This window comes from Sulfuriferula thiophila, from assembly GCF_003864975.1.
GTDB lineage: Bacteria > Pseudomonadota > Gammaproteobacteria > Burkholderiales > Sulfuriferulaceae > Sulfuriferula > Sulfuriferula thiophila.
This window is the reverse complement of sequence record NZ_BHGL01000046.1, coordinates 115343-171069: the sequence shown is the minus strand read 5'-3', so window position 1 is coordinate 171069 and position 55727 is coordinate 115343. Positions and strand designations below refer to the sequence as shown.

The following is a 55727-nucleotide window of genomic DNA, read 5'->3' as shown; positions in this document are numbered from 1 at the left end:
TGCCAAAGCTATTCTACTTCGAGTAATTACCGAGATTTGCTACGTTGGAATTATTGTCGGGAATTGTTGTGCGGATGATCCGACACCCGTGTGTGAGCAGACTGAATGCTGTGAAGAGCTGTTTGATATAGGCAAACGGATAGCTGAGACTACAGGCCCATTGTTAAATAGATCTATAGTTCGTTCTCTGTTTGCTTTGTTGATGGTTGAGAGAGATTGGCCTGGCTTCAGATTAGGCTTATGTTATCGTTGTATTTTCAGAGTTTGTTTCGATTATGGTGCGGTGGGTATCTTGCCTTTAGATGAGTTAAGAAATGGTCGTTCGTTAAATGGATTTTTCGCTACTGATTTTATTAGTCATTATGGCCGCGGCGATTTTATGGCGCTATGGTCTCAGGAGAGGTCATCAGTTAAGCTTTATTGAGAGTTTTGCTTTTCATCCCTCTATCAAGAAAAAGGTGGCTAATCAATATCCTCATCTAAATGATGAGCAGATTGAGCTTATTTTTGATGGATTGCGTTCATATTTCCATATTTGTAACAAGGCGAACTGGAGAATGGTTGCTATGCCATCGCAGGCAGTTGATGTGGCATGGCATGAGTTCATTATCTGCACCAGAGCTTACGAACATTTCAGTAAAAAAGCGTTGGGCAGATTCCTGCATCACACGCCTACAGAGGCGATGACTACACCCACCCATGCAGAAGAAGGTATAAAACGCGCGTGGAGGTTGTCGTGCATGAAAGAGCGTATTAATCCGAAAGCGCCTGAACGGCTGCCATTGCTGTTCGCAATTGACGGTTTGCTGGAGATTGAAAATGGGTTCAAATATTCATTAAATTGTAAAAGCCAGTTAAATGCAGGTAACTCCAGCACGGGTGGTTATTGTGCGGGGGATATCGGATGCAGTTCCGGGGATGCATCAAGCTGCGGTGGCAGTGGTTGCGGAAGTGGCGGTGGCGGTGGCGGTGATTGAAATCAATGCAGGCAATCAAATCAAATACCTTTCTGCAAAGAGCTTTTAATGTCTTATATCCGGATAATTTCACTGACATCACTGGCAATGGTTGCTTTTGCGGCTAATTCGTTGCTTTGCCGGGTTGCCCTTAAACATACCAGCATAGATGCAGTGAGTTTTACTTTGATTCGAGTCGTTTCCGGGGCTTTAATGCTTTGGCTGGTGGTGCATCTGCGTCACGGTAAGCGTAGCAGTGGCGGTAACTGGTTATCTGCATTTGCATTGTTTCTTTATGCGGCCGGCTTTTCATTTGCTTATGTGAACCTGCCTGCAGCAACAGGAGCATTGCTGCTATTTGGTGCTGTTCAGGCAACGATGATAGGTTATGGCATTTGGCGGGGAGAGCGGCTTCTGGGCTTGCAGGTCGTCGGCCTGGTACTTGCTTTCAGTGGGCTTGTCGTTTTGCTGCTGCCGGGCCTTTCAGCACCATCGCTGTACTCTTCCATTGTGATGTTGGGTGCCGGGATAGCTTGGGGGGTATATTCTTTACGCGGGAAAGGAACGGGCGATCCAACCAATGTGACTGCGGGGAATTTTCTGCGCGCTATTCCTTTTGCGGCAACATTGAGTGTGTTGATGTTGCATGGTTTGGCTATGGATGCAGCTGGGTTCTGGTATGCAGTTTTCTCAGGTGCTTTGGCTTCCGGAATAGGTTACGCTATCTGGTATGCCGCATTACCTGAATTGAAAGCCACACATGCGGCGACGGTGCAGTTAAGTGTTCCGGTCATTGCTGCCCTGGGTGGTATTGTTTTCCTTGGTGAGCCGATAACTTTACGTTTAGGATTGGCTTCGATAGCCATTCTTGGAGGCATTGCGTTGGTGATGCTGGAAAAGCGTTCTGGCTAATACGTCTCATGTGTGTTGATTTGTTGCTTAATGTCCACTCAATAGTTATCCGAACTGTATGGAGCTGGATCCCCGTTGTATTTATCTTCTATTCAATTATATAACATAGCTATTTATTAAATTACATTAATATGACAATTGAGCTTAGCAAGGAAAATCGAAACGAGGTGATCGTTTCTATCCAACGGTATTTCGCAGAAAATATGGATGACACTATCGGTAATCTTGCAGCTGATACTTTCCTTGATTTCTTGCTCCAAGAGCTTGGTCCGCTTGTTTATAACAAAGCTGTTTCCGATGTTCAGGGACGACTTCAGACCAGAGTCATGGAGGTGGACATGGAGGTATATGAGGATGAATTCCAGTACTGGAGTAAGCGCGATCGGAAAAGTAAGAACAAATAAGTTTGCAGCATGTGACTAAGATTAAAGTTTATGCTCATAACCTGATAATGGATGCAGATGTGTTCGATTACATTGATGGAAGGCGGATAAATGGCTATTGGTTTGTTGGCGGTTTTACAGTTGGTTCCCTGGGGTGAGGTCATCAGCAATGCGCCCAAGGTGCTGGAGCGGGCGAAGAAACTCTGGAATACGGTAGCAAATCAGTCTCAACCCGAGGAGGTGCCGCCTGTCGATATACCGTCTGCGCTGTCGCCGGAAGCGCAATCCATCATCAAGCTTCAGGCGCAACTTGCCGCTACAGAGGCCGCAGTCGCTGATTTGCGTGGCCAGATGCTGACGTCTTCAGAGTTAATACAGGTTTTGGCTGATCAGAACGCCCAATTGATTAAGCATGTTGAGACTAACCGCGTAAGAATTCTGTGGTTGGCGGGTGGTTTGGCAGTTATGAGTGGCGTTGCCGTGGTCAGTCTGGCAATTCTGCTGCTACGTTGATGTCTTCTGGTTTTACTGATTTGTCGGCTATAGGTAGTGTAGCGTTTTATGTTGTCGCGGTGTATTGCCTTGTCAGTAGCATCACGTTTATCGCCTATGCGTTTGATAAATCCGCTGCTCGAGCCAATCAATGGCGAACACCAGAGATCAGCTTGCATCTTTTATCCTTATTCGGCGGGTGGCCGGGGGCGTTTGTTGCGCAAAGACTGTTGCGTCACAAATCAAGGAAAATATCTTTTCAGGTTGCGTTTTGGGCTACCGTTATCCTGAATTGCATTATGTTGGCCTGGTTGTTAGTGTAATCAGGTGCAGTTTAATTCTTACCCTGCAGGGATTGGTAATGTTAAGCTTTTTACCGTAACCAGCTCGTTGGTTACGGATTTTTGTCAGCCGCGTGTGCCGTAAATGTATTGCGGCGTGGTCGCGGCGAGCAAGGATTGCTCGGCTTCAGGCGTTCTTTTAGGTAATTCGAAAAATGGTTTTTTTGCAGGGGCAGACTTGGTGCCCAGCCATCCTAAGTTATTTGAAATTTGCAGCGCGTACATAATCAGATCTTCATCCTCTGACTCATCGGCAATCTGCAGCATCTGCTGCGCATAATTGCGATCAGCCAGAAACTGATGGATGTCCATTTTAATGTCAAGACGGCGCTTTAGCTGAAGCTTAAGGCGTGTCATTAGTTGTAGTTGTATAAAGTCAGTATCCACAGCTGCACCTCGCTAGGTTGTGTTATCACAGTCTGTTACAGCAAAAATCATACCATTTGCATAGTCGGCTGATGATGGGTGTTTGTTTTGTTAATTAACCTGTTTAATCAATTTGTTAAGAATGACTTTGCAGTTTGTTTATGTGGTGGATAATGGTGGGAAGTTGCTGTGAAACTGGGCGTGATTGTATGTATAGGCCCTAATTTGGGCTGCTGGCCGTAACCACCTGTTGCACTATGGAATGCAGTGCAGCAGGTAGTCGGACACAATGTTAGTGCTGTGTACTTATTCTAAACGTTCACCATGCAAGCTGATATCAAGACCTTCTTCTTCCTGATTTTCGGTTACACGCAATCCTATGAATGCATCCACCAGTTTGAGGATGATGTAGGTGATGACGGCATCATATACGATGGTAACACCCACACCGGTTGCCTGGATGAGCAGTTGGTCGGTATTGCCTTCCAGCACGCCAGCAGTGCCGCCGATAGCCTTGACTGCGAACACGCCGGTCAGTAGCGCACCCAGAATACCGCCGATGGCATGTACGCCAAATGCATCAAGGGAGTCATCGTAGCCGATCATGCGTTTCAGGTATACCGCACCCCAATAGCATCCTGCACCGGCAGCCAGGCCAATAACCAGTGCGCCAGAAGGTGCAACAAAACCGGAAGCAGGGGTGATAGCTACCAGTCCCGCTACTGCGCCGGAGCAGATACCGAGCAGACTTGGTTTGCCTCTGCCCATCCATTCCACAAACATCCAGCTTAGCGCTGCCGTGGCTGTGGCAATCTGAGTTACGGCCATTGCCATACCGGCGCGATCGCTGGCTGCACCTGCCGAACCTGCATTAAAACCGAACCAGCCTACCCATAATAATGAAGCGCCGATCATGGCCAGGACTAGATTGTGCGGGGGCATGGGTTCCGTGCCGTAACCTACGCGTTTACCAATTACCAATGCCGCGACCAGACCGGCGACACCGGCATTGGTGTGGACTACCGTACCACCGGCATAATCCAGCACGCCGTCGGCGGCTAGCCAGCCGCCGGGACCCCATACCATGTGCGCAATGGGTGCGTAGACGGCAAGTAGCCAGGCAGAGATAAACAGGATGAGCGCTGAAAATTTCATCCGGTCAGCAAAGGCACCGATGATCAGGGCAGGCGTGATGATGGCAAAGGTCATCTGGAAAGTCATGTATGTGCTTTCCGGTATGGTCGGAGCTAACGGATTCGCACTATCCAGACCCATGCCCGTCAGGAATAATCGACTCATCCCACCTATAAAACTGTTTCCGGCTGTAAAGGCAAGGCTGTAGCCAGCAATCATCCATAACACCGTGACCAGGCAGGTGATGGTAAATACCTGCATCAGCGTTGCCAGCACATTTTTCTTGCGCACCATGCCGCCATAGAACAGGCCCAGACCAGGGATAGTCATTAGTAAGACCAGGGCGGTTGAAGTTAGCATCCAGGCATTGTCGCCGGTATTGATGAATGCAGAAGGACTTGGTGGCGCTACAGCTGCAATTGGAGCGGTTGCTGCAGGGGGTATGACAGTTACCGGCACGGAGTCGACGGGCGATGGGGGGGTAATTGTTGCTGTTGTTGCTTCAGGCAGAGAGGGGGCTGGAGGAGTGTCGTCGGCATGGATGATGCCGGAGACGTTTAACATGCATAACATACCTAATGCGATGAACCATCGTTTCATATAAATTTTCCTTTATGGATAGGGCGGAAGCAAAAGTGCATACAATTTTTTGCATGATGACTAAAGCAAGAGCCATTCCATGCTGGAAATGGAGATTGTGTGGGTTAGAAAGAGTTTTAGTGTGGTTCTGGCGGTTGTGGCAGTACCGTTATGACCGATATGGGACAAGCTGTGCGTCAATGTTGTGCAGCATGAGGGTGTTACGTAGACGTGAGGGAGATGTTTATTACGCGGGTAGCGCGTATGTGAGCTGAGCCAGTTGCTGGAGAGACTGTCCGCCTTTATGAGGCACGTGGGTGCTGATAAAGCCGGACAGGTTTACAGATGCTTGCTTAAATGCCGCGCAGCAACTCGTTGATGCCGACTTTGCTACGGGTTTTCTCGTCTACTTTCTTGACGATGACGGCACAATACAGGCTGTAGCTGCCATCTTTGGAAGGCAGGTTGCCGCTGACGACTACTGAGCCAGCGGGTACGCGGCCATAGGTGACTTCACCGGTTTCGCGATCGTAGATCTTGGTGCTCTGGCCGATGTATACACCCATGGAGATCACAACGTTATCTTCCACGATGACGCCTTCGACAACTTCTGAGCGCGCGCCGATGAAGCAGTTGTCACCGATGATGGTAGGGTTGGCCTGAACTGGCTCCAGTACGCCGCCGATGCCAACGCCGCCGGACAAGTGGACGTTTTTACCGATCTGGGCACAGGAACCAACGGTAGCCCAGGTATCGACCATGGTGCCTTCATCGACATAAGCGCCGATGTTGATGTAGGAAGGCATTAACACTACGTTCTTACCGATAAACGAGCCGCGGCGTGCAGCAGCAGGTGGCACAACGCGGAAACCGCCTTCACGGAAATCGCGGCTGTTGTAGTCGGCAAATTTCGACGGCACTTTATCGTAGTAGTTGGTGAAACCACCTTTGATGAAGAAGTTGTCTTCGAGACGGAATGACAGCAATACGGCCTTTTTCAGCCACTGGTGGGTGACCCACTCGCCGTTTTCCTTGCTGGCAACACGCAGATGGCCTTTATCCAATTGTTCCAGCACATGCGCAATGGCATCTTTGAGTTTAGGCTCGGCATTCTTGGGGTTAATGTCGGCGCGGCGCTCGAAAGCTTCTTCGATAAGTTGTTGAATTTCGGTCATTTTAATTCCTTTGTAATAAATTAACTGGTTTGAATGATTAATTGCTGGATTCGTCTTGCAGCCGCTATGCAATCAGCAACGGGTGCAACAAGTGCGATGCGGATAAAGCCTTGGCCTGGATTAATGCCATCGGCATCACGTGCCAGATAGGAGCCAGGCAATACCGTGACGTGATAATCCTGATAGAGCTGGCGGGCAAATGTGGCGTCGTCGCCGCTAGGTACGCGTACCCACATATAGAATGCGGCATCTGGCATGGCTGCGGACATGACGCTGTTCAGCATCGGTTGTACGGCAGCGAACTTCTCGGCATACAGGCGGCGGTTTTCTACCACATGGGCTTCATCATCCCAAGCGGCAGCGCTGGCCATTTGCACGCTGGGTGACATGGCTGAGCCATGATAAGTGCGGTAGAGCAGAAACTTGGCAATGATTGCTGCATCGCCGGCGACAAAACCGGAGCGCATGCCAGGAACATTGGAGCGTTTTGACAGGCTGGAAAATACCACCAGGTTCTTATAGTCAGTGCGGCCCAGTTGGTGCGCGGCCTGCATCGCACCTAGCGGTGGATTGGCTTCGTCGAAATAGATTTCGGAATAGCATTCATCTGCGGCAATGACAAAGCCGTAGCGGTCGGATAAGGCGAACAGTTCGCGCCATTCATCCAGGGTCATCACTCGACCGGTAGGGTTGCCCGGTGAACATACATAAACCAATTGTGTGCGTGCCAGCACTGATTCAGGCACACTGCTGAATTCCATGCGGTAGCCGTTTTCGGGCAGCGTTGGTAGATAATACGGTTGTGCGCCGGCCAGCAAGGCGGCACCTTCGTAAATCTGGTAGAACGGATTCGGCGAAATGACAACAGGTTCTGCGAAGCAGGGGTCGATGATGGTTTGCGCGAAAGCAAACAATGCCTCACGACTGCCATTAACCGGTAAAATCTGCGTGTCAGTATCAGGAGCGGGGATGGCATAGCGGCGCGCGATCCAGTTGGCGATAGCGATCCGCAGTGCGGGGACACCTGCCGTCAGCGGGTAACTGGCAAGCCCATCCAGATTGGCAATGAGCGCTTGTTTAATGAATTCCGGTGTGGCGTGTTTGGGTTCGCCTATTGATAGATTAATTGCAGAGTATTCTGTGGACGGCGTAATTCCGGCAAACAGCTCACGCAGTTTTTGAAATGGATAAGGTTGTAGACGGTCAAGATACGGGTTCATAGCCCAAACGCATTGAGGAAAACCATTATTATAATCCTAAACCCGGTAGTTTGACGGGTTGTAGTGTGCGTTTATCGTGATGCAGGTCAAGGCGTGACGACGAGAAATGGTTGTTCCATTTCGAGTAGGAGCAACGCCGCCCTGCGTTACGAGAGACGTACAATACAGTCCGTAGCGCGGGTGCTTGAGAGAAAAATTGAAGATATGATTAACTTTTTTAGTACAGTGAAGCTGTCTTATCCAGGAAGCGGTCAACTGCCGGTTTTAGGATGATGCGGTCAGATAACAAAAACGCAGTTCTGCCGATATTCGCGCTGTTAATGAGCGCTACTTTATGGGGCGCAATCTGGTTTCCTTATCGTTGGTTGCATGAGATGGGTGTGTCGGGGTTGATGTCGACATTCATCACCTACGGCATCGCGCTTATCATCGGATTGCCATTCTATTACAGACACTTGCGCAGTGTTGTTAATGCGAAATGGTTGTGGCTTGCGATGCTGCTGAGCTCGGGTTGGACCAATACCGGTTACGTTGTGGCGGTAATAGACGGCGAAATTATGCGGGTATTGCTGCTGTTTTATCTGGCACCGCTATGGACTATTTTATTTTCGCGCTGGTTGCTGGGAGAGCAATTGGGACGCCTGGGGTATTTTATTATCGTGGTGGCATTGTCCGGCGCGATGATCATGCTCTGGCAGGCAGATGGCCGTTTACCATTGCCAGCCAATAGTGCAGAGTGGCTGGGACTGTCCGTCGGCATGAGTTTTGCCTTTACCAATGTGCTGGTTAAGAAAGCGGACACGATCAGCGTAGAAGCGAAATCGATAGCCATCTGGATAGGCGGCACGCTGGCGCCGTTACCGTTGTTGCTGATGCAACCGACGGCGTTCAGCGCTTTAAGCGGTTTTTCACCGGTGGTGTGGGGCGCTTTGTTACTGATTGCGTTGGCGATGATAGCCGTAACCTTGAGCATACAATACGGGTTGATGCATGTTGCAGCGAACCGGGCTATCGTGATTTTATTATTTGAGCTGGTGGTGGCTGCCATTACTTCCTACTGGCTGGCGGGAGAGTCGCTTTCTGGTAGGGAATGGCTAGGGGCGGCTATGATCATGGTTGCCAGCCTGTTTTCCGGACATCTTGAGCAAAAGGTCGCAAAATGAGTTTAATTGTTTCGATCCATCATGTGACGCTGCTGGTGGCTGATTTACCGCGTGCCCGCGATTTCTATGAAGGTCGGCTAGGTCTGGAGATTAATCCGGCACGGCCCGTCATGTCATTTGAGGGGGTATGGTATGACATCGGTGCAGCGCAAATTCATCTGATGCGTCTGCCGAATCCGGATGCCGGACTGGAACGCCCGGCGCATGGTGGGCGTGATCGTCATGTGGCGTTTCTGATCAACGATATTGTTGAACTGCAGGCGCGCTTAACCCGGGCTGACATTCCGTTTACGTTGAGTCAGTCGGGACGCAGGGCTTTATTTTGCCGTGATCCCGATGACAACGCGCTCGAGTTTATATCTGTGTAACCGAATATAATTTGGAAGTGAAAGCTGTTTGCAATATTATTGTCATAATTCACCGCTAGACTGGCATGGTCTTTTAATTAACCTAGAGGTTTTTCATGTCATTCCGTTTGAATTTATTGACCGCCCTGATAGTCGCCAGCCTGCCTTTAGCCGGATGTGCAACACATCAGGTTCAACCAGAGCAAAAAGCAATGCCGGTCGCTAAGGCTGTTGTGCAACCAGCTCCTGTGACCAAACAAACTGCTTATATCGTTCCAACTGCTGCCGGCTGGCAAGTTATGTCATTGCTGAGCGCTGGTGATAGCGTCAATCTAAAGGCTGATGGTAAACCATATCAAATGGTAGGTGTGCCTGACGGTCTGGGTGCTTACAGCGATAAGACCAATCTGGTCGTGTTAATGAACCACGAATTGAAATCGAGCGAAGGTGTTGCACGTGCACACGGCGAAAATGGCGCATTCGTTTCGCAGTGGGTGTTTGACAAGAACACGCTGAAAGCCAGCAAAGGCGAAGATCTGATCAAGCAGGTATTTACCTGGGATGCGGCTTCATCCAGCTATGTCTATAACCGTGCCAATCATTTTGATCGTTTATGTTCAGCTGATTTACCAGCACAGAGCGCATTATTCAACGCAGCCAGCGGCAAGGGCTATCATGGCCGGATTTTCCTGAACGGTGAAGAAACCACACCGGAAGGTCGTGTGTTTGCCCATATTGCTACAGGCGATAATGCCGGTACCAGTTTTGAATTGCCAGACCTGGGTAAATTTGCGATTGAAAACGTGTTGGTGCATCCAGCGACTGGCGATATGACACTGGTGGCCATGAACAATGATGTGATGCCAGGCAATGTGTATTTTTACATCGGCCAGAAACAGAAGAACGGTAGCGAAATCGAGCAGGCCGGTCTGGTGGGCGGTAAGTTGTTCGGTGTGAAGACTGCGGATGCGGTTGAAAATGCAGCGCAGGGCGTAATCGGCGCATTTGTGCTGGAGCCTATGTTTGGTAATGGCAAAGCAGCAAACAAGACGGGTATGGATTTGTTTGCAGACAGCCGTGAGCGTGGTATCACTGCATTCTCCCGTCCTGAAGATGGTCTGTGGGATGTGAAAAATCCTAACGTCTACTATTTTGTGACCACCGACCGTTTCGATGGCAACAGCCGTCTGTATAAGATGACGTTCAATCAGATCGCCCATCCAGAGGCAGGTGGTTTTATTGAATCGGTATTAAACAGCAAAGATGTTGGCGCGCAGATGTTTGATAACATCACCATGACAGCCGATGGCAAGATTTATCTGCAGGAAGATCCGGGCAAGCAAGATCATCTGGCTGGTATCTGGGAATTTGATCCTGCAACGAAAAAGGCAGGCCGGATTTTTGTATCCGACCCTGCACGCTTTGTTGAAGGTCAGCCTGGCTTCCTGACCAACGATGAAGAAAATTCAGGCGTGGTGGATATCACTGCCTTGGTGAAAGATGCGGTATGGTTCGATGCCAGCAAGAAATATCTGCTCGGCACCACCCAGGCGCATTACAAACTGGATGGCGAAGTGGTTCAAGGTGGTCAGTTGTATCTGATGAGTGGCCCAGCTAATTAATTAGCCGTTAGCCTGATACAGTAAGGCCCTCAGCATGGTGACATGCTGAGGGCCTTTTTCTTGGGTGTGGATTTAGCTCAGGGTTTACTCCACCAGCCCCCGCCTAATGCGGTAAACAGCGCAGCTGTATCCTGCAAGCGCTGTGTTTGTGCCTGGATCACGGCGAGCTGGCTCTGTTGCGTCTGGCGTTGGGCGTTGAGCAGATCAATATAGCTGGCTTTTCCGGCCTGGTAGCGCAGATCAACCAGTTTGCCTGCCTGCTCAGCCGTTTGTGCGGCTTGCTGCTGGATGGCCAGGCTTTCGGCATCATGCTGCAGCGCGCCGAGTACATCCGCTACCTGTGAGAAAGCATTGAGCAGGGTGAGCTTGTAGTTGGCCAGTGATTCCCGGTATGCAGCCTGGGCCTGACGCTGTTGTGCTTTTAGCGTGCCACCGTCAAAGATAGGTTGTGCCAGATTGGCGGCCAGCGACCACAGGTTATTGACCGGATCAAACAGGCTTGCGAGTTTCAGGCTGTTTTGCCCAAAGCTGGCATTCAGGCTGACATGCGGATACAGCGCAGCTGTGGAAACGCCAACTTGTGCATTAGCGGCAGTCAGTTGTGCTTCACTGGCGAGTATGTCGGGGCGTTGATGCACCAGATCAGTCGGCAGACTTAATGGCAGTTCGACTGGCAGTTGGAAATCACTTAAATGTATTTCACTGATTTGCGCATTAGCAGGTGTCGCGCCCAGATAGGTTGCCAGCAGATGCCGGGTCTGGCCCAGACGCTGTTGCAATGGCGGTAACAAAGCCTGAGTAGTGGCGATTTGCGATTGCAGGCTGAGCACGTCGGAATTAGCGATCAGCCCGGCCTTGTATTGCTGCTGAGCCAGGCCAATCAGATTCTGTTGATTCTGGATGATGGCTTGAGTGGCATCGATCTGCGCGGTCAGTGAGGCAATCTGGAAGGCGCTGTTGATGACATTCGCGGTCAGGGTCAATTGCGCAGCACGTAATTGCATGTGTTGATTGGTCAGGCTGGCCTGATCACGTTCGAGCGCCCGGCGTGAGTAGCCGAAAATATCGATGGCGTAACTGACGCCAATAGAACCGCTATACAAATTATAGGCATTACTCGTACCTATCGTGCCAAAGCGTATTGATGTCGGTTTTTGGCGCTGAGCCCCGAGATTGGCAGTGACTTGCGGATACAGTGCGCCATAATCAGCATCCAGCACGGCTTGCGCCTGATCAAATCGGGCATGTGCGGCATCGATGGTCGGGCTATTGTCGAGCGCGGTTTTTACCAGCTGGTTCAATGCCGGCGACTGGAACAATTGCCACCAGTCGGCGCTAATCGCCGCATTATCATTAAAATGCTGCGCGATACCTGCAGCTACCGGTGTTTGCGTTGCGTGGGCCCCTTCGCTATAGCCTGAGTTCTCAGGCAGAGCAGGGCGCTTGAAATCCGGCCCCACCGCGCAACCGCTCAGAGTCAATACCAGTGCGCTGACTGCAAATGTGGTCTTCATACGGTTTGACTCCCATCGGTGTGTTCCATATCTTTTTCTTCCGTAAAGCTGATTTTCGGTGGGATAGTACGCAGGCCGAGTTTATCGGCGAGTCCGGTGATCAGCAGGTAGAACAAGGGGGTGATGATCAGACTGAACACGGTACTGAACATCAGGCCACCCACTACCGCCCAGCCCAGTGGTTGACGCGTCTGAGCACCAGCACCCGTGGCAAGTGCCAGCGGCAGGCTACCGGCAATCATGGCCAGTGAGGTCATGATGATAGGGCGGAAACGGATGCGCCCGGCTTCGATTGCCGCATGCATCAGTGTTTCTCCGGCAGCACGCAGTTGGTTGGCGTATTCCACCATCAGGATACCGTTTTTGGTCACCAGTCCGATGAGCAGGATAATGCCGATCTCGCTGAACAGGTTGAGGCTCTGATGTGCCAGCATCAAGGTCAGCAATGCACCGGTGAGCGCCAGCGGTACTGATAACAGGATGGTCAACGGATGCACCCAGCTCTCAAATTGTGCGGCCAGCACCAGATAGATGAAGATCAGCGCAATACCAAAGGTGATGTAGAGCGAACCCGCCGTTTCCACATAATCACGACTCTGCCCGGTCAGCGAGGTTTGATAGCCATCCGGCAGGACTTTTTTGGCCTCGGCCTGCAGTTTGTCCAGCGCCGTGGAGAGCGGCAGGAATGGCAATATGCTGGCGCTCAAGGTAAATGAGCGTTGCAGATTGTAGTGATACAAGGTATCCGGGCCATAGGTGTTACGCACATCGACCAGATTGGACAGAGGCAATGAAGCGTTATTGCCGCCGCGTACATACAGATCGTTAATGGACTGTGGCGTAGCGCGGTATTTCGGATCGACTTGCGCAATGACCTGATAATTCTTGTTGTTCATGATGAAATCGCTGGCATGTGTACCACCGATCGCTGTTTGCAAGGTTTGCGCCAGGGTATTCACAGTAATACCACTGTCAGCAGCCTGTTCGCGCTTGAAATCAACTTCAAGTTGTGGCGTGTGGCTGGTGAGGTCGGATTGAACGTTAACCATACCCGGTATGGCTTTGGCGGTATCCTGCAGGTGCTTGCTCAAGGCCGTGAGTTGCTTGAAGTCCGGGCCTTGTATGACAAACTGTACATCCTGCGCGGTAGCCGCACTATTGAGCGAAGGCGGATTGATCGGGAAGGCCAGCGCACCTGAAATCGGCATGAGCTTGGGGAACAGGTTTTTGACCACGTCCATCTGGCTGATGTCGCGTTTGTCATAATCCTGCATGCGTGCAAACACGATGGCATTGCGTGTCGATGCCGGGCCACCTACAGGCAGGCCTGCTGCGGCAAAATATTGCTTGACTGCCGGCTCGGATTTGAATGCAGCTTCGACCTGGCTCAGATAATGCGAGGTATAAGCCAGACCGGAACCCTCTGGGGCTTTTACCACAGCCAGAATCAGACCCTGATCTTCGGTGGGCACAAAAGTCTTGGGCGAGAACATATATAAACCGCCCAGTGCCACCAGATTCAGGATCACGAAGATACCCACCGTCTTGCGGTGATGCATGGTCCACTCGGTAATGCGGGTGTAGCGATGGTTGGCACCGTTGATCAGTTTCTCGCTGTAGAAAAACAGACCGTGTTTGGCATGCGATACCTGCAAGAAGCGCGAACACAGCATCGGTGTCAGGGTCAGCGCCACCAGTCCGGACAAGCCTACCGCAATCGCCACAGTGACCGCGAATTCATGGAACAGTTTGCCGACGTTGCCTTGCATCAATGACAGCGGGACGAAAATTGCAATCAGTGTGGCTGTGGTGGCTAGCACCGGGAAGCCGATTTCACGCGCTCCATTGATGGCAGCGATGCGCCGCGATTCGCCCAGTTCCTGACGGCGATAGATGTTCTCCAGCACGATAATCGCATCATCCACGACCAGACCGATTGCCAGTACCAGAGAAAACAGCGTCAGTACGTTAACTGAGAAGCCCAGTGCCCACATGCCGGCAAACGCACCAATAATGGAAACCGGTATGGCTACCACCGGGATGAGCGTGGCGCGGAAAGTACGCAGGAATATCCATACCACCAGTACCACCAGGCCGAAGGCGATGAACAGCGTCAGGCTCACTTCATGGATGGAGTCGCGGATATACTGGGTTTTATCCACCGCCACTTTGAGCGTTACACCGCCAGGCAGTGCGGCACGGATGCTAGGGAGGGTTTTGTATACCAGTGTCGCGACATCCAGGGTGTTGGCTTTGCTTTGCGGCACGATACCGACACCAACCACACGTTCGCCGTTAAAGCGGGCAAACGAACTGTAACTGCTGGCGCCTAATTGCACCCAGCCGATGTCGCGGATACGTACCGGAACGCCATTGACTTCGCGGATAATAATATCTGCGTAGTGCTCGGGTTTGATCAACTGGCCATTGGCGATAACGTTAAAGAACAGGGTGTCGGATTTGATCTGGCCGGCAGGCAGTTGCACGTTATTCTGCTGCAATGCTGTGACCACATCGCTGGTGGTGACATTGTGCGCTGCGAGTTGTTTGGGGTTAAGCCAGACACGCATAGCCCATTCCTGATAGCCGCCGAGCAACACATTGCCAACGCCGGACAAAATCTCCGTGCGCTGTTTGACGATACGATCAGCAAGCTGGCTCAATTGCTCGGGCGAGTAGTCCTTGCCCTGCAGCACCAGCCAGATGATCGGTTGTGCGTCAGCGCTGACTTTGGAAATAACTGGACGATTTACGTTAGGATTGTTGGGTAACTGGTTGATTACCTTGTTAACGGCGTTGGTGACATCTTGTGTCGCGGCATCGACATCGCGGGTGTTTTCAAATTCGACGGTAATGGCGCTGGTGCCGAACGAACTTTGCGAGGTGATGTCGCGGATGCCATCAATACCATTCAAACCTTCTTCCAAAGGGTTGGTAATGGTACTTTCCACTGTGGCTGGACTGGCGCCGATGTAGCTGGTGCTGACAGAAACCACCGGGTTGCTGACATCGGGGTATTGCCGCACAGGTAAGCCGAAATAGGCAGCGATACCGGTGAGCAGGATAATCAAACTTATTACAGAGGCAAATACCGGCCGGCTTATCGAGGTATCAGAGAGTTTCATGCGCCGGCTCCGTTATCTGCAGGGTTGGCCAAATCCAGACGTGGATTATGTATGGGCTGGTAGGGTTTGATAACAAGTTTGGCCTTGGGATGCATTTTTTGCAGCCCGGTGGCTATGATGCTATCGCCAGCCACCAGACCGGAGGTTACCTGCACCCAGTTGGTTTCAAACTGGCCCAGTTTGATATCACGTAACGTGGCATTTTTCTGATTATCGACTACCCAAACCTTACGGGCATTGCCTTCTGCGACGATGGCCTGCTGCGGGATGAATACGACATTAGCTACTGTGCCGGTCTGTAACTGGATGTTGGCGAACATGCCCGGTTTCAGGCGTTCATCGTTATTGGCGACGGTGGCACGAATGGCAATGCTGCGGCTATCACCTGATAATGCCGGATTGGTGGCCGTTACCTTGCCGGTAAAATCACCTTGCAAACCATCCACTTTGAAATGCACGGCCTGGCCATTTTTAACTTGCGAATACTGGTTTTGTGGCAGGCTGAAGTCAAGATAGAGCGGGTTAAGGCTCTGCAGCGTGACCAGTGTTGTTCCCGGAGCAACATAACTGCCCAGGCTTACCTGGCGTATGCCCAGCGTGCCTGCGAACGGCGCACGAATTTTTGTGTAATCGAGATTGGCACGAATTTGTGCCAGGCTGGCTTCTGCAACTTTGACGGCAGTAGCATCGGAAGTTATTTGCTGGGCAGAGAGGGCGCCACTGCCGGCAATTTGCTGGTCACGTGCGTAAACCTGCTGGGCATTGCTGAGTGAAGCTTCCGCGGATAACAATTGGGCGCGGAATGTAGCGTCATCCAGTTGCGCTAATACCGTACCGGCATGTACGGGCTGACCCTGCTCTATATTCAACGCAACGATCTTGCCGCCGATTTGGGGTGCGATAGCTGTTTGTTGCGGGCTGGACAAACTGCCGACTGCATTGATCCCCTGAGATAGTGGCCCAACACGCACCTGAGTGACTTCTACTACTACTGGCATGTCCATTGGGTTTCCGGCAGGTTTTTGTTCACTCTTGCAGCCTGTGAGCGCAATGACAGGCAGCAGGCTGGCGATGAGTAAGGAACGCGGTGTCAACTGGTTTAGCATGATGGTTCTTCCACATTGAAATTTGAGAGGGTGGTCAGTAATTTGCGTTGCATGACTTCCATCAGATTTTTTTCTTCGTCGGTAAAGTCTTGCCACAGCGTTTGATGCATTGCCCAGCGTTTGGGCATAACGGTTTCAACTAGTTCCACGCCGGCCTTAGTCAGGGTCAAAATAATTTTGCGTCGGTCGGTTTCGCAACCTTCTCTGCTTATCCAGCCTTTCTCCACCATTTCATCCGCCAGACGGGTAATGTTGGTGCGTGATGAAACGATCACATGGCTTAAATCGCTAGGGAAGATATAGTTATCCGGATTGGAATACAGCATCATTAATGCTGTCCATACGGTGTCGTTGATGCCGTATTGCTGCAGGCTCTGATTAGTCAGTTCCTGTAATTTTTTGGTAAGCATAAACTGCAGGCGTGACAGGATTATTTCCTGACGTGGTTGGCCCGGAATTTTCTGAGCAACACTCTCAAGACGTTTTTCAAAGGCATTCAGACATTCATTAACCATGGGTAGCTCACAGACAGTAACGTGAGAAATAGTATCGTGCGTTACTACTTTGCGTCAATGCATGAAATTAAATATATCAACAGTCGATTGCGTCAGTATCAAATACGTAGTCTGATGTAACCAAAATCAACTAAGATTAACCAACCGTGCCTCTAGTATTTCAGTGCGTCAAAAGCCCTTCATTACCAGGAAATGTCACAATGAATACATCTCCCAGTTTCCCATCTTTTGCATTGCCGGGGTTCGTGTTTGCTGATCTGTTTACACGAGAAGGCTTACTGCGGCTCGATAATGAATTCTTAGTCAGAGTCTATGCGCATGACACTGATTTGCATGCGCGCTTATTGAATTATCGGCAGGCCGCTGAGAGTTTATCGGCAATACACACGAGCGAGTTGCTATTGGCGTGCGCGCCACTCTTTGAGACGTTTTTATCGGAGCTGTTTAATATTCAGCAAGCCGTCGCTACGTTACGCGCGCAGGTTCGATCTCATGATGCGGTGCTGAAATTCAAAAAACTATATGTGCAAAGGCGGGCACGTAAACGCCTGTTGGTGAAAGACGTTACTGCAACTTTTGCCGAGCTCGATGCCTGGCTGGATACAGTTGTGCAATCTATACCTGATGGCGACCGTGAATTTGCGGTGGCGCTTTTCGCACTCGCCTTGCTGGATGATGAAACCGGCAACGCTGCATCCATCGAAAAACTCACGCAATGGTGCATATTGGCACTGACTGATGCCCAAGGCCGCGCGGCGGTCATGAATTGGACCAGTTTCAAGCTGCCGCAGGGAGTGGATTATCAGCATCTGGTGAATTTTCAGCCGCGGATTGCTGATCATGCGGTAGGTGTAGAGGCTCTGCCGGAAACATTGCGGCCCAGGGATGGCTTTAAATTAACCGATCAGCGCATGTCGTCGCGTGAAGCACAGGGCGAGGTGAATTACTGCATTTATTGCCATGAGCACGATGGCGATTTCTGTTCGAAGGGCTTTCCGGAGAAGAAGGGCGAGCCTGATCGTGGCTTCAAGATCAATCCGCTGGGTGTGCTGCTGACCGGATGCCCGCTGGAGGAGAAGATCTCCGAGATGCATGCGCTGAAGCGCGATGGCCTCAATATCGCCGCGCTGGCTATGGCGATGGTGGATAACCCGATGATACCGGCGACTGGTCATCGTATCTGCAACGATTGCATGAAAGCCTGTATTTACCAAAAACAGGAGCCGGTAGATATTCCGCAGATCGAGACGCGGGTTTTGACCGATGTATTGCATCTGCCGTGGGGCGTGGAGCTATATGATCTGCTGACTCGCTGGAATCCGTTGCGCGCCCGGCAATATTTGCCTGAGGACTATAACGGTAAAAAGATACTCATCGCTGGTATGGGGCCGGCTGGGTTCACCATGGCGCATCATCTGACTATGGAAGGCTGTGCAGTGGTGGGTATCGACGGGTTGAAAATCGAGCCGCTGCCGGATGCGTTGCTGCATGGCGCAGTGCATGATTATGCCGCACTGGAAGAACAGCTCGACACCCGCATCATGGCCGGGTTTGGCGGTGTGGCTGAATATGGCATTACGGTGCGCTGGGATAAAAATTTCCTCAAGCTGATCTACCTCAGTCTGGCACGGCGCAAGCTGTTTCAGGTATTCGGCGGTGTACGTCTCGGTGGCACGGTCACCCTGGAAGATGCATGGGAGCTGGGCTTTGATCATGTCAGTATCGCGACCGGTGCCGGACTGCCGCGCGTGGTGGCGATTGAAAATAGCCTGGCTCGCGGCATGCGTCAGGCTAACGATTTTCTGATGGCGTTGCAACTGACCGGTGCGGCCAAGGCCAGTAGCCTGGCTAACCTGCAAGTGCGTTTGCCTGCTGTTGTTATCGGTGGCGGCCTGACGGCGCTTGATACCGCCACCGAGGTGCAGGCTTATTACATCGCTCAGGTAGAGAAAACCCTGCTGCGCTATGAGCGGTTGGCAAATACGCTGGGTGAGGCCAGGGTGCGGGAGCAGCTGGATGAAGAGTCTATCGGCATTCTGGAAGAGTTTCTGGCGCATGGGAAAACGGTGCGTGCTGAACGAGCCCGTGCTGCCAGCGTCAATGAGCAGCCAAACTTTATCCCGCTGCTCCACGCCTGGGGTGGCGTGACCGTGATCTATCGGCGCAGTATGAATGAATCCCCAGCCTATCTGCGTAACCATGAAGAGGTGCGCAAGGCGCTCGAGGAGGGGATTTATTATGCCGAGGGCATGCAGCCACTAAAGGCTGATCTGGATCGGTTTGCTTATGTGGTATCGCTGACGTGTCAGCGTTACCAGCTGAGTGGGGATGGTAAATGGGAAGATAGCGGTGAAACAGTCAGTTTGCCTGCCCGTGCCATTTTTACGGCTGCGGGTGCAGCGCCGAATACGATCTACGAGCGTGAGCATCCCGGCACCTTTGTCATGCAGGGCGAGCATTTCATGCCGCACATGAATAGCCCGGAGGGTCTGCACGCGGTGAACGTTGCGCAGCACCATAAATCCGAAAATACCGGCCCATTTACCGCTTACGATAACAACGATCACCGGGTAACTTTCATCGGTGATACTCATCCAGTCTTTCACGGCAGCGTGGTTAAGGCTATCGCTTCGAGCATGCGAACATATCCCCAGATCATGGCTGCGCTGCAACCACTGACCGCGCCAGTTGCGGATGATTACCCTGCATTTCGTGAGCGCATGGCGGATATACTGCAGCCACGCGTAGTCGATGTGCGGCGCCACAGTCCCAGCGTGATAGAAGTGAGTATACGGGCACCAATGGCTGCGCGTAATTTCCATCCGGGACAGTTTTATCGATTGCAGAATTTTGAAAGCTTGAGTCCGCTGGTGGAGGGGACGCGCCTGCAAACTGAAGGCATGGCATTAACCGGCGCCAGGGTCGAAGTCGATACGGGCCTGATTTCGCTGATGATACTGGAAGCGGGGGCGAGTTCGCGTCTGTGCGCGTCGTTGCCAGTGAATACGCCAGTGGTACTGATGGGGCCGACCGGAAAAGCCACTGAATTGCCTGAAAATCAGACTATATTAGTCACAGCTGGCCGGCGTGGTGCGGCAGTGATGGGCATGCTAGGCCCGGCACTGCGTGCGCGTGGCAATCGGGTGCTGTATTTCGCCGGCTTTCGTACAGCCGATGAGGTGTATCAGCAGGACCGGCTGGAGGCGGCTGCGGATGCAGTGATCTGGTGTACTGCGAGCGGCTCGCCGATACCTGCCCGACGACCGCAGGATAGCAGCCTGACTGGCGACTATATGACCATGCTGCGGCGTTACGCTGAAGGTGAGCTTGAGCGAGAAGATCACAGTGCGACAATCCCGTTATCCAGTGTAGATCGGGTACTGGTGATCGGCACCCGGCATTTGCTGCGGATGATGCAAGATGCGATGCAGCATGATTTGCGTGACAAGTTTCGCAGCGATGTTGTTGCCATCTGTTCTGTGCCCAGCCCTATGCAGTGCATGCTGCAAGGCGTATGCGCACAATGTTTGCAGTGGCAGATCGATCCGGCCACAGGCTTGCGTACGCGTGCCGTATTCTCCTGTGCCGGGCAGGATCAGCCATTGCAATGGGTGGACATGGATAATCTTGACGCACGTCTGGCGCAAAACTCCATGGCGGAGAAGTTAACCAATATCTGGCTGGATTATCTGCTGGTCCGCAGTGAAATCCATCATGTTTAACAGGTATCGACGGAGCGGATTCAACTGTCATTTGCAGGACAAATATTCGTGTTATCGTTTGAAAATGACAGGTTTTTATATTCTAAGCGGGGGTGATGATATGTATAAACTGGTTAATTTAGTGCGCGTATTTTTTGCGGGTATATTGATTTTGGCACTGACCGGATGTGTTTCTGCGCCACCTGTTACGCCGAAAGCAGCACAAAATCTGCGGCTGTATGTCTTTAACTGCGGCACGATAGACGTCGCTGATATCTCTGTTTTCCACCCCGGCATCGGTAAAGGGGAGCATAAGCGGTTAACGGACTCGTGTTATCTCATCGTCCATCCTAAAGGAACGCTGATGTGGGATACGGGTTTGCCGGATGCGCTCATCAACATTCCAGAAGGTAAAACTGTCTATAACCTGTTCACGATGCATGTCACCAGAACGCTGGCTTCGCAGCTGCAGGAAATTGGTTATGCGCCAGATACGATCAACTATCTGGGTATTTCCCACATGCACAGCGATCATATTGGCAATGTGAACTTGTTCCCCAAAGCAACTTTGCTCATGCAGCAGGAAGAGTATGCTGCGGCCTTTGGTCCGGAGCCGGGTAAGTATGGTTTCAGTCCGGAAAATTACCCTACGCTGCACGCCAACCCTGTTAAGCAGCTAACGGGTGATTACGACGTGTTCGGCGATGGTACGGTGATCATTAAGCGCACGTTAGGCCACACGCCGGGGCATCAGGCTCTGTTTGTGAAGCTGCCGAAGACAGGCAATGTTCTGCTGTCAGGTGATCTGGTGCATTTCACTGAAAACTGGGAGCATAAATACGTGCCGGGTTTCAACTATGACAAGGCGCAGTCGCTGAAGACCATGGATGAGGTTGCCCAGTTTTTGAAAGACAATCATGCCGTACTGTGGATCCAGCATGATCTGGAGCAGAATCAGGAAATTAAGCATGCCCCCAAGTATTATGAGTAACAGCCGGATGGTATGAGAATATTGGCAATATCCGGCAGTTTGCGCGCAGCTTCGCATAATACGGCGCTGCTGCGTGTTGTCTCACGTCTGGCGCCTGCGGATATTCAGGTTGAGTTGTATGCCGAACTGGGAAAGCTGCCGCTGTTCAATCCTGATCTGGAAGCCATGAACCTGCCATATGTGGTGGATCTGCGCGCGCAATTGCTGGCGGCTGACGCTGTCTTGATCGCCAGCCCGGAGTATGCGCATGGGGTGACCGGTGTAATAAAAAATGCGCTGGACTGGATGGTGGGTTGCGAAGCGTTTGTGAACAAGCCAGTTGCGCTGCTCAATGCCTCACCACGTGCTGTTCATGCATATGCAGCACTCAAGGAAACGTTGAGTGTCATGTCTGCTCTGATAGTGGAAGAGGCGTCGGTTACGCTGCCTGTACAGAGCACCCATCTGGATGAGGAAGGGTTAGCAACGCATCCAGAAACTGCTCTCACGTTACGCAACGCGCTGCAGATACTGCGGTTCGTAGTGGAACGAAATCGGATTGCTGCTGCTTAAATCAAAGGGGTATTAAATCGTCCCTCGAGCGCCAGTTCACGAATAATGCGGATAGTGTCGATATCGGCTTCATGGTAAGCCGATTTGCGAAAATCATCGTACATTTTGTCAGCGGCATTATCCGCTTCGCCTTTTTCGTCATCATAAATAAAGCGCACAAACAGCATGCCGTCATGGGGTGACTCTATCGTCATCTGCAAACTGGACGCTGGCACTTCACCCTGTGGTGGAACCATGTAGTGTACATGCTGCATTGGGGTGAAAGTGACTGTGTCGTGTATGACTAATTTGCCATAGTGAGATACGCGCGACACAGTGTTTTCTGTGGTTTCAAGTACATGACACTCATCCAGATGCGGTATGAATAACTGCGGTGATTTGGCACGCAAAATCAACCCTTGCCACAGGTGTTCCATGGAAAGCGGCGGGATCAGGTGATTCGCAAGGTTATTGATTTCAATGAAATGTTCAAATTTCATAATAGGGTCGCGCTTATCATTAAACTGTGTGCAAGCTTCGCACAGAAGACTGACACATCGTATAGGTCATTGCAAATATTAGGTAGTGTATGAAGCTTGAGGATAGGCAGGAACTGCGAAGAATATAGCTGGTGGAGAGGGTGGGATTTGAACCCACGATACGGGATTACCGTATACCTGATTTCGAGTCAGGCGCATTCGGCCACTCTGCCACCTCTCCGTAGCCCGCCATTGTATCGTCATCCAGTGAAAATTAGAAGCGCTTTAGCGCGCTAGACAATTCAGCGAAACTCAGCGAGACTGACGTTTATGCGAATTTTATTATTCTTATTTACGCTGATTCTGGCAGGGTGTGATATGCCAAATCTGCCACCCGTCGTGCCACATCCGATCGCTGCGCCAGCGAAATCCGGCGAATTGGTAGTGTTGACACATAACGGGCCGACCACCTATTACGAAGGTGCGGATGGTAAACCGAGTGGTTTTGAATATGACCTGGTGACCTTATTCGCTCAGGAGTATGGTTACAAAGTTCGTTTTGTCGAAACGGCTAACCTGAATGAAATGTTTACGTTGCTGTCGCAACATCAGGCGCATTTTGCAGCAGCGGGTATCAGTGCGCTGGATTCACGTAAAACCACACTACAGTTTGGGCCACCTTATTTAACTGTAAATCAGCAGGTTATCTATAATACGGATGGGGTTAAACCTCGGAATTTTAGTGACTTAAAAGGTTTGCGGGTGGAAGTGGTGGCGGGAACCAGCCATGTGGAAACCCTACGCAAAGCTGCGAGAAATGTACCGGGCCTGAAGTGGCAGGAGATGCAGGCCAAGTGGGATGAAGAGTCGCTGGATCGATTGTCTCGGGGTGAAGTTGATGCGGTTCTGGTTGATTCCAACGAGTTTGATATTGCGCGTAAATTTTATACTAATCTTGATGCGGCTTTTGAAGTGCCGCAATCGGATCAATTGGCATGGGCGTTTCCGAAAATATCGGATCCGCTGTTGCTGAAACAGACCCAGCAATTTTTTCAAAAAATCCATCGTGATGGAACGTTGAAGCAGATAGTCGATCGTTATTACGGACATGCCGATAGATTAGAAGGCGCAGATGTTGCCGGTTTTCTGGATAAGATGCAGAGCGTGCTTCCTAAATTCCGCAAGTTTTTTCAGGAAGGGCAGTCAATTACCGGGATTGATTGGCGCTTACTCGCAGCAATCGGCTATCAGGAATCGCACTGGGATCCATTTGCGACGTCGCCGACAGGTGTGCGTGGTTTAATGATGATGACGTCAGATACCGCCGACAGGATGGGTGTAGACGATCGCTTAAACGCGCGACAGAGCATATTGGGCGGTGCAAGATACCTTGCGTTGCTGGTGGATCAGATGTCATTGAAAATTGAAGAGCCGGACCGTACCTGGATGGCTCTGGCGGCTTATAATCAAGGGCAAGGCCATCTGGAAGATGCGCGTATTTTGGCTCAACGGCGTAAACTTAATCCTTCGGCCTGGTGCGATATCAAGCAGACTATGCCCTTGCTTGGCAGTTCTGTCCATAATGCCACTGTCAAACATGGCTTTTGCCGTGGTGGAGAAGCCGTGATTTTCGTGGAAAATATTCGTACTTATTACGATATTCTGGTGAAGTATGAGAAACCATACAAACCTTTGCTTATGTCCAAGAATGATTAACCCTCATTTTAATCGCGTGCAATAAGTATTTGTTGTCACTTAGTGTTTAGTTCTGAAATTCTTTAATCGGGTAATTATGCGTCGTTTTGGTTCTGATGGTGGCCAGCCGGGTACGGCTGATTGGCGTACTGTACGGTTGCTGTTGCCATATTTATGGGAATACAAGTGGCGTGTTTTTATCGCGCTGAGTTTTCTGATTGGCGCCAAACTGGCGGTTGTCTCCATACCCATTGTCTTAAAACATATAGTCGATAATCTCAATCAGCCACGAGCGCTATTGACTGTGCCAGTGGCGTTGTTGTTCGGCTATGGCGCGTTACGTCTGGCGAGTACGGTATTTTCCGACATGCGTGACATCGTATTTGCCAAAGTCACCCAGCGGGCGATCCGGCGGGTGGGGCTGGAGGTGTTCAAACATTTGCACAGTCTGTCGTTGCGCTTTCATCTGGAACGGCAAACTGGCGGCGTGTCACGGGATATCGAGCGCGGCGCACGTGGGATTTCCTCGCTGATTCATTTAAGTCTGTTTTCGGTGTTGCCGACCCTGATTGAAATCAGTCTGGTGGCGGGGATATTGTTCGCCAAGTTTGATTGGGTCTATGCCGCGATCACGCTGACGGTGCTGGTTATTTATATTGCGTTGACGATCAGCATTACTGAATGGCGCACCAAGCTGCGCCGACAGATGAATGAGATGGATTCGCAAGCCAATAGCAAAGCGATAGACAGCCTGTTGAATTATGAAACGGTGAAATATTTCGGCAATGAGGAATTCGAAGCCAGCCGTTACGATGCCAGTTTGCAGAACTGGGAAGTGGCTGCCGTCAAGAATCAGACCTCGCTGGGCATGCTGAATGCGGCACAGGCAGCGATTATTGCGATCGGCGTAACCATCATGCTGATGCGCGCTTCGGCTGGCGTAGTGGGAGGGCAGCTTACAGTAGGCGATCTGGTGATGATTAATGCATTCCTGATCCAGATGTTCATCCCCTTGAATTTTCTGGGGGTCATGTATCGTGAAATCAAGCAGTCATTGACGGATATTGAGCGTTTGTTCAAGCTGCTGCACGTCAATCGTGAAGTGGCCGATGCGCCTGATGCCAGGCAGCTACAGATCAAGGGCGGCACAGTGGTTTTTGATAATGTACGCTTCGGCTATGACAGTAACCGCATCATCTTGCAAGGCGTCAGCTTCACCATTCCCGCGGGGCAGAATGTGGCAGTGGTGGGTACCAGCGGTGCGGGAAAATCAACCTTGTCGCGGTTAATGTACCGGTTCTATGAGGTAAACGACGGGCGCATTACTATCGATGATCAGGACGTGCGTGAAGTCACCCAGCAAAGCTTGCGTGCCGCGATTGGTATCGTGCCGCAGGATACGGTGCTGTTCAATGACAGCATCTATTACAACATCGCCTATGGCCGCCCGACTGCCAGCCGTGAAGAAATCGTCGAAGCGGCACGTGCTGCGCATATCCTGCATTTTATTGAATCCTTGCCCAATACCTGGGATACCACAGTGGGCGAGCGCGGTCTGAAACTTTCTGGCGGTGAGAAGCAGCGCGTTGCCATCGCGCGTACTCTACTCAAGAATCCATCCATCCTGATACTGGATGAAGCAACTTCGGCGCTGGATACGCAGACGGAAAAGATTATTCAGGCCGAGCTGAAAGAAATCGCCAAAACTCATACCACGCTGACCATTGCACACCGGTTGTCGACCATCGTCGATGCTGATCAGATACTGGTGATGGAGCATGGCAAGATAGTGGAGCGTGGCAGTCATCGTGAGTTGCTTGCTGCGGATGGCGTTTATGCCAAACTATGGACGATGCAGCAGCAGGAAGAAGCTGAGCAGTCCTGATAACAGTCATCTCCCCGATTTTACTTTTTCCCGAACCATCTTAATTAACAGGAGTAACGTATGTCCGTAAGCATTGAAACCCTTAATCAGCAGTTTGCGATTCCGAATGTATTACGTTTTGTCGACGCTGCCCCTGGCATGCCGGTGATTGAAATTACAGGTGCTGATGCCAGTGCCCGTATTGCCGTGCAGGGCGCGCAAGTGCTGGAGTGGCAGCCAGCCGGACAACAACCGGTGTTATGGGTCAGCCGTGCTGCCGTGTATCAGGCAGGTAAGGGCGTACGTGGCGGTGTCCCAGTGTGCTGGCCCTGGTTCGGTGCGGGTGATGCAGGCAAGCCTGCGCATGGTTTCGTGCGTACCCGCATGTGGCAGGTTCGTGAAACCGGTCAAAATGACCAGGGCGTATTCGTCAAGCTGGGCATAGTTGATGACGCAGAGACGCGTGCTTTATGGAATCACGCTTTTGATCTGGAGTTGATTGTGATGGCCGGCAAAACTCTGACCATGGAATTGGTGACCCGCAATACCGGGGATGCGCCATTCACTATCACGGATGCCCTGCATACCTATTTCCGTACGGGAGATATTAATCAAACCGAAGTGTCGGGATTGGATAACACACCCTATCTGGATAAGGTAACAGGTTTCGGGCAAAGTACTCAGCACGGTGCTGTGACGTTTACCGGTGAAACCGATCGCGTCTATCTTGATACGAAAGCTGAATGTGTGATCAGTGACAATGGCTTGAATCGCAAAATTTATGTGGCTAAAGCAGGTAGCGACTCTACCGTGGTATGGAACCCATGGATAGAGAAAGAAAGGGGATTCGCAGATATGGCGGCTGGTGAGTATCAGGAAATGCTGTGTGTGGAAACCTGCAATGCCGCTACGGATACCATTACCGTTGCGCCTGCGCAAAGCCATCATTTGCTGGCCAAAGTGAGTGTCGCGGTGTAATCAGCGGATTGTAAAGTTTGATTGTGGAAGGGTATTGCATAGGTAATCTGGTGCCCCGAACACGAATCGAACGTGTGACCCTTCCCTTAGGAGGGGAATGCTCTATCCACTGAGCTACCGGGGCATTTGCGTATTTTAGCTGATTATGTGCTAATCCATAACCCATCAAGGGATATATATTGCTCCCGGTTGCCGGGCATAGTTACCATCCGGCTTGAGCGTGAGTGTGTTGGTGTCTGTGTAGTGGTGGGTTATAGGGCAGCTTTCCGTTTGTTATTTAGATTTGTATTTATGGGTTTGGCCACGGTACGCGAGGAGATAGGATGAAAATTGTTGTTTTGTTCGGAATGGGTCTGTTATTCCTGGCAACAGTCTGCTTGCGTACTGTATATGCTGCGGACGTGCCTAAGCCAGGGCAGCTTGCGCCAGATTTTGCGTTGCAGGATCAGTCGGGGAAAATACAAAAATTGTCGGATTTTCGAGGCAAGTGGCTGGTGCTGTATTTTTATCCGAAAGATGATACGCCGCATTGCACAACTGAAGCCTGCCAGTTTCGGGATGATATTTTTCAGATACGTGCGTTAGGTGCCGAAGTTGTGGGAGTGAGTGTTGACGATGCTGATTCCCATGCCGAGTTTGCCAAAAAACACGGTTTGCCATTCCCTTTGCTGGCAGATAAGCGGGGTGAATTGGCTGGGCGATATGGTTCTATCAGTGATTATGTGGTGGTGAAATTTGCCAAACGCAATACATTTATCATTGATCCTGATGGCAGGATTGCGAAGGTTTATGAGTCGGTTGATGCGGCGAAGAATCCTCGTCAGGTCATAGCTGACCTGACGGTGTTACAGGTGAGGCGACGTTAACATCATTCAGCGTTTATTTGTGTTTTGAGTTTTTCAGAAACCACCAGGTAAACCATACCATCATACCCACTGCAAAGGTCACTGTGAACAGACTCATTAAACCGATGCGTGATGTCAGTAACATATGAATTAGGTTTGTCATTTCATTTTCCTTTCTTTATTGGGTATTAAGATAAATATATCTTCTTATAATTTTTTGTCAAGAGTCCGATATGATTTTTTTTGGTGAAGTCTTAATTAATTCCGGTTAAGGTAAAATGACAAAAATGTTACCTTGGCTAAAAACGATTGAAGATTTTCCACCCGTAATCCGGGCCTTGAATGATCCGTCAGGATTATTGGCGGCTGGTGGTTCGTTGTCTGCCGAATGGCTGATTGCAGCTTATTCTCGTGGGATTTTCCCCTGGTTTAATGCCATTCAGCCTATTTTATGGTGGAGCCCCGACCCGCGCATGGTGTTGTTTCCGCATGAATTGCACGTACCGCATTCGTTGTTGCGCGTCATACGGAAGCATCATTATGAAATTCGGGTGGATACAGCGTTCAGCCAGGTGATGGAAGGTTGCAGTCAGCCTAGGGCCGGACAGGATGGAACATGGATAAGTCCGCAGATGATTGCTGCTTATACAGAATTGCATCGTTTGGGCGTGGCGCATAGTATTGAAACGTGGATAGATGGGGAGTTAGCGGGAGGCCTTTACGGTATTGCGTTAGGTAAAGTGTTTTACGGGGAGTCGATGTTCACACGGGTCGCTGATGCGTCTAAAATTGCTTTTGTACATTTAGTTCGGCAGTTGCAGCGCTGGCAGTTCAAGGTGATCGATTGCCAGATGAATACGGCGCATTTAGCCAGGTTCGGTGCGCGGGAAATTCAGCGTAGTGAGTTTATGCAGCTATTGGCGGATGGGGTGTACGCACCCAGTGTGGCTTTGCCATGGCAATTTGAGGATGACTTGATCGAATGACACGATTAAACGATATGCCATCAGTACCGCTGCAGTTTTATCTAACCCAGCCTTATTCATGCAGTTATTTACCTGAACGTATTGCGCGTTCACAAGTAGCCACACCCGCGCATCTGGTTAATTCACCGGTTTACAGCGAACTTATACGTGCCGGCTTTCGCCGTAGCGGGCTGTTTACCTATCGGCCGCAATGTGATGGTTGTCAGGAATGTGTGCCGGTACGGGTAGTAGTGGATGAATTTGAACCAAACCGCACGCAACGTCGTGTGTTGAAGCGTAATGCCGCGCTGACTGTGAGCGTGCAGCAACCTTACTTCGATCCTGAGCATTTTGACTTGTATCAGCGCTATCAGGCGGCTCGGCATGCTGGTGGGGGTATGGATCATGATGACCGCGAGCAATACACGCATTTTCTGGTGGCCAGTCAGGTCGATACCTATTTGCTGACCTTCCGCGAGGGTGATCAAGTGCAGATGGTAAGCCTGATTGATCGGGTTGCTGATGGTTTTTCTTCGGTATATACGTTTTTCAATCCGGAGCTGCCCGCGCGAAGTTTTGGTGTTTTTAATGTGTTGTGGCAGATTGATCTGGCACGGCAGTTTCGATTGCCTTATCTGTATTTGGGTTACTGGATAGCCGATAGCCGTAAAATGGCATATAAGCAACAATATCAACCGTTACAAGGATTAATAGATGCAAATTGGCGAACCTACCCCACGTCGTAAACTGGAACCGCTGTGTGACAAGATCGGCCGGGAAAATGTGGCTATTGTCGTTCATGATTTTTATGGTCGATTACAGGCTGATCCGTTGATGAGCCCGTTTTTTGCCGGAATGGGCGATTTTGCCGAACATGAGGCGTTAATAAGCGATTATTGGTGGACTGTGCTGGGCGGCAAAATTGAGGGCCCGCGTCCTTTTGATATGCTTGGCCGGCATCGTGTCATGAATTTGAATATGGCGGCATTCGATCGCTGGTTGCAGGTATTCGAAGCAACGCTACTGACGCATTTGTCGCCTGAACTTGCGCAACGCTGGTTGCAAATGGCGCAGGGTATTGCGGATACGATGAAACGTCATTTACAGGTAGGAGAGTAACAATGCGCCAATATTTAGATTTGATGCGGCATGTACAACAGCATGGCACTGTGAAATCTGATCGCACCGGCACGGGTACTGTATCGGTATTCGGTTACCAGATGCGTTTTGATTTGAGCCAGGGATTCCCGCTGGTAACCACTAAAAAGTGCCATTTGCGTTCAATTATTCACGAATTGCTCTGGTTCCTGCAAGGGGATACCAATATTCGTTATTTGAAAGAAAATGGCGTAAAAATCTGGGATGAGTGGGCTGATGAAAATGGGGATTTAGGCCCGGTATATGGCAAACAATGGCGTAGTTGGCCTACGCCTGATGGCGGGCATATCGATCAGATAGCGCGGATACTGCATGACCTGAAACATAATCCGGACTCGCGCCGTATTATTGTATCTGCGTGGAACGTCGCTGAACTGGATCAGATGGCACTCGCGCCTTGCCATGCTTTTTTCCAGTTTTATGTGGCTGATGGCAAACTGAGCTGTCAACTTTATCAGCGCAGTGCCGATATATTCTTAGGCGTGCCATTTAATATTGCCAGTTACGCTTTGTTGACCATGATGGTGGCGCAGGTGAGCGGGCTTGAAGTAGGTGATTTTGTGCATACTCTGGGTGATGCGCATTTGTACTCTAATCATCTGGAACAGGCCAGCGAACAGCTTACCCGTACACCGCGAGCGTTGCCGGTGATGCGCATTAATCCTGCTGTAAAGGATTTGTTTGAATTCCGGTTTGAAGATTTTGAATTAGTGGGGTATGACCCGCACCCGCCAATTAAAGCGCCTGTTGCTGTGTAGTTTGTCTCGTGAATATAACAATAAATATATGGATGTGAGATGAAATGATAGATTTTAGCAAAAAGAGGGCGCTGATTATCGATGACAGCCCGGCGATGTGTTCATCTTTACGCACGACTTTAAGTAATTTCGGGATTACGCGCTGCGAAATGTCCAATACGGCTAATGAGGCTGTATTTCGAATCCGGCAGCGGGAATTCGATATTATTGTCTGTGACTATTGCTTAGGGGATGGTAGCGATGGTCAGCAAATTCTGGAGCAGCTGCGTAAAAGTGCATTGATTGCGCCTACGGTCGCATTCCTCATGGTGACGGCTGAGCGGGGTTACGAAAAAGTAGTGTCGTGCGCCGAGCTTGCTCCAGACGATTATCTGCTCAAGCCATTTACTGCGGAAACCATGCGCATTCGTCTGGAACGGGTTTTTGAAAAGAAGGATGTGTTTGCGCCTATCCATGCGTTAATCGCTAATGGTAAAGCAGAAGATGCTATCGTTGAATGTGACCGCATCCTGAATCTCAAGAGTAAGTTTGCAATTGATCTGATCCGGCTGAAAGGCGAATTGTTGATTACCTTGGGTCGCCATGATGAAGCGCGGGCTTTGTATGAACAGGTAGTTGCCGCCAGAGCTATTCCCTGGGCGCGTATCGGCCTGGCTAAAACCCTGAGCATGGGTGGTCATGATGAAGAAGCTATTGAGGCGCTGGAGCTGGCAATTGCTGAGACGCCGCAATATCTGGAGGCGTATGATTTATTGGCGCAAGTGCATGAACACAAAGGCAATGCTGATTTAGCTCAGAGCATACTGGAAAAGGCGGTAGATATTTCACCTAATACGCTATCGCGCCAGTCCAAAATTGGTGAAATGGCATACCGTAACGGTGATTTGGAAAAGGCAAAAAAAGCCTTTGGAATTGTTGTGAACAAGGGGAAATATTCATTCTTTCGATCACACAATGATTTCGTTAATCTGTCGCGGGTATTGTTAGATGACGGCAAGCATGAAGATGCGTTAAGTACGATAGCGGATGCGAGAAAGTCATTTGATAAAACGCCTGAACTTGATCTGGCCAGTTCAGTGATGGAAAGTCTGATTTATCAGGGCGCGGCTCGTCAGGTGGAGTCTGAAAAAGCACTGGCAAATGCATTGGAGATCAAGAAAGAGCATGGTTTACATTTGCCGGACGCGGTTACTATCGATATGGCGAAGAGTTGCTTTCTGAATAATAAAGCGGATGAAGCCAGAGCGCTGGTTAAGGATGTTATCAGTAATTTCTATGACGACGAGATGGTGCAGAAGTCGGTACGTAAAATGCTGGAAAATGTCGGGCGTGCTGATGAAAGTCAGGATTTGATTGAGAATAGTGTAAGCGCGGTGATCAAGCTCAACAATGAAGGCGTATTGCTGGCCAAGAAGGGGGACTTGGCCGGTGCGATCGAGTTGCTGGTAACGGCTTCAAAACGCATGCCGCAGAATGTTCAAGTTGCGCTGAATGCGGCACATGCATTAATTGTCGATAGCGATCGTAATGGCTGGAATGAGGCTAATATGCAGATGGCAAAATCGCTGATCGATCAGCACTTTGCAAAACACCAGAATTTAGAGAAGTTTAAGAAAATAAGCACATTGTTTAAAGATATCAGTCTCAAATTCGGGGTGAAAATTAAATGAATACAGAGAATGGATCCCAGATTGATTTAAAGACAGTTCTTGCATTAAATATTCATGAAATCAAAAATTTAATGGCATTGCTGATGTTGAAGCTGGATGCGATTAAATCTGAAAACAGAGAAGTGGGTGACGCAAGATTGTTATGTCATCGCGTTAATGATTGTATGGAGCAGATGTTGTTGTTATTTAATCTGCAGACAGAGCGTTTAACACCAAGCATCGAGGCACATTCACCTGCTGATTTTATTGAAGAGTTTGTACAAAATGCAGTTGTATTGGCCGGGGATAAAATCGCAATTGAAATGAATGTTGATGCTGCACCTGAGTATTGGTTTTTTGATCGTGACTTGATTGAGATGGCGATGCTTAATGCTGTGCATAACGCGTTACGTTATGCCAATAAACGTATCATCATAAGCGCAGCATTGCAAAATGGCGAGCTAGCGTTGACCGTTCAGGATGATGGTGCTGGATTTCCACAGGCGATTCTGGATGATCCGGTGGGGTCATTAGTCAGCCAGCGTTATGAAGAGATGGGCTTGGGACTGTTCTTTGCGGATATTATTGCTAAAGCGCATGTAAATAAAGACCGCCAAGGTAAATTATTATTGCATAATACAGGGCAAAATCAGGGTGGTGTGTTTACTTTGCAATTGCCGTGAGTGATTTAATATATTGATTTTAATAGAAACTTAATAAGACGAAATGAATTTACACGAATATCAAGCAAAGCAGTTGTTACGCGAATTCAGTATCGATACTCCACGTGGTATCGTTGTTGAAGATCCTTCTCATGCCGAGTTGGCAGCGACGGGTTATTTAGGTGGTGAAGCCTGGGTGATTAAAGCCCAGATTCATGCTGGCGGTCGCGGTAAAGCCGGTGGCGTACGTATAGTAAAATCGCTGGATGCTTTGCGTGAAGCCGCATCTGAATTGTTAGGCACACATCTGGTGACTTATCAGAATGCGCCTGAAGGCCAATTGGTAGGACGGTTATTGGTTGAAGAAACTCTGGATATTGCCAGGGAAATGTATTTGAGCTTGCTGGTCGATCGCGAAACCGAGCGGGTGGCAGTGGTGGCATCCAGTGCGGGGGGTATGGAGATTGAGGAAGTCGCACAAACTCAGCCTGAGCTGATTTTGCGCGAATACTGTGATCCTGTTCTTGGCTTGCAGGAATTCCAGTGCCGCAATCTGGCTTTTGGGCTGGGTTTGACTGGCAGTCACGTCGGAGACATGACACGCATGCTGCGTGCTCTGTATAAGTTGTTTATTGAGTCGGATTTAAGCTTGCTGGAAATTAACCCGCTGGTAATTACCCAAGGCGGTCGCATGGTGGCATTGGACTGCAAAATGGCGCTGGATGATAACGCGCTAGGACGGCAGAAAAAATTTGCTGACATGCGTGACGATAGTCAGATAGACAGCAAGGAAGTTGCTGCACAAGAGGCAGGCCTGAATTACATCGCCCTTAACGGTAACATCGGCTGCATGGTCAACGGCGCCGGACTGGCCATGGCGACAATGGATCTGATTAAGCTGCATGGTGGTGAGCCTGCTAATTTTCTTGACGTGGGCGGTGGGGCAACGGCTGAAACTGTTGCCAAGGCATTCAAGATTATCCTCTCAGACAGCCAGGTGAAGGCTGTTCTGGTCAATATTTTTGGTGGAATCATGCGTTGCGATATCATTGCTGACGGTATTATTACTGCGGTGAAAGAGGTCGGCGTGACTGTGCCCGTGGTGGTGCGTCTGGAAGGTACGAATGTAGCGCTGGGTAAGCAGAAACTGGCTGCAAGTGGATTAGATATTATTACTGCGGATGGTTTGACAGATGCAGCGCAACGCGCTGTGGCAGCAGTAAAGGGTGCAGCATGAGCATACTTGTAAATAAAAACACTAAAGTGATTTGCCAGGGATTTACAGGCAAGCAGGGAACATTTCATTCCGAGCAGGCTGTTGCCTATGGCACGCAGATGGTGGGCGGAGTAACGCCGGGTAAAGGCGGGCAGAGCCATTTGAATCTGCCGGTTTTTAATACCGTGCGCGATGCAGTACATCAGACTGGCGCGAATGCCAGCGTGATTTATGTGCCTGCCAATTATGCTGCAGATTCGATTATGGAAGCAGCAGATGCCGGTATTGCATTAATCGTGTGTATTACCGAGGGTATCCCGGTGCTGGATATGCTTAATGTCAAAGCGGCACTGCGTGCTAATGGCGCCAAACTGATTGGTCCAAACTGCCCCGGGATAATTACACCGGATGAATGCAAAATCGGCATCATGCCGGGTTTTATTCATCAACGCGGCAAGATTGGCATTGTTTCCCGTTCCGGCACATTAACCTATGAAGCCGTCAATCAGACCACTCAGTTGGGTCTGGGCCAGACTACTTGTGTCGGTATTGGCGGAGATCCCATTAAGGGTCTGGATTTTATTGATTGCCTGGCGATGTTTGAAGCTGACCCTGAGACTGAAGCCATTATCATGGTGGGTGAAATTGGCGGCACACGGGAAGAAGAGGCTGCTGATTATATCAAGCATCACGTCACCAAACCGGTTGCTGCCTATATTGCCGGACAAACGGCACCCAAAGGTAAGCGTATGGGGCATGCCGGCGCAATTATCGCTGGCGGCAGCGGGACTGCTGAGGCAAAAATGCGTGCGTTGGCTGATGCCGGTGTTGTCGTAGCCGCATCCCCCGCCGAGATGGGGCTGGCAGTGCAGCAGGCGATGCAGCGATGAAAATCGCGCTGGCGCAAATGAACGCCATAGTTGGCGATATTGCTGGAAATGCCAGCAAGATCATTGATGCCGCTACACAAGCTAAATTGTCCAATGCGGGTATTCTGCTTACGCCTGAATTGGCGTTGTCAGGCTATCCGCCTGAGGACTTGCTGTTCAGGGATGATTTCTATGAGCAGATTGATGATGCATTAGCGCGATTGCTTAAATTTTCACATGGCATCACCTTGGTTGTAGGTCACCCCGCCAAGCAGGGTAAGCTGCGTTACAATGCGGCATCCGTATTGCGTGATGGCACGATAATCGGCACCTACCATAAGCAGAGTTTGCCAAATCACACCGTATTTGACGAAGAGCGGTATTTTTCACGCGGCGATAAGGCATGCGTGTTTGAACAGGATGGTATACGTTTTGGCGTCAATATCTGCGCTGATGTCTGGCATGCGGATGCGCCACGCTGTGCGGCGGATGCGACAGCGGATGTATTGCTGGTGCTAAATGCTTCTCCGTATCATATGGATAAGCTGGATGAACGACATGCGGTCGTGCGCGACCGTATACGTGAAACAGATATGGCCGTGTTGTATTGCAATCTGGTAGGTGGGCAGGATGAGCTTGTGTTTGATGGCGGTTCATTTGCGATGGATGCCAATGGTCAGTTAACGAATCAGTTCCCGGCTTGTCTTGAGGCTGTTTACTATGTTGAGCTGGATGGCGTGTCCCCGGTACTAGCCGAAATTTGTCCTGAACTTGCAATTGAAGCCAGTGTTTATCAGGTGCTGGTTTTGGGGCTGAAAGATTACGTCCACAAAAATCGCTTTCCTGGTGTGTTGCTCGGTTTGTCAGGTGGTATCGACTCTGCATTGACGCTGGCAATAGCTGTTGATGCATTGGGTGCTGATAAAGTTCATGCGGTCATGATGCCGTCCGAGTTTACCGCAGATATAAGTATCGCAGATTCCCGAGAGATGGTGGCTACACTGGGTGTTGAATATACTGAATTGCCTATTAAACCGTTGTTTGAAGAGTTTTTGACCAGCCTTGCTCCCAGTTTTGCTAATCGTCCGTTTGACTTAACTGAAGAGAATATTCAGGCACGCGTACGTGGTACCTTATTAATGGCTTTATCAAACAAATTTGGTCAGTTGGTTATTACCACGGGCAACAAGTCTGAAATGGCAGTAGGGTACGCGACCTTGTATGGTGATATGGCAGGTGGTTTTGCGGTGCTGCGTGATGTCCCAAAGACCTTGGTATATCGATTAAGTAATTATCGTAATCAGTTAAGTCCGGTTATTCCGCAACGGATAATAGATCGTCCGCCTTCAGCTGAATTACGTCCCGATCAGAAAGATCAGGATTCGTTGCCCGAATATGCAATTCTGGATGTTATTATTGACCGCTATGTGGAACAGGACGAAAGCGTTGCCAAGATTATTGCTGCCGGATTTAATGCGGATGAAGTTACGCGTGTTGTGCGTATGATAGACAGAAGCGAATATAAACGTCGTCAGGCACCCGTTGGTACCCGCATTACCTCACGTGCATTTGGTAAGGATAGACGTTACCCGATAACGAATCGATTTAATTCTAATAAGGAGCAAATTAAATGAAAAAAATAGATGCCATAATCAAGCCGTTCAAGCTGGATGAAGTACGCGAAGCCCTGTCCGAGATTGGTGTAACGGGTTTAACGGTTACCGAGGTCAAAGGTTTTGGTCGGCAGAAAGGTCATACAGAACTGTACCGTGGTGCTGAGTATGTTGTTGATTTCTTGCCGAAAGTGAAAATTGAAATCGTGGTGGCGGATGGTCTGGCTGAGCAAGCCATAGAAACGATTGTTACGGCAGCCCGCACCGGAAAAATAGGTGACGGTAAGATTTTTGTATCGAATGTGGAGCAAGTGATCCGTATCCGTACTGGCGAGAATGGTGAAGCCGCAATCTGATTTAGCTACAGTGGTGTATCGAGATTTAAGATAATGGCACGGGTTAATCTCCGTGCCATTTTTTATAACACGGGATCAGCGACAGCAAATCCGTGACTGCGTAGCATATGCAGAGTCGGATTCAGGCATTTCAGAATAAACTCACGACGCGCTGGATTTTTGCGGGCAAGCTCGCGCCATTGCTTACCAGGGTTGAGTCCGGCTAGCTCATAGACATCAGCATTAGGTAAGTAAAACGTACGTACAAACTGACGAATCAATAAATTGACAATGGGGGTGAGTAACTTGCGCTCCAGCTTGCCGCAGTGCGTTAAACTGGCTTCCAGGGCACTGCGAGCATGCGCAATATGCCGTGCTTCATCAATGATATGCAGCGTGCACATTTGACGTATAACATCATCGACTTTATCGTGGCCTTGGGTGCGAACATAGCGATTGAGTCTGTCGGGAACCTCTTCGCCAATGGTGACAGCCAACCAGAAAAGTGTCGTGTTGAGCGGGGTGTGGCGACCGAGGAAATCGGCAGCAAAAGGGCGATTACGCCATATCCCCGGCAAACGTAACCCACTGTTCTCCATCAGCTTCAAAAACATCAGGCTATGCCCGGATTCTTCACGAATCTCGTGCAAGTAATAAGCGAGTTCTTGTACGGACTGCGTGTGCTTAAGATTCTTAGACAAGCGTTCAATAAAAATCGCTTCTAGCCAAATTCCTGCCTGGATAAATCCTGTGAATTCGTATTGCGATAGACGAATGCGTATTGCCTCTGGTAGTGCTGCATATTCAGGCAAGCCGAATAACGAAACCGCTTCTTCTGGTAACCAAGCGCGATCAAGATCGAGCGCATCCCAATCTAACCTAGTTAAAGGGTCAGCGTAGGGTGAGCTGTTAGTTGAAAGTTGCTCAAGTAAGGAGAGTTCTGCGTGCGCCATTAACCACAAATTGCGAGAATTAAGAACATATAACAATGATACCAATTTTTACAAAGATAAGACAGTAAGCAAGGAGAAAACCTTGCTCTGAGCGTCTATTTACGGTATTCTTGCGGACTTTCCTGGATCGTTAAAAAATCCTTGGAAATAAGGAGAGGTGGATGAGCGGTTTAAGTCGCACGCCTGGAAAGCGTGTTTGGGATAATATCCCAACGCGGGTTCGAATCCCGCCCTCTCCGCCAGGTTAAATCCAATAAAAAAGCGCACTTAATCGTGCGCTTTTTTATTGGGTTCGTTTTTTATTAATCCACGCTGCTGGCATCTATATTAATTTGCCGTGATGGTGATAGTGTAGATATGGCATGTTTGAAAATAGCCTGGCTGACATTGTCATGGCCTTTTAGCATTACCATGTATTGATCGAAAGATTCGATTTTCCCTACTAATTTAATGCCGTTTACCAAGAACACGGAAACGAGCACATGTTCTTTACGCAGGGCATTCAGAAATTGGTCTTGTAAATTTTTCATTTTTAGTCATCCACTTAAGTCGGGATAAATCGCACCTGATCGATCTCGAGATCCATCAGGTGCGAGCTACATCATTGATTATTCTACTTTAGCACTTGCGCGTAAATCTGTAACTAATTTTTTCACCATTTGCTGATCCATATCGGCACGCAATTGATCTTTGATTTGATCATAAGGCGGCAGTTTCAGGTCACGGATTTCGTCAACACGGATGACGTGCCAGCCAAATTTGCTGTGTACTGGCGTCTTGGTGTATTCGCCTTTTTTCAAGGATACCATGGCTTCAGCAAATTCTTTAACGAGATTGCCTGGTGCTACCCAGCCCAATTGACCACCATTGGCAGCAGAGGAATCTTTCGACTTTTTCTTGGCCAGATCTTCAAATTTAGCTTTTTTGCCTAGTTGAGCAATGATGTCTTTAGCTTCAGCTTCATTATCAACGAGGATATGACGAACTTCATATTCTTTGGTGCCCATCATGCCTTTGACACGTTCGTACTCTGCTTTCATCGCTTCTTCAGTTACCGGGTGCGATTTAACATAGTCCGCGATGTAGGCTTGAGCGAGCATTTGGGTCTTGGCTAAATTCAGGCGAGACTGGATTGTTGCATCTTTATCTAAACCTTTTTTCGTAGCTTCTTGAGCCAGAATTTCTGCATTGATCAGGCTGTCACGCAGCGCGGCAGTGGTCTGGTCATTCATTGGCTGGCCTTGTGCGGCGCGATCTTGCTTGAGAATGTCAAACTGGGCTTGAGGAATGGCAACGCCATTCACTACAGCAAGGGCTTTACTGGTGCTTGCTGCTGGTGCTGGTGCTGCAGCAGCTTTGGTAACAGCAGTTTTATTTTCTTCAGCAGCATTGCAACCGGTGAGCGCGGTCAATCCAAATGCGCAAACGGTAGCGATAGCGATTTTTTTCAGTTGCATTTGTCTTCCTTTGAGAGAGTTATAAGATTTCTTCAGTGCTGTACGCTGTGATACTAAGCGCGTGAATTTTATTTTGCATTAAATTACCGAGTGTTGCATATACTAAGCGATGTCGCGCAAGAGTATTCTGTTGTGCAAAAGCTTGGGAGACGATGCGCAAGCGGTAATGGCCGCCGCCACTTTTGGCACCTGCATGACCCGCATGCAATGCGCTTTCATCTTCAATTTCTAGCAAGCTTGGCTGCAGTATGGCTAGTTTTTCCTGCATTAGTTCAACTGTGGTCATGCGGGAAAGACTTTCTTGAAAGGTTTAACGGTGACATGTGTGTAAACGCCGGCACTCACGTATGGATCGGCATCGGCCCATGTTTGTGCGTCAGCTAGGGAATCAAACTCTGCTACGATTAAGCTGCCGCTAAATCCAGCAGGGCCTGGGTCGTTGCTGTCGATTGCGGGGAAAGGCCCTGCAATCAGTAGACGCCCCAGGTCTTGCAGGGTTTGCAGGCGGGCAAGGTGAGCAGGGCGGACGCCCATACGTTTTTCAATGCTGTCCGCAACATCTTCACCGATAATAGCGTACCAGTTACTCATGATTCTTTATCGTCCACATATTTATTGAGTACGACACCTTGTGCAATGATAAATATGAACATCATAGCAGTGCTGCCGAATAATTTGAAATTCACCCATGTGTCTGTATTGAAGGTGAAGGCAACATAAAGATTTGCAAGCCCCATGGTGATAAAAAATAGCACCCAGCTTAAATTCAGGTTGCGCCAGATGGGTTCTGGAAGTTTGATTTGCTCACCCATCATGGTGCGAATGACGTTCTTTTTAAAAAATACCGAGCTGACCAGCAAGCCTAATGCAAACAGCCAGTACAAGACAGTTGGTTTCCATTTGATAAAGGTTTCGTCATGCAGGAGTAACGTCGCTCCGCCAAATACGACGATAATTGCCAGACTTAGCCACATCATCGTGTCTACTTTTTTCCCCCGTAACAGCAGCCATCCAATTTGCACAAAACTGGCAGCAATGCCGACACTGGTGGCAACATAGATGCCACCGAATTTATAGGCTATAAAAAACAGCAGGATGGGGAAGAAATCAAATAGATATTTCATGTTTTAGTGTCTCGTTGCCCAGCGATTAAAATGCTCTTGCAGCATTTCACGCACGGCGGGGTTGTAAGAAGCTTTTTGTGCCTGTTGCAGGCCTTGTTCAAAAAAAGCGGGGCAATCTTCTGGCAAATTACGGCCTAACGTATCGAATGCTTTGCTCATGAGAGCAGTGTCCTGGGTGCGTGTAGCGACAATGGCGTAATTGAAATTAAGGATGCGCCATGGACGAGTTGCTTCATGCTTTTCCAAGTCAGCTTTAATACTGGTTGCCGCATGCTCGATGATATCACCAATTACTTGTACCAAAGCCTTGAGTGTATCAGGGTCTTGTGTCAAATTTGCGCTGGCTGCAAGGCTATTAACCAGAGGCTCCAGAGTGCGCAGCTCACCTTCATGCCGTATGACCCAGTGCGCCACACCTAAAGCAGTTTTTTCGATGTCCATTTTGGATTTTGGCAGGCGCAGGCGGTCTGCCCAGTATGCCAGATCCATCAGAAAGCCGATCGCATGGTCGCCTAATTGATTAACGTCATCAAATAGAATTGGGCCGGTTTCGCCATGCTCATTATCCAGCTTATCGAACACGAATAAGAACTGAGTGATTGCTTCGCCTAATTGATCCGGCGTGACTTGTGAACCCGCTTGAATGTCGGATTCAAGGAAAGTTTGCTGTACGATACGGTTGGCTTCTTCAAAGCTGGTACGAATTTCCGCTGGGATTGCCATATTCTATATAACTGAGATAGTGAGTAAGCGTGTATTTTGCTATGATTTACCCTTAGTCCACAAGTAAACAAATTATGTTCCCGCAAAATATCGATTTGCACTGCCATTCTAATGTATCTGATGGCATGCTGCCGCCTGCTGATCTGGTTGCTCGCGCAGCCGGGCAAGGCGTGACAGTGCTGGCGTTGACGGATCATGATGATGTGGCTGGTTTGGCGCAAGCACGCGATGCTGCTAAAGAGTTGGGCTTGTGTTTAATCAATGGTGTTGAAGTTTCCGTAAGCTGGGGTACGCATACCCTGCATATTGTTGGATTGAATATTGACCCTGAACATCCCGCTTTAGTCGCGGGATTGGAAGCAATTCGTGCTGGCCGTAGCGAGCGCGCCATCAGAATGGCTGAACAGCTTACTAAAGCTGGCATTCCCAATAGTCTGGCGGGTGCCTATCAGCATGCGGACAATCCCAATTTAATCGGCCGTATGCATTTTGCTCGTTATCTGGTGGCGCAAGGCTTGGTTAAGGATGTACGTACAGTTTTTAAAAAATACCTGGTGAAGGGCAAGCCGGGTTATGTCTCGCATCAGTGGGCTGATCTCGCTGATGCTGTGGGCTGGATCCGTGCCAGTGGCGGGCAGGCAGTGATAGCGCATCCCGGACGCTATCAAATGGGCAGCAGTAAAATGCATGAATTGCTGGAGGCTTTCAAAGCGGCAGGTGGCGAGGGAATTGAAGTCGTTACTGGCAGTCATACACCTGAGCAATATCCGCATTTTGCCAATTTGGCGCAAAAATTTGGTTTATTGAGTTCGCGCGGTTCTGATTTTCATGCGCCGGGTGAAGGCTATCGTGATATTGGCCGGTTACCACCGTTGCCAGATATGTGCACACCTATTTGGCAAGACTGGGATTGTAAATAATGGCTCAATTTTTTACTGTCCATCCAGATAATCCCCAGCCACGCTTGATTAAACAGGCCGCAGCTATCGTGCGCGAAGGTGGTGTGATAGCGTTACCTACCGATTCCAGTTATGCAATTGCATGCCATTTGGGTGATAAGCGGGCGCAAGACCGAATAAGAGCGCTGCGTGATGTGGATGATAAGCACCACTTTACGTTAATGTGCCGTGATCTTTCCGAGATCGCTGTGTACGCGCGTATAGACAATCAACAATTTCGTTTGCTTAAAGCCAATACGCCGGGAAGCTATACTTTCATACTAGAGGCAACGCGAGAAGTACCTAAGCGACTGCAACATCCTAAACGCAATACCATAGGGTTGCGCGTGCCTGACCATCCGATTACGCTGGCTTTATTGGCAGAACTGGATGAGCCACTCCTCACCATGACACTGATTCTGCCTGGTGACACTATGCCTATGCATGAAGCTGACACGATTCGTGATCAGCTTGAGCATCAGCTAGATTTAATACTGGATGCGGGCGCTTGTGGTGTTGATCCGACCACCGTAATTGATTTAAGTCATGGCGAGCCGCAATTGATGCGGGCCGGCCGTGGTGATTTAGCCCCTTTTGGATTGGATTAAATGGAACTCAACCTGATACAAAAAATTACTGTTTGGGCGATCCCCGTCATTTTTGCAATTACGCTACATGAGGCAGCGCATGGATATGTTGCCAAGTTTTTTGGTGATAAGACTGCCTGGATGCTAGGGCGCGTCACACTGAACCCATTGAAGCATATTGATCCGGTTGGCACGATACTTGTACCGCTAGCTATACTGTTAATGAGTAAATTGCTTGGCGGCGGATTTATTCTGTTTGGCTGGGCCAAGCCTGTGCCGGTCAACTTCGGTGCATTACGTAACCCTAAGCGCAATATGCTCTGGGTGGCAGTTGCAGGCCCGGCAGCCAATTTGCTTATGGCCATATTTTGGGCGCTGATAATCAAGCTTGGAATCAGTCTGGGAGACAATTACACACAGCCCATGGCCCTGATGGGGGCTGCCGGAATATTTATCAATGCTATTCTGATGGCATTGAATCTGTTGCCGCTGCCACCCCTGGATGGCGGGCGCATTACCCTGAGCCTGCTGCCAAACCGTTACGCTTATCGCTATGCGCAACTTGAACCATATGGCTTTTATATCTTGCTGGCGTTGATGTTTATCGGCTGGCTGGGTCTTATTCTGAGCCCGATACTTGCCGTTACCTTAGTGGTAGTGAGCAGTTTTTCCGGGTTGTCTCATGGCGATTTAGTTACACTTATTCAAATCATTACACATTAAATATAATTATGTACGCAAATCGAGTTTTATCGGGCATGCGCCCGACAGGTGGTCTGCATTTGGGACACTATCATGGGGTATTAAAGAACTGGGTCAAGCTCCAGCATGAGCATGAATGTCTGTTCTTTGTGGCTGACTGGCATGCGCTGACTACGCATTATGACAGCCCTGAAATTATTCAGAATAATGTGTGGGAAATGGTGATTGACTGGCTGGCTGCCGGTGTTGATCCCAACCAGGCGACGTTGTTCATTCAATCGCAAGTTCCTGAGCATGCAGAATTGCATTTGCTGCTATCCATGATTACCCCGCTGGGTTGGCTGGAGCGCATCCCTACGTACAAGGATCAGCAGGAAAAACTGACTGAAAAGGATCTGTCGACTTATGGTTTCTTGGGTTATCCATTACTGCAGAGCGCTGATATTCTGATCTATCGTGCGAATCAGGTGCCAGTGGGTGAAGACCAGGTGCCGCACATTGAATTTACCCGTGAAATAGCACGCCGCTTTAACCATTTGTATGGCCGCGAACCTGGCTATGAACAAAAAGCCGAAGCTGCTATTAAGAAAATGGGCAGTAAGAAAGCTCGGCTGTATGAAGAGTTGCGCAATCGTTATCAGGAGCAGGGTGATGATGCTGCATTGGAAGCCGGTCATGCATTGATTAACGAGCAGCAGAACCTCTCATTGGGTGATCGTGAACGTTTATTTGGTTACCTGGAAGGCGGTGGCAAGGTTATCCTCGCAGAGCCGCAGTCGTTATTGACGGTTGCATCGAGAATGCCGGGGTTGGATGGCCAGAAGATGTCCAAGTCTTATAACAACACGATCACTCTGCGCGAAGATGCAGAGAGCGTTACCAAGAAAATACGCACCATGCCTACTGATCCTGCCCGGGTACGGCGAACAGACCCAGGTACGCCTGACAAATGCCCAGTATGGGCATTGCATCAGATATATTCAGATGAATCCACGCGGAATTGGGTACAGAATGGGTGCATCAGTGCGGGGATAGGCTGTATAGAATGCAAGCAGCCAGTAATCGAGGGTGTGCTGAAAGAACAGGAACCCATGCGTGAACGTGCGAAAATGTACACGGATAGCCCATCGCTTGTGCGTAATCTGATTGCTGACGGCTGTGAAAAGGCGCGCGAACATGCGCGTGATACGATGCGTGATGTACGTGAAGCGATGCGCTTGCGGTATGACTGATCTAAGAGGATAGGTTTAGGAGGGTAAGTGGGAATTTTAGAAGTTTATAAATTCCCACTTATCGTATAGCTACAGCTGCTAGGCTCAATATCCGGTAGTTTTGCTTTGGGGTAAATCAGCCTCTTCTCCGAAGAAATTCCACAACAACTGTGCGAAGACTTCTGGTGCGATAACGGTATGGCGATTGTTGGTAGCTTGTAACTGGTTGCGCAGTTCTTTGCGTAAATCGCCATTGCCGGTCAGGTCAAAAATGATATCTACTTTTTCACCTAACTCGATGACCTTTAATGCATCCTCAAAAACAGGAACGTTGCTGTGAGCGAAACCTAATGCAACTGGGGAATCCAGATGGCGGGTGGCGACAGCAACAATTTCGACGTTAATGTGTTGTTCCTGGATTTTTTCCAGGAAATTTTCTGAAAAAACTTCGCCAACAGAGCCCAGACCCAAAATAGCGACATTAATTTTGTTACCCATAATAGTGTTGTATCCTTTAATTTATAGTTGTTAACGATAATTGCTGAGTAAGCATAGCCTAATGACCATTCTCTAGCAAGATTCACCATCTGCCAATTTCCACTTAACGAACTGCGCTAATAACAAATGGCTAAACCTAAAACGCTGTATACCTGTACTGAATGTGGCGGTTCTCTGAGTAAATGGCAGGGGCAGTGTCCGCATTGCAATGCCTGGAACACCTTGGTCGAGACTGTGGCTGAATTGGCCGCGCCATCACGTTATAGCGCATTGTCTGTGGTGAGCCAGATACAGAGCCTGGCAAGTGTCGAAGCGGTGGAAGACGAGCGTGTGGTGACAACGATTCAGGAACTGGATCGAGTGCTTGGGGGCGGGGTAGTTAAAGGCGGCGTGGTGTTGATTGGCGGCGATCCGGGTGTTGGTAAATCGACTTTGCTGCTCCAGGCGTTAACTGCGATGAGCGCGAGCCATAAGACGCTGTATGTGAGCGGTGAGGAATCGGCTCGGCAGATCGCACTGCGCGCGCATCGTTTGCAACTGGATGCAGATAGTTTGCAATTATTGGCCGAAATCCAATTGGAAAAGATACTGGCGACCTTGCAGGAACATAAGCCGTTTATTGCCGTCATTGATTCAATCCAGACTATCTACTCCGAAGCTTTGCAATCAGCACCAGGCTCAGTGGCGCAGGTGCGTGAGTGTGCGGCGCAGTTGACCCGTTTCGCCAAACAGTCAGGCACAGTTATTTTTCTGGTTGGGCACGTTACCAAAGAGGGTGCCTTGGCTGGGCCGCGCGTGCTGGAACATATCGTGGATACTGTTTTGTATTTTGAGGGAGACACCAGCTCGACCTTCCGTCTGGTGCGTGCATTCAAGAATCGCTTTGGTGCGGTGAATGAGTTGGGTGTGTTTGCAATGACGGATAAGGGATTGAAGGGGGTGTCCAATCCTTCAGCCATATTCCTGTCAGGACATCGCGCTGATGTGCCCGGTTCCTGCGTAATGGTGACGCAGGAGGGCACGCGCCCGTTGTTGGTGGAGATACAGGCGCTGGTTGAGTCGTCGCCATCGCCTAACCCGCGTCGTTTGTCTGTCGGGTTGGAACAGAACCGTCTGGCGATGTTGCTGGCGGTGCTGCACCGCCATGCAGGTTTGGCCTGTTACGATCAGGATGTATTCATTAACGCAGTCGGTGGTGTGCGGATCAATGAGCCGGCGGCTGATTTGCCGTTATTGCTGGCTATCGTATCTTCATTTAAAAACAAGGCAATACCGGACAAAATGGTTGTGTTTGGTGAGGTTGGGCTGGCAGGTGAAATACGCCCGGTACAACGCGGTCAGGAGCGGTTAAAAGAAGCAGCAAAACTCGGATTTACACATGCCATCGTACCCTTGGCGAATAAACCACGGCAGGCAATTGCAGGGATGGAAGTAATCGGAGTTGAGCGCCTGCAGGATGCCGTGACTTACTTGCGTGACTGCTAGAGTGCTGGCGTAGTGTGCATCTGTTTGAGAAATGCCACGACTTCGTCAGCATCCCGGCTGCGTTTCATCGGTGGCAGGCTTTGCCAGATGCGCCGACCATAAGGTTTGGATACCAGGCGCGGATCGCAAATTACCAATACTCCGCGATCCGTTTCATCCCGGATTAAGCGCCCGGCGCCTTGTTTCAGGGTAATGACCGCGTGCGGTAGCTGGTATTCCATAAATGCATTGCCACCGGCCTGGTTGATCTGCTGTATGCGGGCCGCCAGCACAGGATCGTCCGGCGGGGAGAACGGCAGCTTGTCGATGATGACCAGGGTCAGCGCATCGCCTTTGACGTCGACACCCTCCCAGAAACTCTGACTGCCTAGCAATACCGCATTGCCCAATGCCCGAAATTGCTCCAGCAACTCGGTACGCGAGCGTTCGCCTTGCATGAGGATAGGGTAATCAAGCTGATTCTGTTCAAAGCCCGCTTCCAGTAAAGCACGTGCCTCTTTCATCGCCCGTAATGAAGTGAACAGCAGAAATGCACGTCCACCGCTGGCGGCAAGTAAAGGCAACGCGATGTTAACCACGGCCTCTGTGTAGCCAAAGGTATTGGGTTCGGGCATGTGTGCTGGCAAATAAAACATTGCCTGATTGCCATAATCGAATGGACTGTCCCAGCTTGCACTGGTGCTATCGATTAACCCGAGTTGGGTGCGGTAGTGACTGAAATCACCCTTGACTGACAATGTGGCTGAGGTGAATATCCAGGCGCGCGCATTGTCTGCAATCTGCTTGGTAAAAACGTCGGCAACGGATAAAGGCGTGGTATTAAGCGTCAACGCATGGCTAAATGCTTCAACCCAGCGCACCGTGTCGACGGGAGTGGGGAGCTGCCATTTATCAAGCTGGGCTGCCAGTGCGACACCGCGTTGCCATACATTTTCGATACCGGGCGCACGCTGTGCCTGACTTTCCAGATGCTTGTTCAGTGCAGCTAATGCACTGTCACATTGTTTTAATGCTGTTTCATAACCAGCGCGGCTTTGGACTTTATCCAGTGCCCAGCGTCCGTTGTCTTCATTGAACACCAGGCGTAAATCACGCGCGGCTTTATCTAACACCAAGGCGGCTTCAGGCAGTGCCGCATAGTCTTTGCATGAGGCGACCGCTTCGATACGCGCATCTCTGGCAAGTTCTATCAGTTGACCGGTGGATACCGTTTCACCAAAAAAAAGTCCTGCTGTTTCCGGCAGCTGATGTGCTTCATCGAAGATCACGGTATTGCACGCAGGGAGCAATTCCGCCACACCTTCATCGCGTAGCCAGACGTCAGCAAAAAACAGGTGATGATTGACGACGATGATATCGGCTTCCATGGCCTTTTTGCGGGCCTCCAGGACGAAGCACTGCTTGTGGTGAGGGCAGTCGCTCCCTAGGCAATTGTCGCGGCTGGAGGTGACATAACGCCAGATATTGGCATCCTCGGCAACACCTGCCAATTCGGCTTTATCTCCGGTGCGACTGTGTTCGGCAAAGTGGGTAACTTGCTGCAGATGGACAACGTCTTCCCGAGCCATGAAGCGTCCGTCTTCACGTGCACGTTCCAGATGGTAATGGCAAACATAATTGGCCCGGCCTTTCAGCAACGCAATAATGGCGGGCACACCCAATGCACCCCGTACCGCCGGCAGGTCACGATGAAACAGTTGATCCTGCAAGTTTTTGGTGCCGGTAGAAACAATCACCTTGCCACCATTGAGTAGAGCGGGGGTTAGGTAGGCGAGGGTTTTTCCTGTACCTGTGCCGGCTTCGGCAATGAGGGTGGTTTGTGTGTTGATGGCATGTTGTACCGCTCGTGCCATTTCCAGTTGCTGGTGACGTGCACGGAATCCGGGAATAACAGCAGCTAATGGTCCATCAGCAGCAAATGCCTGTTCTATATCAGCCATGCTTGGTAGGATCGATATGGCGATAATGGATCTGAATAATCAACATCGACAGGCTGATGAAGGCGCCGAAAACGATGGTGATCGCGTTAATTGACCAGCCGGCACTGTCCAGCAGGGCATACAAACCCAGCATGACCAGAATGGAAAGGTTTTCATTGAAGTTTTGCACGGCGATAGAATGCCCTGCACCCATGAGCAAATGGCCGCGATGTTGCAGCAAGGCATTCATCGGCACCACGAAGAACCCGCCTAATATGCCGATGATCATCAGCAATAACGCCGCAAGAATAGTATTCGTGACAAATGCCATGCCGATAACGAATAAGCCCATGATGATGCCAGTGGGGATTACTTTGACTGAATCATGTAATTTGATGTAGCGTCCGGCTGCCACTGAGCCGATAGCAATGCCAACTGCGACAATCGCGGTGAGCTGTGTGGCTTGTTGAATATCAAATTTGAGTACGAGCAATGCCCAGCTTAATATCACCAGACGTAATGTCGCTCCAGCACCCCAAAATAAGGTAGTAACAGCCAACGATACCTGACCAAGTGGATCACGCCACAATTGTTTGAAACTGTGACTGAAGTCACGGAGCAGGGAGATTGGATCACGCCTGGGGGGGCGGTGATCTGGGGCCGTGACCGGGATAAACAGGTTGGCAATAGCCGCTGCCACATACAGCAGAGTGATGAGTACGATGGCGAATTTTGCCACATCGATTTGCCCTAACGAGGGCAGATACCCGGACATGTATGTGCTAATGTCAGGGTTCAGCATCAAACCACCAATAATCGCACCCAGAATGATGGCGAATACGGTCGCTCCCTCCATCCAGGCATTCGCTATCACCAGTTTTTCCGGGGGCAGGTATTCAGTGAGGATGCCGTATTTGGCTGGTGAATAAGCAGCGGCACCCAGACCGACAATGCCATAAGCAAATAGCGGGTTCAAGCCGGCCAGCATGGTAAAGCAGCCAACAAGTTTTATATTGTTGCTGATAAACATTACCCTGCCTTTAGGGATGGCATCAGCGAAAGCACCTACAAAAGGGGCAAGCACGATGTAGGAGACGACAAAAAATTCTTGCAGGACCGGAGTGTGCCAACTGGGTGAATTCAGGTCTTTCAGCAAGGCGATGGCAGCGAACAACAACGCATTGTCGGCCAGTGCAGATAAAAACTGCGCAGATAAGATTATGTAAAAACCAAGATTCATGCAGCGTTTTTAGTTGGATGAAGAGTCGGATTTGGCTTTGGATTTGGTCAGTGCGTTAAGCATGGCTTCCTGTTCTGCAAAAGAGGGGGCACGACTACGACTATTGAGAGCGGGGTCCTTGCCCGGAGCCACGTGACCACCGCGTTCTTCTTCTTTAAGCTTAAGGTAATCATCCAGGCCTTCGTCGGTATAGCGACCACGAAAATCTTTGGGCATTTGCGTAGCCGGCTTGGTTTTAAAAGACTGGATACGCAAGGCTTTATTGATAGCGGCCACTCTGTCTTCTATCCAGCGAATGTCATACAGCGCAAAGCCAATAACTACTGCGGCTAATGCTAACGCAGGCCAGGCATAACCAACCAGAAAGCTGGCTACAGCAGCCACACTGGCAATGCGATACAACCAGCCACCACGAATATCATCCAGGTAGTCACGATGCCAGCCCATAGGGAAAAACGCCAATAAAATATAGGCTTGTCGACGTTTTTTCATTTGCTGCACTAATTTTAAATTGGCAGCCTGTAATCCATCGCCTTCGAGATTAAGGTTTTTCCATGCGTCACTCATAAACAACTACCTATCTTCATCGCTTTAAATATGTTTGAATGCATCTTTACCGTTTTTTATTGCGAACCTGCACATGGCTGATCGCCGACTTCAAGTATTCTACACTGTCGCCAAGCAATTAAGCTTTACTAAAGCAGCAGAATGTTTGTGTATGACACAACCTGCTGTCACTTTTCAGGTTAAACAATTGGAAGCTCAACTCAATATCAGTCTTTTTGAGCGCACTCCAAGCCGGATTATCCTGACACCTGCGGGTGAACTGGCGATGCAATATGCTGATAAAATATTGAACCTGACCACGGAAATGGAAACGCGTCTGACAGAAATGAGCGATCAGACGCATGGTGCATTAATGATAGGCGCCTCAACCACGATCGCTGATTACATGTTACCCCAAATGCTGGGTGTGTTTAAGTCACGTTTTCCGCAGGTGCAGGTACGCTTATCTGTTGCTAACTCGCAAACCATTGAAAACCGCATTATTGACCATAGTTTGGACATTGGCCTGGTTGAGTCGCCGTCACATCATCCCAGCCTGGTTACGCAGGTGTTCTATCAAGATGACCTGGTCGTCATTTGCGCAATGAATCATGCCTGGGCGCAATGTGCCAACATACACCCGGAACAGCTGGGCAATGAACCCTATATCGGACGTGAGCCCGGTTCCGGCACACGTGAAGTGGTGGATAAATACCTGCGTGAGCACGGTGTACAGCCGGAAATGCTGGATGTGGTAATGGAGTTGGGCAGCCCGGAGGCGATCAAAGGTGCAGTTGAAGCAGGACTTGGTGTTGCAATCGTTTCCAAAGCGACAGTGATAAAAGAACGCGAATTAGGTAAACTGGTGGCCATTCCGCTCAACCCGCCATTACGTCGCGATTTAACTCAGGTTTATACACAAGAAAAATTCCGCTCCAAGTTACTGCAATCGTTTATCGATTTAATTGCAGAAACTCCCCAACCGTAGAACAGGTCAAATTATGAAAAGATTTATGTTAGTGCAGCATTCCTATTCCGAATTTTTAGGAATGGTAGAGAAACAGTTGGAATCACGTAATATCGGTTTCCAGTATCAGCGTCCTTTTTTGGGCGTGGATTTGCCTGCAACGGCAACTCAGCATGATGCTTTATGGCTGCTGGGTGGTGCCTATCCGGTTACCGATGAAGAAGCTTCGCCCTGGCTGGCACAAGAGTTACGACTGATTACCAATTTCAAAAAAATGAAGCGTCCGATTGTGGGTATCGGGTTCGGTGCGCTGGTAATGATGTTGCATGAAGGCGGCGAAGTGACTGATGAGCCATATTTCAATGCATATTGGACTACCTGCCACAAAACAGAGGCCGGACGTGATGACCCGCTGGCCAATGCCGTGGACGGAAAAAAACTGCTGGTAATGTATAACGGCAGTGCTACCTTGCCTGAAGGTATGGAGCCTATCGTAGTCGACGATGATGGTCGTTGGCTGGCAGTGCGCCCCGACGATTTGAGCTATGCCATGTTGTTCCGCCCTGAAATCAAGCCGGGCATGATAGAAGACATGATGATGGAGGATAATCGTCCTTTGCCAGATAACATCGGTGAGATATTGGAAGAGGCGCGTGCCAACTGGACAGTAGGGCAGCAAACTGCTGCCGAAATTTGTCTGGCTTTGGTTTCAGCATTGGATTTGATGACGGAAAGACATAAAATGCCGGTGTTTAATTTGAATGTAGTGAAAGCAGAATGACTTCCGCAGAACGTGAATTATTGAATCATTATCGTCAATTAAGTCCCCCGCAACAGCAAACTGCGCAGGATTTTTTGGCGTTTTTGTCAGCCCGCAAACAAGCGCTCGTGCCCGAAGATGCGCCACTGCCGGTTGCAATAGATCGCCCCGAACAGGAGAGTGTGGTGAAAGCAATCAAACGGTTGCGTGCGACCTATCCTATGCTGGAGCCAAACAAACTGTTGCATGACACCTCCAATCAGATGTCGCGTCACATGATACATAGCGTTCCGGCGGTTGAAGTGATCGATGAACTTGAGCTCGTGTTCAGACGGCACTATGAAGCACATATCGCAAAGTTTCAGCCGGACTGACATGATTACCGAATCGGATTTTTTCGACGCCTTATCTGACGAAACCAGACGACGCATTCTGGCTTTGCTGGCATTGAATGGCGAGTTGTGCGTCTGTGAATTGCACTTTGCGCTGGACATGCCGCAACCCAAAGTGTCGCGTCATTTGAGTGTGTTGCGTGATTTGAATCTGCTGACTATGCGTCGTGATGGCACATGGATCTATTATCAGTTGAATACACAAATGCCGGCATGGTGCGCGGCCATTTTCGCTGCATTGAGCGATGTGTGGATATCCGATGTAAATCGTTCGCAAGATAATCAGCGTTTGTTGGATATGCCTAATCGTCCTGCGCGCTGTTGCGCATAATTAGTTCTATGCGTAATTGTCCCGTCATAATATATCTGTATAATCGGATATATGTTAGACAGGAGTATGGCAATGAACAAAAAAACAGTGTTGATCTTATGTACGGGCAATTCTTGCCGCAGCCAGATGGCAGAAGCCTTGGTGAATCATGATTTGGGTGAACATATCCATGCGATATCAGCAGGAACGCGTCCTCAACCCAAAGTAGCTGACGGTGCAATCGCCGCATTAAACAATATAGGCATTCCGGCAGAAGGTTTATACCCGAAAGATATTGATGCCATTATCGATCAGCCAATAGATCTGGTTATTACAGTTTGCGACAACGCCAAAGAAGCCTGTCCCGTTTTCCCTCGACCTATACCTAGTCTGCATATGCCGTTCCACGACCCCCACGGTGAACCATTGGACAGTTTCATCGCTGTGCGCGATGAAATTCGTACGCGATTGGTGGCAGAAGTCGCCAACAGGTTGCTGTGATGCTGGTTGCGCTGCTGATATTCCTGATTACGCTTGCTCTTGTCATCGTTCAGCCGAAAAGCCTGGGTATCGGAACCTCGGCCTGGTTAGGTGCAGGTGTTGCCCTGTTGGCGGGTGTGGTTTCCCTACAGGATATTCCAACGGTATGGCATATCGTTTGGGATGCAACATTTACCTTAATTGCGCTAATACTGATTTCGTTAATTCTGGATGCGGCCGGATTCTTTGAATGGTCTGCGCTACACATTGCCAGATGGGCGGCGGGTAGGGGTGGTCTGTTATTCGTATTGATAGTATTACTTGGGGCAGTTATTGCCGCATTGTTTGCCAATGATGGTGCTGTACTGATTTTAACGCCGCTGGTGATCGAGATATTACGGGCTTTGCGTTTTAAACCTGCAGCCATGCTGGCTTTTGTCATGGCCGCGGGATTTATCGCTGACTCGGCCAGTTTGCCTTTCAAAATCTCTAACCTGGTTAATATTATTGCGGCCAACTACGCCAATATCGGTTTTAATGATTATGCCGCAGTGATGGGTGTGGTGAATCTGGTATCTGTGGCGGTTTCCCTGCTGGTTTTGTTCTGGTATTTCCGCAAGGATATTCCCAAGCAATATGATGCAGGCGATCTTGCTGCTCCGGCAAGCGCGATTCGTGATCCACTGGTATTCCGCGCAGGATGGGTGGTATTGGCGGGATTATTGGTGGGTTATGTGCTGTCTCAACGCTTGCAGATTCCAACGTCAATCATAACCGGTGCTGGCGCTCTGATTTTAGTTATTCTAGCGGGCCGTGAGCGCTTTGTGGGGAAACAGGAGCGTGCTGTTATCCCGGTATGGACCTTGTTTCGTGAAGCGCCCTGGCAAGTGGTGATTTTCTCTCTGGGTATGTATCTGGTGGTATATGGTCTGCGCAATCAAGGGTTGACAGCGGAACTGGCTACGCTATTGGAATGGCTCAGCAGGCAGGGATTGACAGTAGCGACACTAGGCACAGGGGTATTAATGGCAGGGCTGTCGGCCATTATGAATAATCTTCCCGCCGTTTTGGCCGGCAGTCTTGCCATTGCTCAGGCCGAAGTAAGCCCGGCGATGCGTGAAGCCATGGTTTATGCGAATATTATCGGTTGTGACTTAGGTCCGAAAATCACCCCTATCGGCAGTCTGGCAACACTGTTATGGCTGCACATACTGCAACAGCGCGGCATGACGATAGGCTGGGGGCAATATTTCCGTATCGGTATTGTGTTGACCATACCCGTATTGCTTACCGTGTTGCTGACACTGGCAATGGTATTGGCTTAGCACATTACCAGCATGTCTCGGGTGCTGACTTGCGCTTGCCAGCCCAGCTCGGTTTCTGCTTTATCGCAATTCAGGGTGAGGCTGTTATGCACCCCGTCTATCCAGCCAGCTTCTCCGCCTACCCCTGCAGTCTTGCATGCCAAGTCCAGTGCGAATTTGGCAATGCCGGGTGAGATGGGGGTGGCCAGGCTGTGACGACGCTGGATAGCATCACGGAAGCTGAAGGGAACATTCGCAGCCAGATTGTATGCGCCGGAAGCTGGCAAAATAAGCGTTTGCACAATTGCGCGCGCGACATCATCTTCATGGACGCATTGCAGTAATGGTTGTGGATCGGGGAGTTTTACGTAAAACGGCTGACGCAACAAATTAATCAGCAACGGCTGCGCATGTTTTCCCAGGATGATGTGTGGCCGTAGACGGATGATTTGCGGGTGATGTTGTGTCAGCCAGTGTTCCAGTTCCGTTTTGTGTTCGGCGTACAGAAATCCGGTAATAGGGCTCAATGCGGCCTGTTCATCCAAATCCGTACCATGACCATATACCGATGCACTGGACAGGTGGGTGATGCGTGATATGCCAAGTTCGGCGGCCGTATCAAACAGACGCTGTGATGCATCCAGATTGACTGCGCGCATTACTTGCACTGGCGTTTTGCCGCGCAACACTACAAATGCAAGGTGGACGAGTGCATCTTGCTGATTCAATAGCGGCAGGAGATCCGCCTGGGTTAAATCAGCTTGTACTGCGTGAAATTTAGGATGTTCGAAAATGCCAAGCTTGATATCAACGCCGGTGACGCTGCTGATTTCCGGCATCCGGCATAACATGGGCAATAATGCCTGTGCCAG

58 protein-coding genes and 3 tRNA genes (1 of these 61 cut by a window edge) are annotated in these 55727 nt (G+C 49.8%); 37 read left to right on the top strand and 24 right to left on the bottom strand.

Annotated elements, in window-relative coordinates; genetic code table 11:
• Positions 1–329 precede the first annotated feature (329 nt).
• The 5 genes from EJE49_RS12600 to EJE49_RS12580 all read left to right on the top strand — a co-directional run bounded on the left by EJE49_RS12600 (position 330) and on the right by EJE49_RS12580 (position 3066).
• The gene (locus EJE49_RS12600) at positions 330–977 is read left to right on the top strand and encodes a glycine-rich domain-containing protein (protein WP_124951370.1); all 648 of its coding nucleotides are present in this window, start codon (positions 330–332) and stop codon (positions 975–977) included.
• A gap of 48 nt (positions 978–1025) precedes the next feature.
• Positions 1026–1868: a DMT family transporter gene (locus EJE49_RS12595; RefSeq protein ID WP_124951368.1), complete on the top strand. Its 843-nt coding sequence runs from the start codon at positions 1026–1028 to the stop codon at positions 1866–1868.
• A gap of 131 nt (positions 1869–1999) precedes the next feature.
• Positions 2000–2272: a DUF2164 domain-containing protein gene (locus EJE49_RS12590; RefSeq protein ID WP_124951366.1), complete on the top strand. Its 273-nt coding sequence runs from the start codon at positions 2000–2002 to the stop codon at positions 2270–2272.
• Between the two features lie 90 nt (positions 2273–2362).
• Complete coding sequence (locus EJE49_RS12585; RefSeq protein ID WP_124951364.1) at positions 2363–2764, top strand: hypothetical protein; 402 nt, start codon at positions 2363–2365, stop codon at positions 2762–2764.
• Entirely contained in the window at positions 2764–3066 is a 303-nt protein-coding gene (locus tag EJE49_RS12580) for a DUF1294 domain-containing protein (RefSeq protein ID WP_124951362.1), read from the top strand. Before EJE49_RS12585 ends, EJE49_RS12580 begins: the two co-directional genes overlap by 1 nt.
• Positions 3067–3150: 84 nt before the next feature.
• Here EJE49_RS12580 and EJE49_RS12575 read toward each other — a convergent pair whose 3' ends face one another.
• The 4 genes from EJE49_RS12575 to dapC form a co-directional block, all read right to left on the bottom strand.
• Positions 3151–3396, bottom strand: coding sequence for a hypothetical protein (locus EJE49_RS12575; protein ID WP_189941896.1), 246 nt, complete (start codon positions 3394–3396; stop codon positions 3151–3153).
• A gap of 360 nt (positions 3397–3756) precedes the next feature.
• Complete coding sequence (locus tag EJE49_RS12570) at positions 3757–5184, bottom strand: ammonium transporter (RefSeq protein WP_189941894.1); 1428 nt, start codon at positions 5182–5184, stop codon at positions 3757–3759.
• Positions 5185–5516: 332 nt separating this feature from the next.
• Positions 5517–6338, bottom strand: coding sequence for a 2,3,4,5-tetrahydropyridine-2,6-dicarboxylate N-succinyltransferase (gene dapD / locus EJE49_RS12565; protein ID WP_124951358.1), 822 nt, complete (start codon positions 6336–6338; stop codon positions 5517–5519).
• Between the two features lie 20 nt (positions 6339–6358).
• Positions 6359–7558: a succinyldiaminopimelate transaminase gene (gene dapC, locus EJE49_RS12560; RefSeq protein WP_124951356.1), complete on the bottom strand. Its 1200-nt coding sequence runs from the start codon at positions 7556–7558 to the stop codon at positions 6359–6361.
• 269 nt (positions 7559–7827) lie between these two features.
• On the opposite strand from dapC, the gene EJE49_RS12555 reads away from it, so the two are divergent.
• The 3 genes from EJE49_RS12555 (at position 7828) to EJE49_RS12545 (ending at position 10690) form a co-directional block, all read left to right on the top strand.
• The gene (locus EJE49_RS12555) at positions 7828–8721 is read left to right on the top strand and encodes a DMT family transporter (RefSeq protein ID WP_306308189.1); all 894 of its coding nucleotides are present in this window, start codon (positions 7828–7830) and stop codon (positions 8719–8721) included.
• On the top strand, positions 8718–9089 hold the full coding sequence (locus tag EJE49_RS12550) for a VOC family protein (protein ID WP_124951354.1): 372 nt from the start codon (positions 8718–8720) through the stop codon (positions 9087–9089). The genes EJE49_RS12555 and EJE49_RS12550 overlap by 4 nt, the downstream gene beginning before the upstream one ends.
• A gap of 95 nt (positions 9090–9184) precedes the next feature.
• Positions 9185–10690, top strand: coding sequence for a hypothetical protein (locus tag EJE49_RS12545; protein WP_124951352.1), 1506 nt, complete (start codon positions 9185–9187; stop codon positions 10688–10690).
• A 77-nt stretch (positions 10691–10767) separates the two neighbouring features.
• On the opposite strand, the gene EJE49_RS12540 is transcribed toward EJE49_RS12545, so the two are convergent.
• The 4 genes from EJE49_RS12540 to EJE49_RS12525 are packed head-to-tail and all read right to left on the bottom strand — an operon-like array spanning position 10768 to position 16950.
• Positions 10768–12204 carry an efflux transporter outer membrane subunit gene (locus tag EJE49_RS12540; protein WP_124951350.1) on the bottom strand — a complete coding sequence of 479 codons (1437 nt, stop codon included), beginning with the start codon at positions 12202–12204 and terminating at the stop codon, positions 10768–10770.
• Complete coding sequence (locus EJE49_RS12535; RefSeq protein ID WP_124951348.1) at positions 12201–15329, bottom strand: efflux RND transporter permease subunit; 3129 nt, start codon at positions 15327–15329, stop codon at positions 12201–12203. Before EJE49_RS12535 ends, EJE49_RS12540 begins: the two co-directional genes overlap by 4 nt.
• Positions 15326–16435, bottom strand: a complete 1110-nt coding sequence (locus EJE49_RS12530) for an efflux RND transporter periplasmic adaptor subunit (RefSeq protein WP_124951346.1) — start codon at positions 16433–16435, stop codon at positions 15326–15328. The genes EJE49_RS12535 and EJE49_RS12530 overlap by 4 nt, the downstream gene beginning before the upstream one ends.
• Complete coding sequence (locus tag EJE49_RS12525) at positions 16429–16950, bottom strand: MarR family transcriptional regulator (RefSeq protein ID WP_124951344.1); 522 nt, start codon at positions 16948–16950, stop codon at positions 16429–16431. The genes EJE49_RS12530 and EJE49_RS12525 overlap by 7 nt, the downstream gene beginning before the upstream one ends.
• A 200-nt stretch (positions 16951–17150) precedes the next feature.
• On the opposite strand from EJE49_RS12525, the gene EJE49_RS12520 reads away from it, so the two are divergent.
• From EJE49_RS12520 to EJE49_RS12510, 3 genes are all read left to right on the top strand, one after another.
• On the top strand, positions 17151–20672 hold the full coding sequence (locus EJE49_RS12520) for an FAD-dependent oxidoreductase (RefSeq protein ID WP_124951342.1): 3522 nt from the start codon (positions 17151–17153) through the stop codon (positions 20670–20672).
• Between the two features lie 100 nt (positions 20673–20772).
• The gene (locus EJE49_RS12515) at positions 20773–21642 is read left to right on the top strand and encodes an N-acyl homoserine lactonase family protein (RefSeq protein ID WP_189941892.1); all 870 of its coding nucleotides are present in this window, start codon (positions 20773–20775) and stop codon (positions 21640–21642) included.
• Positions 21643–21654: 12 nt separating this feature from the next.
• A complete protein-coding gene (locus tag EJE49_RS12510) occupies positions 21655–22194 on the top strand; it encodes an NADPH-dependent FMN reductase (RefSeq protein WP_124951338.1) in 540 nt (179 codons plus the stop codon).
• Here the strand turns inward: EJE49_RS12510 and EJE49_RS12505 are convergent.
• Positions 22191–22673 (bottom strand): SRPBCC family protein, encoded by a 483-nt coding sequence (locus EJE49_RS12505; protein ID WP_124951336.1) that lies wholly within the window; start codon positions 22671–22673, stop codon positions 22191–22193. The genes EJE49_RS12510 and EJE49_RS12505 overlap by 4 nt on opposite strands.
• Before the next feature lie 129 nt (positions 22674–22802).
• Positions 22803–22893, bottom strand: a tRNA-Ser gene (locus tag EJE49_RS12500).
• Between the two features lie 89 nt (positions 22894–22982).
• Here EJE49_RS12500 and mltF point away from each other — a divergent pair.
• From mltF to EJE49_RS12485, 3 genes are all read left to right on the top strand, one after another.
• Positions 22983–24368: a membrane-bound lytic murein transglycosylase MltF gene (gene mltF, locus EJE49_RS12495; RefSeq protein WP_124951334.1), complete on the top strand. Its 1386-nt coding sequence runs from the start codon at positions 22983–22985 to the stop codon at positions 24366–24368.
• A gap of 76 nt (positions 24369–24444) precedes the next feature.
• Entirely contained in the window at positions 24445–26232 is a 1788-nt protein-coding gene (locus tag EJE49_RS12490) for an ABCB family ABC transporter ATP-binding protein/permease (protein ID WP_124951332.1), read from the top strand.
• 60 nt (positions 26233–26292) lie between these two features.
• On the top strand, positions 26293–27189 hold the full coding sequence (locus tag EJE49_RS12485) for a D-hexose-6-phosphate mutarotase (protein WP_124951330.1): 897 nt from the start codon (positions 26293–26295) through the stop codon (positions 27187–27189).
• Positions 27190–27237: 48 nt separating this feature from the next.
• Here the strand turns inward: EJE49_RS12485 and EJE49_RS12480 are convergent.
• A tRNA-Arg gene (locus EJE49_RS12480) sits at positions 27238–27313 on the bottom strand.
• A gap of 199 nt (positions 27314–27512) precedes the next feature.
• On the opposite strand from EJE49_RS12480, the gene EJE49_RS12475 reads away from it, so the two are divergent.
• The gene (locus EJE49_RS12475; protein ID WP_124951328.1) at positions 27513–28055 is read left to right on the top strand and encodes a peroxiredoxin; all 543 of its coding nucleotides are present in this window, start codon (positions 27513–27515) and stop codon (positions 28053–28055) included.
• Positions 28056–28068: 13 nt separating this feature from the next.
• On the opposite strand, the gene EJE49_RS14450 is transcribed toward EJE49_RS12475, so the two are convergent.
• Entirely contained in the window at positions 28069–28179 is a 111-nt protein-coding gene (locus EJE49_RS14450; RefSeq protein ID WP_223246976.1) for a DUF3149 domain-containing protein, read from the bottom strand.
• A 142-nt stretch (positions 28180–28321) separates the two neighbouring features.
• Between EJE49_RS14450 and aat the strand changes: the two genes are divergently transcribed.
• Genes aat through EJE49_RS12420 form a run of 10 tightly spaced genes read left to right on the top strand, consistent with a single transcriptional unit; the run spans position 28322 to position 37280 of the window.
• Positions 28322–29020 (top strand): leucyl/phenylalanyl-tRNA--protein transferase, encoded by a 699-nt coding sequence (gene aat, locus EJE49_RS12465; RefSeq protein ID WP_124951324.1) that lies wholly within the window; start codon positions 28322–28324, stop codon positions 29018–29020.
• The gene (locus EJE49_RS12460; RefSeq protein WP_124951322.1) at positions 29017–29745 is read left to right on the top strand and encodes an arginyltransferase; all 729 of its coding nucleotides are present in this window, start codon (positions 29017–29019) and stop codon (positions 29743–29745) included. Before aat ends, EJE49_RS12460 begins: the two co-directional genes overlap by 4 nt.
• Positions 29714–30118: a group III truncated hemoglobin gene (locus EJE49_RS12455; protein ID WP_124951320.1), complete on the top strand. Its 405-nt coding sequence runs from the start codon at positions 29714–29716 to the stop codon at positions 30116–30118. Before EJE49_RS12460 ends, EJE49_RS12455 begins: the two co-directional genes overlap by 32 nt.
• Positions 30119–30120: 2 nt before the next feature.
• Positions 30121–30915 (top strand): thymidylate synthase, encoded by a 795-nt coding sequence (locus tag EJE49_RS12450; RefSeq protein ID WP_124951318.1) that lies wholly within the window; start codon positions 30121–30123, stop codon positions 30913–30915.
• A gap of 44 nt (positions 30916–30959) precedes the next feature.
• Entirely contained in the window at positions 30960–32585 is a 1626-nt protein-coding gene (locus tag EJE49_RS12445) for a tetratricopeptide repeat-containing response regulator (RefSeq protein ID WP_124951316.1), read from the top strand.
• The gene (locus EJE49_RS12440) at positions 32582–33247 is read left to right on the top strand and encodes a sensor histidine kinase (protein ID WP_124951314.1); all 666 of its coding nucleotides are present in this window, start codon (positions 32582–32584) and stop codon (positions 33245–33247) included. Before EJE49_RS12445 ends, EJE49_RS12440 begins: the two co-directional genes overlap by 4 nt.
• 43 nt (positions 33248–33290) lie before the next feature.
• Complete coding sequence (sucC, locus tag EJE49_RS12435; protein ID WP_124951312.1) at positions 33291–34463, top strand: ADP-forming succinate--CoA ligase subunit beta; 1173 nt, start codon at positions 33291–33293, stop codon at positions 34461–34463.
• Positions 34460–35332 (top strand): succinate--CoA ligase subunit alpha, encoded by an 873-nt coding sequence (gene sucD, locus EJE49_RS12430; protein ID WP_124951310.1) that lies wholly within the window; start codon positions 34460–34462, stop codon positions 35330–35332. Before sucC ends, sucD begins: the two co-directional genes overlap by 4 nt.
• On the top strand, positions 35329–36945 hold the full coding sequence (locus tag EJE49_RS12425; RefSeq protein WP_124951308.1) for an NAD+ synthase: 1617 nt from the start codon (positions 35329–35331) through the stop codon (positions 36943–36945). Before sucD ends, EJE49_RS12425 begins: the two co-directional genes overlap by 4 nt.
• On the top strand, positions 36942–37280 hold the full coding sequence (locus tag EJE49_RS12420; RefSeq protein ID WP_124951306.1) for a P-II family nitrogen regulator: 339 nt from the start codon (positions 36942–36944) through the stop codon (positions 37278–37280). Before EJE49_RS12425 ends, EJE49_RS12420 begins: the two co-directional genes overlap by 4 nt.
• A 62-nt stretch (positions 37281–37342) precedes the next feature.
• On the opposite strand, the gene EJE49_RS12415 is transcribed toward EJE49_RS12420, so the two are convergent.
• Entirely contained in the window at positions 37343–38212 is an 870-nt protein-coding gene (locus EJE49_RS12415) for a diiron oxygenase (protein WP_124951304.1), read from the bottom strand.
• A 151-nt stretch (positions 38213–38363) separates the two neighbouring features.
• Between EJE49_RS12415 and EJE49_RS12410 the strand changes: the two genes are divergently transcribed.
• Positions 38364–38454: transfer RNA gene (locus tag EJE49_RS12410), tRNA-Ser, on the top strand.
• 60 nt (positions 38455–38514) lie between these two features.
• Here EJE49_RS12410 and hfq read toward each other — a convergent pair.
• From hfq to EJE49_RS12380, 6 genes are all read right to left on the bottom strand, one after another.
• Positions 38515–38742 (bottom strand): RNA chaperone Hfq, encoded by a 228-nt coding sequence (gene hfq / locus EJE49_RS12405; protein WP_124951302.1) that lies wholly within the window; start codon positions 38740–38742, stop codon positions 38515–38517.
• A gap of 78 nt (positions 38743–38820) precedes the next feature.
• The gene (locus EJE49_RS12400; protein WP_124951300.1) at positions 38821–39669 is read right to left on the bottom strand and encodes a peptidylprolyl isomerase; all 849 of its coding nucleotides are present in this window, start codon (positions 39667–39669) and stop codon (positions 38821–38823) included.
• Positions 39670–39688: 19 nt separating this feature from the next.
• Complete coding sequence (locus EJE49_RS12395) at positions 39689–39955, bottom strand: BolA family protein (protein ID WP_124951298.1); 267 nt, start codon at positions 39953–39955, stop codon at positions 39689–39691.
• On the bottom strand, positions 39952–40260 hold the full coding sequence (locus EJE49_RS12390; RefSeq protein WP_124951296.1) for a YciI family protein: 309 nt from the start codon (positions 40258–40260) through the stop codon (positions 39952–39954). Before EJE49_RS12390 ends, EJE49_RS12395 begins: the two co-directional genes overlap by 4 nt.
• Entirely contained in the window at positions 40257–40793 is a 537-nt protein-coding gene (locus EJE49_RS12385) for a septation protein A (RefSeq protein ID WP_124951294.1), read from the bottom strand. Before EJE49_RS12385 ends, EJE49_RS12390 begins: the two co-directional genes overlap by 4 nt.
• Positions 40794–40796: 3 nt before the next feature.
• Positions 40797–41516 (bottom strand): hypothetical protein, encoded by a 720-nt coding sequence (locus EJE49_RS12380; protein ID WP_124951292.1) that lies wholly within the window; start codon positions 41514–41516, stop codon positions 40797–40799.
• A 74-nt stretch (positions 41517–41590) separates the two neighbouring features.
• Here EJE49_RS12380 and EJE49_RS12375 point away from each other — a divergent pair, with 74 nt between their 5' ends.
• The 4 genes from EJE49_RS12375 to EJE49_RS12360 are packed head-to-tail and all read left to right on the top strand — an operon-like array spanning position 41591 to position 44975.
• A complete protein-coding gene (locus tag EJE49_RS12375; protein WP_124951290.1) occupies positions 41591–42436 on the top strand; it encodes a 3',5'-nucleoside bisphosphate phosphatase in 846 nt (281 codons plus the stop codon).
• Positions 42436–43062 (top strand): L-threonylcarbamoyladenylate synthase, encoded by a 627-nt coding sequence (locus tag EJE49_RS12370; RefSeq protein ID WP_124951287.1) that lies wholly within the window; start codon positions 42436–42438, stop codon positions 43060–43062. Before EJE49_RS12375 ends, EJE49_RS12370 begins: the two co-directional genes overlap by 1 nt.
• Positions 43063–43764: a site-2 protease family protein gene (locus EJE49_RS12365; protein ID WP_124951285.1), complete on the top strand. Its 702-nt coding sequence runs from the start codon at positions 43063–43065 to the stop codon at positions 43762–43764.
• Positions 43765–43772: 8 nt separating this feature from the next.
• Positions 43773–44975, top strand: coding sequence for a tryptophan--tRNA ligase (locus EJE49_RS12360; protein WP_124951283.1), 1203 nt, complete (start codon positions 43773–43775; stop codon positions 44973–44975).
• 84 nt (positions 44976–45059) lie between these two features.
• Here the strand turns inward: EJE49_RS12360 and EJE49_RS12355 are convergent, their stop codons facing one another.
• Positions 45060–45452, bottom strand: a complete 393-nt coding sequence (locus tag EJE49_RS12355) for a Gfo/Idh/MocA family oxidoreductase (protein WP_124951281.1) — start codon at positions 45450–45452, stop codon at positions 45060–45062.
• A gap of 126 nt (positions 45453–45578) precedes the next feature.
• Between EJE49_RS12355 and radA the strand changes: the two genes are divergently transcribed.
• Positions 45579–46937, top strand: a complete 1359-nt coding sequence (gene radA / locus EJE49_RS12350; RefSeq protein ID WP_124951279.1) for a DNA repair protein RadA — start codon at positions 45579–45581, stop codon at positions 46935–46937.
• Here the strand turns inward: radA and yoaA are convergent.
• From yoaA to EJE49_RS12335, 3 genes are read right to left on the bottom strand one after another with little or no spacing between them, the layout of a single operon-like run.
• Complete coding sequence (yoaA, locus tag EJE49_RS12345) at positions 46934–48877, bottom strand: DNA repair helicase YoaA (RefSeq protein WP_124951277.1); 1944 nt, start codon at positions 48875–48877, stop codon at positions 46934–46936. The two genes, radA and yoaA, sit on opposite strands and share 4 nt — an antisense overlap.
• Entirely contained in the window at positions 48870–50096 is a 1227-nt protein-coding gene (gene lplT, locus EJE49_RS12340) for a lysophospholipid transporter LplT (protein ID WP_124951275.1), read from the bottom strand. The genes yoaA and lplT overlap by 8 nt, the downstream gene beginning before the upstream one ends.
• 9 nt (positions 50097–50105) lie before the next feature.
• Complete coding sequence (locus tag EJE49_RS12335; protein ID WP_124951273.1) at positions 50106–50663, bottom strand: TM2 domain-containing protein; 558 nt, start codon at positions 50661–50663, stop codon at positions 50106–50108.
• Positions 50664–50736: 73 nt separating this feature from the next.
• Here EJE49_RS12335 and EJE49_RS12330 point away from each other — a divergent pair, with 73 nt between their 5' ends.
• The 6 genes from EJE49_RS12330 to EJE49_RS12305 all read left to right on the top strand — a co-directional run bounded on the left by EJE49_RS12330 (position 50737) and on the right by EJE49_RS12305 (position 54876).
• Positions 50737–51630, top strand: coding sequence for a selenium metabolism-associated LysR family transcriptional regulator (locus tag EJE49_RS12330; RefSeq protein ID WP_124951271.1), 894 nt, complete (start codon positions 50737–50739; stop codon positions 51628–51630).
• Between the two features lie 13 nt (positions 51631–51643).
• On the top strand, positions 51644–52390 hold the full coding sequence (locus tag EJE49_RS12325) for a type 1 glutamine amidotransferase (protein WP_124951269.1): 747 nt from the start codon (positions 51644–51646) through the stop codon (positions 52388–52390).
• Complete coding sequence (locus EJE49_RS12320) at positions 52387–52743, top strand: hypothetical protein (protein ID WP_124951266.1); 357 nt, start codon at positions 52387–52389, stop codon at positions 52741–52743. Before EJE49_RS12325 ends, EJE49_RS12320 begins: the two co-directional genes overlap by 4 nt.
• Position 52744: 1 nt before the next feature.
• Entirely contained in the window at positions 52745–53092 is a 348-nt protein-coding gene (locus EJE49_RS12315; protein WP_124951264.1) for an ArsR/SmtB family transcription factor, read from the top strand.
• Between the two features lie 72 nt (positions 53093–53164).
• Positions 53165–53572 carry an arsenate reductase ArsC gene (locus EJE49_RS12310; protein WP_223246950.1) on the top strand — a complete coding sequence of 136 codons (408 nt, stop codon included), beginning with the start codon at positions 53165–53167 and terminating at the stop codon, positions 53570–53572.
• Positions 53572–54876, top strand: coding sequence for an arsenic transporter (locus tag EJE49_RS12305; RefSeq protein ID WP_124951260.1), 1305 nt, complete (start codon positions 53572–53574; stop codon positions 54874–54876). The genes EJE49_RS12310 and EJE49_RS12305 overlap by 1 nt, the downstream gene beginning before the upstream one ends.
• Here EJE49_RS12305 and EJE49_RS12300 read toward each other — a convergent pair.
• A protein-coding gene (locus EJE49_RS12300; protein ID WP_124951258.1) for an NAD-dependent epimerase/dehydratase family protein crosses the window boundary here: on the bottom strand, positions 54873–55727 show its 3' portion. It continues 33 nt past the right edge of the window; 855 of the gene's 888 nt are visible here — the last part of the coding sequence; its start codon lies off the right edge, out of view; the stop codon is at positions 54873–54875. The genes EJE49_RS12305 and EJE49_RS12300 overlap by 4 nt on opposite strands.

Excerpts from the sequence above, each read along its gene's own strand:
- EJE49_RS12575 (WP_189941896.1), bottom strand. The coding sequence starts at position 3,396 with ATGGACATCCATCAGTTTCTGGCTGATCGCAATTATGCGCAGCAGATG.
- EJE49_RS12460 (WP_124951322.1), top strand. The coding sequence starts at position 29,017 with ATGACACGATTAAACGATATGCCATCAGTACCGCTGCAGTTTTATCTA.
- dapC (WP_124951356.1), bottom strand. The coding sequence starts at position 7,558 with ATGAACCCGTATCTTGACCGTCTACAACCTTATCCATTTCAAAAACTG.
- EJE49_RS12540 (WP_124951350.1), bottom strand. The coding sequence starts at position 12,204 with ATGAAGACCACATTTGCAGTCAGCGCACTGGTATTGACTCTGAGCGGT.
- EJE49_RS12535 (WP_124951348.1), bottom strand. The coding sequence starts at position 15,329 with ATGAAACTCTCTGATACCTCGATAAGCCGGCCGGTATTTGCCTCTGTA.
- EJE49_RS12585 (WP_124951364.1), top strand. The coding sequence starts at position 2,363 with ATGGCTATTGGTTTGTTGGCGGTTTTACAGTTGGTTCCCTGGGGTGAG.
- EJE49_RS12320 (WP_124951266.1), top strand. The coding sequence starts at position 52,387 with ATGACTTCCGCAGAACGTGAATTATTGAATCATTATCGTCAATTAAGT.
- yoaA (WP_124951277.1), bottom strand. The coding sequence starts at position 48,877 with ATGGCTGATATAGAACAGGCATTTGCTGCTGATGGACCATTAGCTGCT.
- EJE49_RS12530 (WP_124951346.1), bottom strand. The coding sequence starts at position 16,435 with ATGCTAAACCAGTTGACACCGCGTTCCTTACTCATCGCCAGCCTGCTG.
- EJE49_RS12475 (WP_124951328.1), top strand. The coding sequence starts at position 27,513 with ATGAAAATTGTTGTTTTGTTCGGAATGGGTCTGTTATTCCTGGCAACA.
- EJE49_RS12550 (WP_124951354.1), top strand. The coding sequence starts at position 8,718 with ATGAGTTTAATTGTTTCGATCCATCATGTGACGCTGCTGGTGGCTGAT.
- EJE49_RS14450 (WP_223246976.1), bottom strand. The coding sequence starts at position 28,179 with ATGTTACTGACATCACGCATCGGTTTAATGAGTCTGTTCACAGTGACC.
- radA (WP_124951279.1), top strand. The coding sequence starts at position 45,579 with ATGGCTAAACCTAAAACGCTGTATACCTGTACTGAATGTGGCGGTTCT.
- EJE49_RS12520 (WP_124951342.1), top strand. The coding sequence starts at position 17,151 with ATGAATACATCTCCCAGTTTCCCATCTTTTGCATTGCCGGGGTTCGTG.
- EJE49_RS12305 (WP_124951260.1), top strand. The coding sequence starts at position 53,572 with ATGCTGGTTGCGCTGCTGATATTCCTGATTACGCTTGCTCTTGTCATC.
- EJE49_RS12360 (WP_124951283.1), top strand. The coding sequence starts at position 43,773 with ATGTACGCAAATCGAGTTTTATCGGGCATGCGCCCGACAGGTGGTCTG.
- EJE49_RS12525 (WP_124951344.1), bottom strand. The coding sequence starts at position 16,950 with ATGGTTAATGAATGTCTGAATGCCTTTGAAAAACGTCTTGAGAGTGTT.
- EJE49_RS12425 (WP_124951308.1), top strand. The coding sequence starts at position 35,329 with ATGAAAATCGCGCTGGCGCAAATGAACGCCATAGTTGGCGATATTGCT.
- EJE49_RS12505 (WP_124951336.1), bottom strand. The coding sequence starts at position 22,673 with ATGAAATTTGAACATTTCATTGAAATCAATAACCTTGCGAATCACCTG.
- EJE49_RS12375 (WP_124951290.1), top strand. The coding sequence starts at position 41,591 with ATGTTCCCGCAAAATATCGATTTGCACTGCCATTCTAATGTATCTGAT.
- EJE49_RS12415 (WP_124951304.1), bottom strand. The coding sequence starts at position 38,212 with ATGGCGCACGCAGAACTCTCCTTACTTGAGCAACTTTCAACTAACAGC.
- sucC (WP_124951312.1), top strand. The coding sequence starts at position 33,291 with ATGAATTTACACGAATATCAAGCAAAGCAGTTGTTACGCGAATTCAGT.
- EJE49_RS12330 (WP_124951271.1), top strand. The coding sequence starts at position 50,737 with ATGGCTGATCGCCGACTTCAAGTATTCTACACTGTCGCCAAGCAATTA.
- EJE49_RS12555 (WP_306308189.1), top strand. The coding sequence starts at position 7,828 with ATGATGCGGTCAGATAACAAAAACGCAGTTCTGCCGATATTCGCGCTG.
- EJE49_RS12310 (WP_223246950.1), top strand. The coding sequence starts at position 53,165 with ATGAACAAAAAAACAGTGTTGATCTTATGTACGGGCAATTCTTGCCGC.
- EJE49_RS12380 (WP_124951292.1), bottom strand. The coding sequence starts at position 41,516 with ATGGCAATCCCAGCGGAAATTCGTACCAGCTTTGAAGAAGCCAACCGT.
- EJE49_RS12590 (WP_124951366.1), top strand. The coding sequence starts at position 2,000 with ATGACAATTGAGCTTAGCAAGGAAAATCGAAACGAGGTGATCGTTTCT.
- EJE49_RS12545 (WP_124951352.1), top strand. The coding sequence starts at position 9,185 with ATGTCATTCCGTTTGAATTTATTGACCGCCCTGATAGTCGCCAGCCTG.
- EJE49_RS12440 (WP_124951314.1), top strand. The coding sequence starts at position 32,582 with ATGAATACAGAGAATGGATCCCAGATTGATTTAAAGACAGTTCTTGCA.
- EJE49_RS12515 (WP_189941892.1), top strand. The coding sequence starts at position 20,773 with ATGTATAAACTGGTTAATTTAGTGCGCGTATTTTTTGCGGGTATATTG.
- EJE49_RS12490 (WP_124951332.1), top strand. The coding sequence starts at position 24,445 with ATGCGTCGTTTTGGTTCTGATGGTGGCCAGCCGGGTACGGCTGATTGG.
- EJE49_RS12335 (WP_124951273.1), bottom strand. The coding sequence starts at position 50,663 with ATGAGTGACGCATGGAAAAACCTTAATCTCGAAGGCGATGGATTACAG.
- EJE49_RS12595 (WP_124951368.1), top strand. The coding sequence starts at position 1,026 with ATGTCTTATATCCGGATAATTTCACTGACATCACTGGCAATGGTTGCT.
- dapD (WP_124951358.1), bottom strand. The coding sequence starts at position 6,338 with ATGACCGAAATTCAACAACTTATCGAAGAAGCTTTCGAGCGCCGCGCC.
- EJE49_RS12370 (WP_124951287.1), top strand. The coding sequence starts at position 42,436 with ATGGCTCAATTTTTTACTGTCCATCCAGATAATCCCCAGCCACGCTTG.
- EJE49_RS12400 (WP_124951300.1), bottom strand. The coding sequence starts at position 39,669 with ATGCAACTGAAAAAAATCGCTATCGCTACCGTTTGCGCATTTGGATTG.
- EJE49_RS12445 (WP_124951316.1), top strand. The coding sequence starts at position 30,960 with ATGATAGATTTTAGCAAAAAGAGGGCGCTGATTATCGATGACAGCCCG.
- EJE49_RS12485 (WP_124951330.1), top strand. The coding sequence starts at position 26,293 with ATGTCCGTAAGCATTGAAACCCTTAATCAGCAGTTTGCGATTCCGAAT.
- EJE49_RS12450 (WP_124951318.1), top strand. The coding sequence starts at position 30,121 with ATGCGCCAATATTTAGATTTGATGCGGCATGTACAACAGCATGGCACT.
- EJE49_RS12315 (WP_124951264.1), top strand. The coding sequence starts at position 52,745 with ATGATTACCGAATCGGATTTTTTCGACGCCTTATCTGACGAAACCAGA.
- sucD (WP_124951310.1), top strand. The coding sequence starts at position 34,460 with ATGAGCATACTTGTAAATAAAAACACTAAAGTGATTTGCCAGGGATTT.
- EJE49_RS12600 (WP_124951370.1), top strand. The coding sequence starts at position 330 with ATGGATTTTTCGCTACTGATTTTATTAGTCATTATGGCCGCGGCGATT.
- mltF (WP_124951334.1), top strand. The coding sequence starts at position 22,983 with ATGCGAATTTTATTATTCTTATTTACGCTGATTCTGGCAGGGTGTGAT.
- EJE49_RS12385 (WP_124951294.1), bottom strand. The coding sequence starts at position 40,793 with ATGAAATATCTATTTGATTTCTTCCCCATCCTGCTGTTTTTTATAGCC.
- aat (WP_124951324.1), top strand. The coding sequence starts at position 28,322 with ATGTTACCTTGGCTAAAAACGATTGAAGATTTTCCACCCGTAATCCGG.
- EJE49_RS12570 (WP_189941894.1), bottom strand. The coding sequence starts at position 5,184 with ATGAAACGATGGTTCATCGCATTAGGTATGTTATGCATGTTAAACGTC.
- lplT (WP_124951275.1), bottom strand. The coding sequence starts at position 50,096 with ATGAATCTTGGTTTTTACATAATCTTATCTGCGCAGTTTTTATCTGCA.
- EJE49_RS12395 (WP_124951298.1), bottom strand. The coding sequence starts at position 39,955 with ATGACCACAGTTGAACTAATGCAGGAAAAACTAGCCATACTGCAGCCA.
- EJE49_RS12365 (WP_124951285.1), top strand. The coding sequence starts at position 43,063 with ATGGAACTCAACCTGATACAAAAAATTACTGTTTGGGCGATCCCCGTC.
- EJE49_RS12355 (WP_124951281.1), bottom strand. The coding sequence starts at position 45,452 with ATGGGTAACAAAATTAATGTCGCTATTTTGGGTCTGGGCTCTGTTGGC.
- EJE49_RS12420 (WP_124951306.1), top strand. The coding sequence starts at position 36,942 with ATGAAAAAAATAGATGCCATAATCAAGCCGTTCAAGCTGGATGAAGTA.
- EJE49_RS12390 (WP_124951296.1), bottom strand. The coding sequence starts at position 40,260 with ATGAGTAACTGGTACGCTATTATCGGTGAAGATGTTGCGGACAGCATT.
- EJE49_RS12455 (WP_124951320.1), top strand. The coding sequence starts at position 29,714 with ATGCAAATTGGCGAACCTACCCCACGTCGTAAACTGGAACCGCTGTGT.
- hfq (WP_124951302.1), bottom strand. The coding sequence starts at position 38,742 with ATGAAAAATTTACAAGACCAATTTCTGAATGCCCTGCGTAAAGAACAT.
- EJE49_RS12325 (WP_124951269.1), top strand. The coding sequence starts at position 51,644 with ATGAAAAGATTTATGTTAGTGCAGCATTCCTATTCCGAATTTTTAGGA.
- EJE49_RS12510 (WP_124951338.1), top strand. The coding sequence starts at position 21,655 with ATGAGAATATTGGCAATATCCGGCAGTTTGCGCGCAGCTTCGCATAAT.
- EJE49_RS12580 (WP_124951362.1), top strand. The coding sequence starts at position 2,764 with ATGTCTTCTGGTTTTACTGATTTGTCGGCTATAGGTAGTGTAGCGTTT.